41 protein-coding genes, 1 tRNA gene and 1 riboswitch are annotated in these 48,969 nt (G+C 66.8%); of the genes, 21 read left to right on the top strand and 21 right to left on the bottom strand.

The window, feature by feature from the left end:
- Nucleotides 1-1,863, top strand: a 1,863-nt coding sequence (locus tag KDB67_RS14790; RefSeq protein ID WP_291017064.1) for a CoA transferase, incomplete at its 5' end; no start/stop codon positions are given.
- Nucleotides 1,864-1,927: 64 nt separating this feature from the next.
- Here the strand turns inward: KDB67_RS14790 and KDB67_RS14795 are convergent.
- Nucleotides 1,928-3,088: an acyl-CoA dehydrogenase family protein gene (locus KDB67_RS14795; RefSeq protein ID WP_291017065.1), complete on the bottom strand. Its 1,161-nt coding sequence runs from the start codon at nucleotides 3,086-3,088 to the stop codon at nucleotides 1,928-1,930.
- 121 nt (nucleotides 3,089-3,209) lie between these two features.
- Between KDB67_RS14795 and KDB67_RS14800 the strand changes: the two genes are divergently transcribed.
- The 4 genes from KDB67_RS14800 (at nucleotide 3,210) to KDB67_RS14815 (ending at nucleotide 7,832) form a co-directional block, all read left to right on the top strand.
- Nucleotides 3,210-4,268: a GNAT family N-acetyltransferase gene (locus tag KDB67_RS14800; RefSeq protein WP_366852331.1), complete on the top strand. Its 1,059-nt coding sequence runs from the start codon at nucleotides 3,210-3,212 to the stop codon at nucleotides 4,266-4,268.
- Between the two features lie 51 nt (nucleotides 4,269-4,319).
- Complete coding sequence (locus tag KDB67_RS14805; RefSeq protein ID WP_291017066.1) at nucleotides 4,320-5,123, top strand: crotonase/enoyl-CoA hydratase family protein; 804 nt, start codon at nucleotides 4,320-4,322, stop codon at nucleotides 5,121-5,123.
- 5 nt (nucleotides 5,124-5,128) lie between these two features.
- Nucleotides 5,129-6,136: an enoyl-CoA hydratase-related protein gene (locus KDB67_RS14810; protein ID WP_291017067.1), complete on the top strand. Its 1,008-nt coding sequence runs from the start codon at nucleotides 5,129-5,131 to the stop codon at nucleotides 6,134-6,136.
- A 202-nt stretch (nucleotides 6,137-6,338) separates the two neighbouring features.
- Nucleotides 6,339-7,832, top strand: coding sequence for a fatty acid desaturase (locus KDB67_RS14815; RefSeq protein WP_291017070.1), 1,494 nt, complete (start codon nucleotides 6,339-6,341; stop codon nucleotides 7,830-7,832).
- Here the strand turns inward: KDB67_RS14815 and KDB67_RS14820 are convergent.
- Together KDB67_RS14820 and KDB67_RS14825 are read right to left on the bottom strand one after the other, a co-directional pair.
- The gene (locus KDB67_RS14820; RefSeq protein WP_291017072.1) at nucleotides 7,822-9,027 is read right to left on the bottom strand and encodes a helix-turn-helix domain-containing protein; all 1,206 of its coding nucleotides are present in this window, start codon (nucleotides 9,025-9,027) and stop codon (nucleotides 7,822-7,824) included. The two genes, KDB67_RS14815 and KDB67_RS14820, sit on opposite strands and share 11 nt — an antisense overlap.
- 24 nt (nucleotides 9,028-9,051) lie before the next feature.
- Entirely contained in the window at nucleotides 9,052-9,672 is a 621-nt protein-coding gene (locus KDB67_RS14825) for a DNA-3-methyladenine glycosylase I (protein ID WP_291017074.1), read from the bottom strand.
- Between the two features lie 267 nt (nucleotides 9,673-9,939).
- Here KDB67_RS14825 and fgd point away from each other — a divergent pair, with 267 nt between their 5' ends.
- The 3 genes from fgd to KDB67_RS14840 are packed head-to-tail and all read left to right on the top strand — an operon-like array spanning nucleotide 9,940 to nucleotide 14,325.
- Nucleotides 9,940-10,956 carry a glucose-6-phosphate dehydrogenase (coenzyme-F420) gene (gene fgd / locus KDB67_RS14830; RefSeq protein WP_291017140.1) on the top strand — a complete coding sequence of 339 codons (1,017 nt, stop codon included), beginning with the start codon at nucleotides 9,940-9,942 and terminating at the stop codon, nucleotides 10,954-10,956.
- A 52-nt stretch (nucleotides 10,957-11,008) separates the two neighbouring features.
- The gene (pta, locus tag KDB67_RS14835; RefSeq protein ID WP_291017076.1) at nucleotides 11,009-13,126 is read left to right on the top strand and encodes a phosphate acetyltransferase; all 2,118 of its coding nucleotides are present in this window, start codon (nucleotides 11,009-11,011) and stop codon (nucleotides 13,124-13,126) included.
- Complete coding sequence (locus tag KDB67_RS14840; protein WP_291017078.1) at nucleotides 13,123-14,325, top strand: acetate kinase; 1,203 nt, start codon at nucleotides 13,123-13,125, stop codon at nucleotides 14,323-14,325. The genes pta and KDB67_RS14840 overlap by 4 nt, the downstream gene beginning before the upstream one ends.
- A gap of 30 nt (nucleotides 14,326-14,355) precedes the next feature.
- Here KDB67_RS14840 and KDB67_RS14845 read toward each other — a convergent pair whose 3' ends face one another.
- Genes KDB67_RS14845 through KDB67_RS14855 form a run of 3 tightly spaced genes read right to left on the bottom strand, consistent with a single transcriptional unit; the run spans nucleotide 14,356 to nucleotide 19,427 of the window.
- Complete coding sequence (locus tag KDB67_RS14845) at nucleotides 14,356-16,998, bottom strand: serine/threonine-protein kinase (protein ID WP_291017080.1); 2,643 nt, start codon at nucleotides 16,996-16,998, stop codon at nucleotides 14,356-14,358.
- A 9-nt stretch (nucleotides 16,999-17,007) separates the two neighbouring features.
- A complete protein-coding gene (locus KDB67_RS14850) occupies nucleotides 17,008-17,991 on the bottom strand; it encodes a glutamate ABC transporter substrate-binding protein (protein WP_291017082.1) in 984 nt (327 codons plus the stop codon).
- Nucleotides 17,988-19,427: a hypothetical protein gene (locus KDB67_RS14855; protein WP_291017084.1), complete on the bottom strand. Its 1,440-nt coding sequence runs from the start codon at nucleotides 19,425-19,427 to the stop codon at nucleotides 17,988-17,990. The genes KDB67_RS14850 and KDB67_RS14855 overlap by 4 nt, the downstream gene beginning before the upstream one ends.
- Before the next feature lie 179 nt (nucleotides 19,428-19,606).
- Here KDB67_RS14855 and KDB67_RS14860 point away from each other — a divergent pair, with 179 nt between their 5' ends.
- Nucleotides 19,607-20,092: an NUDIX hydrolase gene (locus KDB67_RS14860; RefSeq protein ID WP_291017086.1), complete on the top strand. Its 486-nt coding sequence runs from the start codon at nucleotides 19,607-19,609 to the stop codon at nucleotides 20,090-20,092.
- Between the two features lie 204 nt (nucleotides 20,093-20,296).
- On the opposite strand, the gene KDB67_RS14865 is transcribed toward KDB67_RS14860, so the two are convergent.
- The 3 genes from KDB67_RS14865 to KDB67_RS14875 form a co-directional block, all read right to left on the bottom strand.
- Nucleotides 20,297-20,662, bottom strand: a complete 366-nt coding sequence (locus KDB67_RS14865) for a hypothetical protein (protein WP_291017142.1) — start codon at nucleotides 20,660-20,662, stop codon at nucleotides 20,297-20,299.
- Between the two features lie 274 nt (nucleotides 20,663-20,936).
- Nucleotides 20,937-21,656: a thiamine phosphate synthase gene (gene thiE, locus KDB67_RS14870; RefSeq protein ID WP_291017144.1), complete on the bottom strand. Its 720-nt coding sequence runs from the start codon at nucleotides 21,654-21,656 to the stop codon at nucleotides 20,937-20,939.
- 8 nt (nucleotides 21,657-21,664) lie between these two features.
- Complete coding sequence (locus KDB67_RS14875) at nucleotides 21,665-22,633, bottom strand: aldo/keto reductase (protein WP_291017089.1); 969 nt, start codon at nucleotides 22,631-22,633, stop codon at nucleotides 21,665-21,667.
- 126 nt (nucleotides 22,634-22,759) lie between these two features.
- A riboswitch (TPP riboswitch) is annotated at nucleotides 22,760-22,873 on the top strand.
- Here KDB67_RS14875 and KDB67_RS14880 point away from each other — a divergent pair.
- The 3 genes from KDB67_RS14880 to KDB67_RS14890 all read left to right on the top strand — a co-directional run bounded on the left by KDB67_RS14880 (nucleotide 22,863) and on the right by KDB67_RS14890 (nucleotide 24,899).
- Nucleotides 22,863-23,927, top strand: coding sequence for an FAD-dependent oxidoreductase (locus KDB67_RS14880; RefSeq protein ID WP_291017092.1), 1,065 nt, complete (start codon nucleotides 22,863-22,865; stop codon nucleotides 23,925-23,927). (Overlaps the previous riboswitch by 11 nt.)
- Nucleotides 23,927-24,124 (top strand): sulfur carrier protein ThiS, encoded by a 198-nt coding sequence (gene thiS, locus KDB67_RS14885; RefSeq protein ID WP_291017095.1) that lies wholly within the window; start codon nucleotides 23,927-23,929, stop codon nucleotides 24,122-24,124. Before KDB67_RS14880 ends, thiS begins: the two co-directional genes overlap by 1 nt.
- Complete coding sequence (locus KDB67_RS14890; RefSeq protein WP_291017096.1) at nucleotides 24,117-24,899, top strand: thiazole synthase; 783 nt, start codon at nucleotides 24,117-24,119, stop codon at nucleotides 24,897-24,899. Before thiS ends, KDB67_RS14890 begins: the two co-directional genes overlap by 8 nt.
- A gap of 6 nt (nucleotides 24,900-24,905) precedes the next feature.
- Here KDB67_RS14890 and KDB67_RS14895 read toward each other — a convergent pair whose 3' ends face one another.
- Together KDB67_RS14895 and KDB67_RS14900 are read right to left on the bottom strand one after the other, a co-directional pair.
- Nucleotides 24,906-25,778, bottom strand: a complete 873-nt coding sequence (locus KDB67_RS14895) for a hypothetical protein (protein WP_291017098.1) — start codon at nucleotides 25,776-25,778, stop codon at nucleotides 24,906-24,908.
- A 5-nt stretch (nucleotides 25,779-25,783) separates the two neighbouring features.
- Nucleotides 25,784-26,806, bottom strand: a complete 1,023-nt coding sequence (locus tag KDB67_RS14900) for an EamA/RhaT family transporter (RefSeq protein ID WP_291017101.1) — start codon at nucleotides 26,804-26,806, stop codon at nucleotides 25,784-25,786.
- 108 nt (nucleotides 26,807-26,914) lie between these two features.
- Between KDB67_RS14900 and KDB67_RS14905 the strand changes: the two genes are divergently transcribed.
- The gene (locus KDB67_RS14905) at nucleotides 26,915-28,087 is read left to right on the top strand and encodes a carboxylate--amine ligase (protein WP_291017104.1); all 1,173 of its coding nucleotides are present in this window, start codon (nucleotides 26,915-26,917) and stop codon (nucleotides 28,085-28,087) included.
- Between the two features lie 325 nt (nucleotides 28,088-28,412).
- On the opposite strand, the gene KDB67_RS14910 is transcribed toward KDB67_RS14905, so the two are convergent.
- Nucleotides 28,413-29,795, bottom strand: coding sequence for an amidohydrolase family protein (locus KDB67_RS14910; protein WP_291017106.1), 1,383 nt, complete (start codon nucleotides 29,793-29,795; stop codon nucleotides 28,413-28,415).
- 272 nt (nucleotides 29,796-30,067) lie between these two features.
- Between KDB67_RS14910 and KDB67_RS14915 the strand changes: the two genes are divergently transcribed.
- Complete coding sequence (locus KDB67_RS14915; RefSeq protein WP_291017109.1) at nucleotides 30,068-31,327, top strand: PE-PPE domain-containing protein; 1,260 nt, start codon at nucleotides 30,068-30,070, stop codon at nucleotides 31,325-31,327.
- Here KDB67_RS14915 and KDB67_RS14920 read toward each other — a convergent pair.
- Nucleotides 31,275-31,946, bottom strand: a complete 672-nt coding sequence (locus KDB67_RS14920; RefSeq protein WP_291017111.1) for a TetR family transcriptional regulator — start codon at nucleotides 31,944-31,946, stop codon at nucleotides 31,275-31,277. The genes KDB67_RS14915 and KDB67_RS14920 overlap by 53 nt on opposite strands.
- Nucleotides 31,947-31,950: 4 nt before the next feature.
- Nucleotides 31,951-34,185 carry an MMPL family transporter gene (locus tag KDB67_RS14925; RefSeq protein WP_291017113.1) on the bottom strand — a complete coding sequence of 745 codons (2,235 nt, stop codon included), beginning with the start codon at nucleotides 34,183-34,185 and terminating at the stop codon, nucleotides 31,951-31,953.
- A 362-nt stretch (nucleotides 34,186-34,547) separates the two neighbouring features.
- Here KDB67_RS14925 and KDB67_RS14930 point away from each other — a divergent pair, with 362 nt between their 5' ends.
- Complete coding sequence (locus KDB67_RS14930) at nucleotides 34,548-35,549, top strand: Gfo/Idh/MocA family oxidoreductase (RefSeq protein WP_291017146.1); 1,002 nt, start codon at nucleotides 34,548-34,550, stop codon at nucleotides 35,547-35,549.
- Between the two features lie 125 nt (nucleotides 35,550-35,674).
- On the opposite strand, the gene KDB67_RS14935 is transcribed toward KDB67_RS14930, so the two are convergent.
- Nucleotides 35,675-37,726 (bottom strand): glycosyltransferase family 39 protein, encoded by a 2,052-nt coding sequence (locus KDB67_RS14935; protein WP_291017116.1) that lies wholly within the window; start codon nucleotides 37,724-37,726, stop codon nucleotides 35,675-35,677.
- Nucleotides 37,727-37,855: 129 nt separating this feature from the next.
- On the opposite strand from KDB67_RS14935, the gene KDB67_RS14940 reads away from it, so the two are divergent.
- Complete coding sequence (locus KDB67_RS14940; RefSeq protein ID WP_291017119.1) at nucleotides 37,856-38,014, top strand: hypothetical protein; 159 nt, start codon at nucleotides 37,856-37,858, stop codon at nucleotides 38,012-38,014.
- Between the two features lie 4 nt (nucleotides 38,015-38,018).
- Here KDB67_RS14940 and KDB67_RS14945 read toward each other — a convergent pair whose 3' ends face one another.
- The 3 genes from KDB67_RS14945 to KDB67_RS14955 all read right to left on the bottom strand — a co-directional run bounded on the left by KDB67_RS14945 (nucleotide 38,019) and on the right by KDB67_RS14955 (nucleotide 40,068).
- On the bottom strand, nucleotides 38,019-38,660 hold the full coding sequence (locus KDB67_RS14945) for a zinc ribbon domain-containing protein (protein ID WP_291017122.1): 642 nt from the start codon (nucleotides 38,658-38,660) through the stop codon (nucleotides 38,019-38,021).
- Nucleotides 38,661-38,884: 224 nt separating this feature from the next.
- Nucleotides 38,885-39,430 carry a M15 family metallopeptidase gene (locus tag KDB67_RS14950; protein WP_291017125.1) on the bottom strand — a complete coding sequence of 182 codons (546 nt, stop codon included), beginning with the start codon at nucleotides 39,428-39,430 and terminating at the stop codon, nucleotides 38,885-38,887.
- 35 nt (nucleotides 39,431-39,465) lie between these two features.
- Nucleotides 39,466-40,068 (bottom strand): TetR/AcrR family transcriptional regulator, encoded by a 603-nt coding sequence (locus KDB67_RS14955; RefSeq protein WP_291017127.1) that lies wholly within the window; start codon nucleotides 40,066-40,068, stop codon nucleotides 39,466-39,468.
- A gap of 101 nt (nucleotides 40,069-40,169) precedes the next feature.
- Between KDB67_RS14955 and KDB67_RS14960 the strand changes: the two genes are divergently transcribed.
- Nucleotides 40,170-40,673, top strand: coding sequence for a cupin domain-containing protein (locus KDB67_RS14960; protein WP_291017128.1), 504 nt, complete (start codon nucleotides 40,170-40,172; stop codon nucleotides 40,671-40,673).
- Between the two features lie 667 nt (nucleotides 40,674-41,340).
- On the opposite strand, the gene KDB67_RS14965 is transcribed toward KDB67_RS14960, so the two are convergent.
- Nucleotides 41,341-44,466, bottom strand: coding sequence for a BTAD domain-containing putative transcriptional regulator (locus KDB67_RS14965; RefSeq protein ID WP_291017130.1), 3,126 nt, complete (start codon nucleotides 44,464-44,466; stop codon nucleotides 41,341-41,343).
- A 116-nt stretch (nucleotides 44,467-44,582) separates the two neighbouring features.
- On the opposite strand from KDB67_RS14965, the gene KDB67_RS14970 reads away from it, so the two are divergent.
- The gene (locus tag KDB67_RS14970; protein ID WP_291017132.1) at nucleotides 44,583-44,951 is read left to right on the top strand and encodes a cupin domain-containing protein; all 369 of its coding nucleotides are present in this window, start codon (nucleotides 44,583-44,585) and stop codon (nucleotides 44,949-44,951) included.
- A gap of 24 nt (nucleotides 44,952-44,975) precedes the next feature.
- On the opposite strand, the gene KDB67_RS14975 is transcribed toward KDB67_RS14970, so the two are convergent.
- Nucleotides 44,976-45,049: transfer RNA gene (locus tag KDB67_RS14975), tRNA-Gly, on the bottom strand.
- Between the two features lie 156 nt (nucleotides 45,050-45,205).
- Here KDB67_RS14975 and KDB67_RS14980 point away from each other — a divergent pair.
- Nucleotides 45,206-46,873 (top strand): SLC13 family permease, encoded by a 1,668-nt coding sequence (locus KDB67_RS14980; protein WP_291017134.1) that lies wholly within the window; start codon nucleotides 45,206-45,208, stop codon nucleotides 46,871-46,873.
- A 77-nt stretch (nucleotides 46,874-46,950) separates the two neighbouring features.
- On the top strand, nucleotides 46,951-47,514 hold the full coding sequence (dcd, locus tag KDB67_RS14985) for a dCTP deaminase (RefSeq protein ID WP_291017148.1): 564 nt from the start codon (nucleotides 46,951-46,953) through the stop codon (nucleotides 47,512-47,514).
- On the opposite strand, the gene KDB67_RS14990 is transcribed toward dcd, so the two are convergent.
- On the bottom strand, nucleotides 47,496-48,089 hold the full coding sequence (locus KDB67_RS14990) for a TetR/AcrR family transcriptional regulator (RefSeq protein WP_291017136.1): 594 nt from the start codon (nucleotides 48,087-48,089) through the stop codon (nucleotides 47,496-47,498). The genes dcd and KDB67_RS14990 overlap by 19 nt on opposite strands.
- Nucleotides 48,090-48,281: 192 nt before the next feature.
- On the opposite strand from KDB67_RS14990, the gene KDB67_RS14995 reads away from it, so the two are divergent.
- Nucleotides 48,282-48,969, top strand: a 688-nt coding sequence (locus KDB67_RS14995; RefSeq protein ID WP_291017150.1) for an MFS transporter, incomplete at its 3' end; no start/stop codon positions are given.

Raw genomic sequence — 48,969 nt, forward strand, 5'->3', positions numbered from 1 at the left:
CACACGGGCACAGGGCAACTCGTCGAGATATCCGCGCTCGAGGTCATCGTGCACGGCTTCGATCCCGGCTTCGGTGTCCAGGGCTCGGCCGCTGCCGGCCGTAAGGTCGACTACCCGCGTGGGCGCCCGGATGCGGCCGACTTCTATCCCGTATTCGACTGCGCCGACGGCCGCGTCCGTATCTGCCTGCTCGCGAAACGTCAATGGCGGTCGATGTTCTCGTGGCTCGGCGAGCCGGCCGAATTCGCCGATCCCGTGTACGACACGATCCCCGGGCGGTTCGCCGCCGCCGGCCGCATCCATCCGCTCATCGCGAAGCTGTTCTCCGCGTACACCCGTGACGAACTCGTCGCCGAAGGTGCGGCGCGGGGGATTCCGATCGGCGGCGTGCTGTCGGTCGGGGAGGTGCTGACCGCCGAACACTACGCGATCTCGGGAGCGTTCGCCGACGACCAGATCGCCGACGGCGTGGCCGCGCGCGTGCCATCGGGATACGCGACGCTCGACGGCCTGCGCGCCGGTTGGCGTCACCGGGCCCCCGGCGTGGGTGAGCACGACGAGCAGATTGCGGTTGCTCCGATTCCGGAATCGATTGTCGCGAAACAACTTGTGACGGCATCTGATACGAGTCCCACGTCGGGTGCTCCCGCGCCGGTCGGGGTGGTGCGCCCGTTCGCCGGCCTGCGGGTCCTCGACCTGGGTGTGATCGTGTTCGGCGCCGAACTCGGCCGCCAGTTCGCCGACAACGGCGCCGATGTCATCAAGGTGGAGAACGCCGCCTTCCCCGACGGCCTGCGCCAGTCCAAACGCGGTGCGGCACTGTCACCCTCGGTGGCCTGGGGACACCGCAACCGCCGGTCGATCGGATTGAACCTGCGCGAACCGGAAGGCAAACAGATCTTCCGCGACCTCGCCGCCTCGGCCGATGTGGTGCTCGCCAATTTCAAGCCGGGCACGCTGACATCGATGGGCATTGCGTACGAGGATCTTTCGGCGATCAATGACAAGATCGTCGTCGCCGAGTCCAGTGCCTTCGGCAGCGTCGGCCCGTGGAGCACGCGCCTGGGCTACGGACCGCTGGTCCGGGCCGCGTGCGGGGTGTCGGATCTGTGGCGCTACGACGCCGACTACCGGGGACTGTGCGACGGGTCCACCGTCTACCCCGACCACATCGCAGCGCAGGTGAGTGCGGCCACCATTCTCGCGGCGCTCATCGCCCGCGAAAAGTACGGTTGCGGTGGACATATCGAGGTGGCGCAGGCCGACACCGCGATCATGCAGCTCGGCGAGCATCTCGTCCGCGAATCCCTGGCACCCGGTTCGGTGGCGGTCACCGGAAACACCGACCCGATCGCTGCTCCGTCGGGCGTCTACGCATGCGCCGGTGACGACGAATGGTGCGTGGTCAGTGTTCGTGACGACGCCGACTGGGAGCGGCTGTGCGCTGTGATCGACTTGGCCGACCCACGATTGGCGACGGCCGCGGCCCGACTGGCCGACCGGGCCGCAGCAGAAGAGCCACTGGCCCAATGGTTGTCAGAGCGCACTCCCATCGAAGCGATGACGGCGTTGCAGGAGGGGGGAGTTCCGGCCGGCGCGATGAACCGCTTGCCCGAACTGCTCGTCGACCCCCACCTGGTGGCGCGCTCGGCCTACACCGACCTCGAACACCCCCTGCTGCCCACGCCACTGCCCACCGCGGTCCGGGTCGCGCACTTCCAGGCCATCCCCGACGCCCCGCTGAATCCGGCCCCACTGCCCGGGGAACAGACTCGCGCCATCGCGCGCGACCTCCTCGGCCTCGACGACACAGAGATCGACCGTCTCGTCGCCGCCGGAATTCTGCAACCCCCACCGGAATAAGCCTTCCCCCAGCCGGTTCCGACCGGAAAGCCGAGCCCCCGCCTCAACCGGCGAAGGGGGCGGTTCAGCGCATCAGGTCGCGGTGGATGATCTCTTTCATGATCTCGTTGGTGCCGCCGTAGATCCGCTGCACGCGGGCGTCGATGAATGCTTTGGCGACGGGGTATTCCATCATGTATCCGTAGCCGCCGTGGAATTGTACACCGGCATCGATCACCTTGTCCTGCAACTCCGTTGCCCAGAGTTTGGCCTTGGCGGCGTCGATCGCGGTGAGTGTTCCGTTGTTGTATTCGCGGACGCAGCGGTCGATGTAGGCGCGGCACACCTCGATGCCGGTGGCCAGTTCGGCGAGGGTGAACCCCAGCCCCTGGAAGCGGCCGATCGGCCCGCCGAACGCCTCACGCTCCTTGACATAGGCCAGGGTCCAGTCGAAGACGGCCTCCGCCGATACCTGTCCGGCGATGGCGATGCCGAGACGCTCCAGCGGCAGGCTCTGCATCAGGTAGCGCAGTCCGCCGCCCACCTCGCCGAGGAGTTGGTTCTCGCCGACCCGGACGTTGTCGAAGAACAGTTCGGCGGTGTCCTGAGCGTGCAGGCCCACCTTGTCGAGTTTGCGGCCGCGGGCGAAACCGGCGGTGCCGTCCTCGACGACGAACAGACTGAAATCGTTCGAACTGCGCCCGGTCGTGTTCTCGGCCGACGTCTTGGCGAAGACGATGACCAGGTCGGCGAGGATGCCGCTGGTGATGAAGGTCTTCGAGCCGTTGATCACCCACCCGTCGCCGTCGCGGACGGCGGTGGTGCCGATGCCGCGCAGGTCGCTGCCTGCCCCGGGCTCGCTCATCGCGATGGCGCCGATGGTCTCGCCGGTGACGAAGCCGGGCAGCCAGCGTGCGCGCTGCTCGTCGGTGGCGTGGCGCAGCAGGTAGTTGAGCGCGATGTCGTCGTTGGTGGAGAACCCCGATTGCAGGGCCGACGCTCCGACACGGGCGATCTCCTCCTGGATGACGACGCGGAACCGGTAGTCGGTCTCGCCGGGCCCGCCGTACTCCTCGGGCACAGACAGGCCCAGCAGTCCCTGCGCGCCCGCGGCCCGCCAGGTGTCGCGGTCGATGAGACGGTCGGAGTCCCAGCGTTGCATGTTGGGGACGACGTGTTTGCCGACGAAGCCGCGGACGGAGGCGCGGAACTGTTCGTGGTCGTCGGAAAAGAGATCGGTGCGCATGGTATCTCCTGGTCAGCGTCCGGGGCGCCGGATCTATTTATCTATGTACATTAGATTTATACCATTCGAACGGACGGCTTTCGGCATTGTCAAGCTTATCGAAATACGTTAGATTTACTGGGTGATTGACCAGGCCCAGTCCATCATCTCCTACTCGTGGACCCCGCAACTGGACGGCGACGACCTCGATCAGATCCTCGCGCTCGTGACGGCGGCGTCCGCCTACGACGACGAGGCCGGCTTCGCCCAGATCGACCCGGCCGATGTCACCAGCACCGATGTCACCGGCGACATCCGGGTGCTGCATCTGCCGATCCGGGCGCACCCAGATCTGAACCCCGCCGACCTGAACCCCGCGGACCTGAACCCTGACGAGTACGCCCCGCCGGTGGTGGTCGCCTATCTCCGCCTGGCGATCGGTGCCGGGGGACTGGCGACCGTCTCCTACGTCGTGCACCCGGACTACCGCTCCCGCGGCTTGACCACCCTTCTCGTCGAACAGCTCGGCCTCGACGCCGCGACCGAAGGCGGCTGGGACGGGACGGGCGCGACGGCGCTGCGGTGCTGGGCGTATTCCACCCATCCGGCCGCCGAACGGCTCACCAGACGTTTCGGCGTCGACGCCGTCGCCGAGCAGTGGGGGCTGGCGCGGCCGCTGACCGGTCCGTTCGCGCTGCCGCTGGATGTGCGCGAAGTGCCCGCGGGTCTGGTCCTGGGTGCCCCACGCGCACTCGGCGCGGACGTCGCCGAGCTGGTCGAGGTGCTCGGCGCCGCGTCGGTGCCGCAGGCGCATCGCGACCGGCTCACCTCGGATCTGGGCCGCGGCACCGGCACCGTCATCGACGTGCGCGACGCGACCGGCGTCATGCTGGGATTCGTCTGGTACACCACCGCCACGACCATCCACCTCGAACTGCGCGCAGCTCCGGTGTTCGCGCTGATCCTGGCGGCATCGGCGACCGGGCAGGGGCTGGGCAGTGCGCTGCTGGTGGCCGCGATGACCGACCAGCGCGACAATCCGCCGGCGGGCGAACGCGGTGCGCAGGTGTCGCTGCTGCGGATCAACCCCGACGACCATGCCGCGGTGCGCATGTGCCGATTGCTCGGCTACGAGCAGGAGGATTCGGACACGTGCTACCAGGTGGGCCGGACCGACGAGCCGCCGCCGGTGTTCGGCTGATCTCAACAGCTTTCGGACAAATACAGTCGGATATACCTACAGGAGCAGTTTGTGACTGAACACCAACCCGAAGATTCCGGCGAGGTGCTGTACCGGGTTCGCGACCACGTCGCCGTCATCACCTTCAACAGGCCCGAGGCGATGAACTCGGTCAACTCGGCGTTGTCGGCGGCGGCCGGTGCCGCACTCGAACGTGCCGACGCCGACGAGGACGTGCGGGCGGTGGTACTCACCGGGGCGGGTAAGGCGTTCTGCGCTGGTGCCGACCTGAAGGAACTGGGCGCCGGACGGCGGATCGATGATCCCGAGCACCGCGAGTGGGACTTCGCGGGCATTGTGCGGCACTGGATTTCGACGCCGGTCATCGCGGCGGTGAACGGTTTCGCGCTCGGCGGGGGCACCGAGATCGTGCTCGCCGCCGACCTCGCGGTGATCGATGAGACCGCGTCCATGGGATTGCCGGAGGTACGTCGGGGGATCATCGCCGCCGCCGGCGGGCTGCTGCGGATCCACCGGCAGGTGCCGCAGAAGGTCGCGGCCGAGATCGCCCTGACCGGCGAACCGATCTCCGCTGCAAGGGCTTACGAGCTCGGGCTGGTCAACCGGATCGCCCCGGCGGGAACCGCGCTCGACGTCGCGCTCGAACTGGCGGCGACGATCGCGCGTAACGCTCCGCTCGCCGTCGCCGAGACCAAGCGCGTCATGCACGAGACCGCACTGTCCGAGCGCGGCTGGGACGAGGAGGCGTGGCGGATCAACAGGACCGCGATCCGCACGGTGTTCGCGAGTTCCGATGCCAGGGAAGGGCCGCGGGCGTTCGCCGAGAAGCGCGCGCCGCAGTGGACGGGACGGTAGCCGCGATGGCCGGGGCGCAGGACCGATCTCGCGAATCACGCCCTGCGAAAGCCGAATTCGGCTTTCGTGAATCACGCCCTGCGAAAGCCGAATTCGGCTTTCGTGAATCACGCTCCGCGAAAGCCGAATTCGGCAACACCATCCCCGATACGGCCAGCGATTCGCTGACCCGGGAGAGCGCACCGGTGGTCAGCGTCGAGGCCGACGGCGAGATCGCGATCATCCGGCTCGACAGGCCCGCCAAACTCAACGCGTTCACCCACCAGATGTCCGAGGAGATCATCGCCGCGCTCGACAGAACCGACGCCGACGATGCGGTGCGCGCGGTGGTGCTCACCGGCACCGGCAGGGCATTCTGTGCGGGCGCCGACCTCGCCGCCGGTGGCGACACCTTCGTCACCGAGACCGAGGGGCAGACCCCGCCCGATGTCGGCGGGGTGACCGCGCTGCGCATCTTCCGGTCCGCGAAACCGGTGATCGCCGCCATCAACGGTCCGGCCGCGGGTGTCGGGGTCACCATGACGCTGCCGGCCGACATCCGGATCGCTTCGGACACAGCCAAATTCGGTTTCGTCTTCACCGCGCGCGGACTGGTCCCGGAGGCCTGCTCGAGCTGGTTCCTGCCGCGGCTGGTCGGCATCGGCACCGCCCTGGAGTGGGTGCTGGGCGCGAGGATGGTGCCGGCCGCCGAGGCGCTCGAGCGTGGGCTGGTGCGTGAGGTCGTCGCACCGGAACAGGTTCTGCCCCGGGCGATCGAGGTGGCCCGCGAGCTGGTGGCCGGGACCGCACCGGTGTCGGTGGCGCTGACCCGGGCCATGCTCTGGCGCATGCTGGGTGCGGCCGATCCGATAGACGCGCACCGTGCTGAATCTGTCGGCATCCATGTGCGCGGTCAGGCCGCAGATGTGCGTGAGGGCGTCGACGCCTTCCTCGGCAAACGCTCGCCGGTCTTCCCCGATCACATCTCCGAAGGCCTGCCCGATCTGTTCGGGGACACTGATTCGGCCGGTTGACCCTTTCGGTCGGAAAGCTGACGATCCCGGCATCCCGATCTGTGTGCACGACCATACCTCAGAGTTCGATCACATGAGCGATTACTGTGAAAAAGCACAACAGAGAATCTAATTCTTGTGCGAATTGGCCGATGTTTGTGACTCAGATCCCTGTAACGTTGACAACATCGAACGTTGTCAAGGTTTAAGGGAGTACACAGCCATGAGTCTGGAACCCACTGGTGTCGTCGCAGACGGCACCACCGAGCAGTGGCGTGATCGCAAACGCTACCTCTGGCTGATGGGACTGGTCGTCCCGTCGCTGGCGTTCATAGCACTCGGTATGTACTTGCTGACGGGCTGGGGCGTGTTCATGTGGACCGGACCCATCGTCATCTTCCTGATCGTGCCGCTCGCCGACATCATCATCGGGACCGACTCATCCAACCCGCCGGACGAGATGATCGAGGAACTCGAGAACGACAAGTACTACCGGTACGTCACCTACGCCTTCCTCCCGCTGCAGTACGCCGGCTTCATCGTCGCGATGTACCTGGTCGGCACCACCGACTGGCCCGTCATCGACAAGATCGGCCTGGCCATCTCGATCGGCTGCGTCGGCGGCATCGCCATCAACACCGCCCACGAACTCGGCCACAAGCGGGAGAAGGAAGAGCGCTGGCTCGGCAAGATCGCGCTCGCCCAGAGCGCCTACGGCCACTTCTTCATCGAGCACAACCGCGGCCACCACACCCGCGTCTCCACCCCCGAGGATCCGGCATCGTCGCGCATCGGTGAGAGCTTCTACCGCTTCTGGCCGCGCACCGTCTCCGGATCGCTGCGCAGCGCCTGGAGCAGCGAGAAGAAGCGTTACGAGCGCAAGGAAACCCACCCGTTCCACTGGGGCAACGATGTCCTCAATGCCTGGGCGATGACGGTCGTGCTGTTCGGTGTCATCATCGCGGTGACCGGCGTCGAGGTGATCCCGTACCTGATCCTGCAGGCCATCGTAGGATTCTCGCTGCTCGAAGTGGTCAACTACATGGAGCACTACGGCATGCTGCGGCAGAAGACGCGCACCGGCCGCTACGAGCGGGTGCTGCCCTCGCACTCGTGGAACTCCAACAACATCGGCACCAACATCCTGCTGTACCACTTGCAGCGGCACAGCGACCACCACGCCAACCCCACCCGTCGCTACCAGACGCTGCGCGACTACAAGGAATCGCCCACCCTGCCCACCGGCTACGCGGGCATGATCGTCCTCGCGGTGATCCCGCCGCTGTGGCGCAAGGTGATGGACCCGCGCGTCGTCGCGCACTTCGACGGTGACGTCCGCCTGGCCAACGTGCAGCCCGGCAAGCTCGACAAGCTGATGGCCAAGTTCCCGCCGCCCGGAACCGAACTTGAGACCGAGAAGGAAGACATCACCCGCCAGGTGTACGCCACCGAGGTGCTGGTCGCCCGCTGCCCCGGCTGCGAGTACACCTACGAAGTGGCCTCCGGTGACGAGGCCGAAGGCTTCGCCGCAGGTACAGCCTGGAAGGACATCCCCGACGACTGGTGCTGCCCCGACTGCGGTGTCCGCGAGAAGGTCGACTTCATCCCGGTGCAGACGGCATCCGGCGTGGCGGCCCAGAAGGCATCGACCCAGAAGGCATCGACCCCGAAGACATCGAGCCCGAAGACATCGACACGCGAGGAAGCTAGTCGATAGGGAACGCGTCGAGATAGTCGATAGCAAGTAGCAGATCGCCCGCTCCGGTTTGGAGCGGGCGATCGAGCATTCGCTCGGCCTGCTGAACGCGGTACCTGACGGTGTTCTTGTGCACCCCGAGCCGGGCGGCGACCACATCGGCGGACTCGGGCGACGTGAGCACGATACGAACGGTGTCGCGCAGGTGCCGTTGGTCGGAATCCGCGAGCGGGCCCAAGGTGTCGCGGGCGAAGCGGGCTGCCGACTCGTGGTCGAGCGCCAGCAGTGTCAGCGCCGCGACCTGGGAATATTCCGTGACAGCGACCTCGCGAACCGGCGACAACGCCACCCGCTGCGCCATCAGCGCATCCCGGTGGGCGGCGATGAAACCGGCCAGTCCGGCGGCCGGCCCACCTACGGTCAGCCGGACCTGCGACGCGTCGATGTCGGTTGCCGCGGCGTCGAGATCGGCCACCCCCACCGCGGGTGCCGCGATCCAGCCCCACAGTTCACGCCCGCCGGGCCGCACCACGGTCATCCCGGCACCCCGCAAGGCGGCCGACAACGCGGTGACCGTGGGCTCGAGCTGTTCGATGACATCGGCGGTGAGGGCGTGTGCGATCACCGCGACATGCCGCACTCCGCTCACCCGGTAGCCGCCGAGTTCGGCGGACAGTTCCGCGGCGCTGATCTCATTGCCTGCCAGGACGCCGGCCACCAGTTCGTGTCGCCGGGTGTCGCCGCGTTGCCGGATCCGGTTGAACTCCTCCTGATACACCGCCACCGACAGCTCGATCGACGCGGTGAACCAGCGAGATGCCTTGGTCCAGAACCAGATCAGTAGTCGGGTGCGGTCCAGGTCGGCGGGTGCGCCCTTCACCACGGCCACCGCGAAGTCCCACGACGCGGTCTGCGCCGCCTGATAGATCCTCAGCAGCATCGACAGATCGAGATGGTGAGTGGCCAGCAGCACCGCGAGACGGTGTGCGGCGGGTACCAATTCGGTGACGCCCTGGTCGGTCGTGGTCACTTCGCTCAGGAACGCCCGCCAGTGCTCTTCGATAGCGGGAGCGATCGTCGCCTGCACATCGTCGGGCAACGGCCCGGTGCGCTTCCTGATCCCATCGGCCGTTCGCCGTACGAACGTGGCCACCGTGCCCGGATCAGCTTGTGCGACGGTGAATTCGATGAGCCACTCGGTCGATCGGGAAGTCATGGTGCGCTCAACGGTAACACCGGCTCAGCGCTGTCGCGGCAGCTCCGGACGCGTGAACTGCTCACGGGCGAGAACGACGGGCTCATAGGTGAGGCAACCCGCCGAGTGATCGTTGACCACCCCCATCGACTGCATGAACGCGTACATGGTGGTCGGTCCGACGAACTTCCAGCCACGCTTCTTGAGCGCCTTGGACAATGCCACAGACTCCGGTGAGGTCGAAACAGGTTCTGCCGCAGTCCTGTCGGCGTTCTCCGGTTCGAACTGCCAGACGAAGGTGGCGAGAGATCCGGCCTCGTCGATGAGTTCGAGGGCGCGGGCGGCATTGTTGATGGCGGCGTTGATCTTGCCGCGATGCCGGACGATACCGGCATCGCCGAGCAGCCGCTCGACGTCGCGCTCGCCGAAACCTGCGACGGTCGGGATATCGAATCCGGCGAATGCCGTGCGGAAGTTGTCCCGTTTGAGCAGGATGGTGCGCCAGGACAGGCCGGACTGGAACCCTTCGAGGCAGATCTTCTCGAACAGTCGGGTGTCGTCGGCCACCGGGAACCCCCACTCGGTGTCGTGATAGGCGGTCTCCGGTTCGCGAGCGGCCCACGAGCAGCGCAGGGCTCCATCGTCGGCGAGGGACAGGGCGTTCATGGGCGACTCCTTCATCTGAACCGGGATACCGGTGAACCGGGGATGCCAGTGGACCCGGGATGCCGTCCCGGGTTGTCGAATACCCGTTCGACGGTAGTGGGTTTCGCCCGGAGCCCGCAACGGCGCTATCCACAGGCCCGCCGGTGTGATCCGGGTGACAGCCCGCGACGATCGCCGGGTACGTTGGTGAGCGAGTGCTCGCTCGGGCGTTTGGCCGGTGTGCGGGCAGACCTGTGCAGCGGCGGGACCGGAGTGAAGGACAAGCAGATGGCGCAACAACTCAAGCTCGGCTTCAAGGCATCGGCCGAACAGTTCGACCCACGTGAACTCGTCGAGATCGCGGTTGCGGCCGAGCAGGCCGGCATGGATTCCGTGGCGGTCAGCGACCACTTCCAGCCGTGGCGGCACAATGGCGGTCACGCCCCGTTCTCCCTGGCCTGGATGGCCGCGGTCGGCGAGCGCACGCAGCGCGTGCAGATCGGCACGTCGGTGATGACCCCTACCTTCCGCTACAACCCGGCTGTCATCGCTCAGGCCTTCGCGACGATGGCCTGCCTGTATCCCGGACGCATCATGCTCGGTGTCGGCACCGGCGAGGCGCTCAACGAGTACGCCACCGGTTTCCAGGGTGAATGGCCCGAGTTCAAGGAGCGTTTCGCCCGGCTGCGCGAGTCCATCGCGCTGATGCGTCAGCTGTGGACCGGCGACGAGGTGAACTTCGACGGCGAGTACTACAAGACGCAGGGCGCCTACATGTACGACATCCCCGAGCAGCCCGTCCCCGTGTACGTGGCCGCGGGCGGGCCGGTCGTCGCGCGCTATGCGGGCCGGGCCGGTGACGGTTTCATCTGCACGTCCGGCAAGGGGGCCGAACTGTACACCGAGAAGCTCATCCCCGCCGTCAAGGAGGGTGCCGAGAAGGTGGGTCGCAATTCCGACGACATCGACCGGATGATCGAGATCAAAATCTCCTACGATCCCGACCCGCAACTAGCACTGGAGAATACGCGATTCTGGGCGCCACTCTCGCTCACTCCGGAACAGAAGCACAGCGTCAACAGCTCCACCGAAATGGAACGCCTGGCCGACGAACTGCCCATCGAGCAGGTCGCCAAACGCTGGATCGTCGCCTCCGATCCCGACGAGGCCGTCGAGAAGGTCAAGTTCTACACCGACGCGGGCCTGAACCACCTCGTGTTCCACGCCCCCGGTCACGACCAGCGCCGCTTCCTCGACAACTTCGCCCGCGACCTCGAACCCCGCCTGCGCAACCTCACCGTGTAGCCCCGGGAGACTCGGATCACGCGATGTGGTCCGGAGGGTTAGGGTTTAGCGCATGGGACAGTCGGCGACGCCTGAATCGGCGCCTTCGTGCAGAAACATCTATGTGGCATCGGCCGAAGGCGATACCGGCAAATCGGCGATCGCGCTCGGCCTGCTGGCCCTGCTGATCGCGACCAGCGGCCGGGTCGGAGTGTTCCGGCCCATCTCGCGTGCCGCGGCAAACGGCGAGCGTGACCGCATCCTCGAACTGATGATGGAGCACCTCTCCGCCGACCTCGACTACGACGACTGTCTCGGCGTCACCTACGACGACGTGCACGCCGACCCCGATGCCGCGATCGCCGAGATCGTCGCCCGGTTCCACGCCGTCGAGGAGCGTTGTGACGCCGTGGTTATCGTCGGCTCGGACTACACCGGTATCGGCAATCCGTCGGAGCTGTCGTTCAATGCCCGTGTCGCGGCCAATCTCTCGGCGCCGGTGGTCCTGGCACTGCGGGCGGTCGACCAGACTCCGGCCGAACTGCGCGCACACGCCGAAGTGCTCGTCGGCGAGATCGCCGCCGCACACGCATCCACCGCGGTGCTCATCGCCAACAGGTGCGATCCGGCGCGGTTGAAGGAGATCACCGCCGAGCTGGCCACCACCGGTGTGCAGTCGTGGGCACTGCCCGAGGACCCAATCCTGGTGGCGCCCACCATGGGTGAGCTGCAGGCCGCGCTCGGGGCCGAACTGTACAGCGGCGACCCCGAACTCCTCGACAGGGAGGCGCTACGGGTGATGGTCGGCGGCATGACCGTCGAGCATATTCTCGAACGCATCACCGACTCCACCGTCGTCATCACCCCGGCCGACAGATCCGACGTCCTCCTCGCTCTGGTCAATGCCAATGTGGCGCATGGCTTTCCGAGGCTGACCGGAATCATTCTCAACGGTGGTCTGCGACCGCACCCGATGATCGACAGCCTCGTCAAAGGCATGCGGGCCACACTGCCCATCATCGCGTGTGAGCAGGGCACCTACGAGACCGCCCGCACCTCCGCGCACACCCGCGGCCAGGTGAGCAGGTTCTCGGCCCGCAAGATCGAGGCCGCGATCGCGATGATGGAAAAGCACATCGACGCGGCCGAATTGATGAAACCACTGGACGTGCCGCTCACCGAGGTGGTGACCCCGCAGATGTTCGAGTACGAACTGCTCGCGCGGGCCAGAGCGGACAGGCGCCACATCGTCCTACCCGAGGGCAACGACGACAGGATCCTGCGGGCGGCGGGAATCCTGGTGCGCCGTAACGTTGCTCGATTGACGGTGCTCGGCGACCCGGTGCTGGTTCGGGCCCGCGCCGACGAACTCGGTATCGACTTCGACGGCATCGACATCATCAATCCGCTCGATTCCGAACTGGTCGACGAGTTCGCCGACGCCTATCACCAACTCCGCAAGCACAAGGGCATCGACGAGGAGGCGGCCCGCGACATCGTCCGGGACGTCTCGTATTTCGGCACGATGATGGTGCACCTCGGCAAGGCCGACGGCATGGTGTCGGGGGCCGCGCACACCACGGCGCACACCATCCGGCCGTCGTTCGAGATCATCAAGACCAAACCGGGCGTGTCGACGGTCTCGAGCGTGTTCTTCATGTGCCTGGCCGACCAGGTTCTCGCGTTCGGTGACTGCGCGGTGGTGCCCGATCCCACCGACCGACAACTCGCCGACATCGCCATCTCGTCGTCGGAGACTGCGGCGGCGTTCGGCATCACGCCGCGGGTGGCAATGCTGTCGTATTCGACCGGTCAGTCCGGGTCGGGTGCCGACGTCGACAAAGTGCGGGTGGCCACCGGGCTCGTACGCGAACGACGCCCGGATCTGTTGGTGGAGGGCCCTATTCAGTACGACGCCGCGGTCGAACCGTCTGTGGCGGCCACCAAGATGCCCGACTCGCCGGTTGCCGGGCAGGCGACGGTGCTGATCTTCCCCGACCTCAATACCGGCAACAACACCTACAAGGCGGTGCAGCGCAGCGCCGGCGCGGTGGCGATCGGCCCGGTGTTGCAGGGCCTCAACAAGCCCATCAACGACCTGTCGCGCGGTGCGCTCGTGTCCGACATCGTCAACACCGTCGCGATCACCGCCATCCAGGCCCAGGCGTGCGAAAAAGGTGATGCCACATGAGTATTGCGGGTTCGGTGCTGGTCCTCAACGCGGGCTCGTCGTCGCTGAAGTACCAACTGATACACCCCGACACGGAGGTGGTCAGCGCCGAAGGACTGTGCGAGCGGATCGGTGATCTGGGATCGTCGATCACGCACGAACAGAACGGTGCCGAACTCACCGAAGAGATCGAACTGCCCGACCACAGGACGGCGTTCGAGCGGGTCGCCGAACTGTTCGCCGAGGGCGGGATCGACCTGGACACAGCGGGTTTGCGTGCCGTCGGGCACCGGGTGGTGCACGGCGGGCGTACTTTCTTCCTGCCCACGCTGATCGACGAACACGTTATGAGCGAGATCGAACGTATCGCCGGCCTTGCGCCACTGCATAATCCGGCCAACCTGATCGGCATACGGGCCGCCGGCCAGTTGCTGCCCGATGTCCCGGCGGTCGCCGTGTTCGACACCGCGTTCTTTCACGGCCTGCCCGATGCGGCGGCCACCTATGCCCTCGACCGCGGTGTGGCCAGCCTGCATGCCATCCGCCGCTACGGTTTTCACGGCACCAGTCACGAGTACGTGTCGGGCAAGGCTGCCGAGTTTCTCGGCAAACCCCTTTCCGAGCTCAATCAGATCGTGCTGCACCTGGGTAACGGGGCGTCGGCATCGGCGATCCGCGGCGGGCAGCCGATCGACACGTCGATGGGGATGACCCCGCTGCAGGGGCTGGTCATGGGAACCCGCAGCGGCGACATCGATCCCGGCGTCGTGATGCACCTGCACAGGGTGGCCAAACTGTCCGCCGATCAGATCGACACCCTGCTCAACAAACAGTCCGGCCTCAAAGGGCTGTGCGGCGAAAGCGATTTCCGATCCGTCACCGCGCTCATCGAGCAGGGTGATCATTCGGCGAAGCTGGCCTACGACGTGTACGTACACCGGTTGCGGCACTACCTCGGTGCCTACCTGCTCGACCTCGGCCGACTCGATGCGATCTGCTTCACCGCCGGTGTCGGCGAGAACGCCGCCGGCCTGCGCGCCGACACCCTCACCGATCTGGAAAACTTCGGCATCATCCTCGATCCGGAGCGAAATTCCGTGCGCTCCAAGGAAACCCGCCGGATCTCCACCGACGGCAGTGCTGTTGACGTGCTGGTGGTCCCCACCAATGAAGAACTCGCCATCGCCCGCCAGGCCGCCCAGGTCGTCGCCGACTCCTGACGTCGTCACACCTCGAAACCGGCGGGGCGATCAGAAGAGAGTGGCCGGGCGCACGTAGTTGGCGAGGTCGACCAGTATGAATCGGTGGTCGCGGTTGGAGCGGGTCTGCCGGGCCAGGGCGCGAAGGGAGCTCTCGGTACCGCGTCGCACACCGAGTTCGGTGAACGGGTAGCCGAGGAACTTCACCTTCGGGTCGGTGGGTGGATCATCCTGTGCCGCAATCCATCCCAGGGCTGTCCCGAGAACGATGAGGGCCAGCCGGGCTTTGCGGGGTTCGGTCTCGGGGATCTGTTCGAGCCGGGCGGCGGCTTCGGTGATCTCCTCGCGGGTGATGTCCTCGGTCTTGCGGCCGTGCACCAGGATCAGTACGGCCGTGGCCCGCGCGGTGTTGTAATGCCTGCTGGTGGAAGGGACTTCGTCGAGAGGTTCGAGAGCCTCGGCGATCCGGCCGGAGGCCGTGTTCAGCCGCGCCAGGCCGAACGCGGCGGTGATGATCGTGTGGTTGGTCCACCACAGGTCGTGATAATGGTGGGCGGCGATCGTGGTCCACTCGGTGATGCGTCGTTGGCTCGCCAGGCGTTCGTCCGCGAGCCACCGGCCGATCAACTCCGCTGTGCCCGCGACGGCGATCTTCGGTGCGATCTCACCCGGCATCGCTTGCAGCACATCATCGAAACGCTCATAGGCGATCTCCGGTTCGCCATTGCGCAACGCGCACAGACCCATGTACCAGCGCACCCGCCACGAGTCGCCGTGGTGAACGGTGATGTTGCGCAGCAACTCCATGGCGGTGTCGACGTTGTCGAGTTCGAGATGGGCGCGCGCCTCCACCAGATCGATCTCCAGCGACGGGTGCGGATCGGCCGAAGGGGTTCCGAAGACCGCTGAAAATCCGTCGGCACGAGCCACTTTGATCGAATCGAGGGTTTGCCGTGGCGAGGACAGGGCCGCGGAGGTGAGCATGCCGGCGGCCGGATCGGCAGGGCTGACCAGTGGGACCGGGAGCGCGTGCGCGATGTCGAGCGGATCGTAGAACGCCGCCTTGTCGGGGTCGAAGAATCCGTCGACCGGACCGAGCAGCAGTTCGGTGCCGAAAGTGGTGCGCGGCGGGCTGAACACCGTCGACAACGACGGCCGCGGCACCCCCGTGTGCACGGCCACCACCTCGCGCAGCACGTTGAGCACCTGTGTGCTCATCTCCTCCGCGGAGACGAACCTCTCGTCGGGGTCGGATGACGTAGCACGTTGCAGCAGAAGCTGATACGACGGATTGTCGGCCAGGACCGGGGCGTCCTCGGGGCTCGGCAGGCCGTCGAGGTATCGGCCGTTCTTGCGGCGCATCGGCAATGTGAGTGCGGCGAGGGTGCGGCCGATGCTGTAGATGTCGGTGGCCACCTGCGGACCGGTCCGCACGATCTCCGGCGCCTGGAATCCCGGTGTGCCGTACAGATGTCCGTAACCGTTGATCGCCGACACCGCACCGAGGTCGATCAGCTTGACGTCGTCGCTGGTGACCATGATGTTCTCGGGTTTGACGTCGTTGTACACCAGGCCCACCGAGTGCAGATAGCCCACGGCCGGCAGCACCTCGAGCATGTACGCCATCGCCTGCTCGATGGTCAGTAGGCGATTGTCGCTGTCGAGGTCCGACTTCTGCGCCGCCATAAGCTGTTTGAGCGTCTGGCCACCGACGTACTCCATGACGATGTAGCCGATGTGCTGGCCGAACTGGTCGGGATGCTCGACGAAGTTGTAGATCTTGACGATGCCCGGATGATTCACCGAAGCCAGGAACTGCCGTTCGGCGAGCGCCACCTGCTGCGCCTCCGAATCGGAGGAATTGAGCAGTCCTTTGAGGACAACGGGCCGGTCGGACACATTGTGGTCGGTGGCCAGATACAGCCAGCCCATGCCGCCGTGAGCGATCGCGCCCGCGATCTCGTACTGGTCGGCGACCAGTGTGCCGGGGTCAAGGCCCGGAACGAACGAATAGTGCGCACCGCACTTCGGGCAGTCACCGGTCATCGGGCCGGAATGTTCGCCGTCGTTGCGGCCGACGGGCCTGCCGCAACGCCAGCACCGGCGTTTGCCCTCCGGGATGACGGCCCCGGTGAGGACTGCGTCGGCGGGGTCGATGTCGTGGATCGTGGGCAGGTCCACCAGTCCGCTACCCAGGCGCCGGTCGTGCACTCCCAGATGATTCTGCGGGATCAGGCGCAGTTTCGAGCCGGTGCCGATGGGTTCGGTCGACACGGGCCCGGTGCTGCCGGTGGTGTAGTCGGTGACCGGTCCGGGCCCGGGCGGTGGTCTGCGGGGAACCTCGTCGGTGTCGTCGGCGAACGGGTCGAACGCGGCTGCCTGGGTGCCGTTCGTCTCGTCCGCCTCGTCGGCGAACGGGTCGAATGCGGTGGCCTGGGTGCCGTCGGTCTGGTCGGCCTCGTCGTCGGCGAACGGGTTGAATGTCACGGCCTGGGTGCCGTCGGTTTCGTCCGCCTCGTCGTCGGCGAACGGGTCGAACGCGACGGCCTCGGTGTGGTCGCTCTCGTCGAAATCCGTCTCGTCGAGATCACCGGAATGCACCTGGTCGGCGGTCATGTGGCCGGGTTCGGTGGTGCGGTCCCCGTCGAGTGGGGAATCGCCTGTGGAGTGCGCCGGTGTGGGTGAGCCGGTCATTGTTCGCGCTCAGTCCTGGTATCGGGGTATGGGTGGAGAGCCGGGGCCCAGGATCGACAACCAGCGGTTGTACATCTGCTGCCATTGTCCTGAGGTGCGCACGTCGTCGAGGACGCCGTTGACGAACCGGACCAGGTCATCGTGACCTTTCGCGATACCCACCGCATAGTTCTCCTCGCCGAGACTCGGCCCGATGACCCGGACCCACGGATCCTGTTCGGCCAGCCCGGCGAGGATCGCGTCGTCGGTGCTCACCGCGTCGACCTGTCCCTGCTGGAGCATCACCAGGCAGTCGGCCCAGGTACTGGTGGTGGTGATGTGGGCGGTGGGCACGATCGACTGGAGCCTGCCGATGGACGTCACTCCGCGTGCCGCGCACACCCGTTTGCCGGCCAGGTCGCCGGCGTCGGCGATCCCGCTATTGCGTTGGGCCAAAATACGTTGGGCGGCAACGTAATAGGGCGCAGAGAACGACACCGCCTGGCGGCGGTCGCAAGTGATCGACATGGTCTTGACCACCACGTCCACGTCGCCCTTCTGGAGGTACTTTATCCGGTCGCCGGAGGTGAGTACCCGGAACTCGATCTGGTTGGGATCGCCGAAGACGGCGCGGGCGATCGCCCGGGCGATGTCGACGTCGAATCCTTTGATGTCGCCGGTGATGGTGTCGCGGAAACTGAACAGATTGCTGCCGATGTCGAGGCCGACGATGAGTCGGCCGCGCGAGAAGATGGCGGCCATCGTGCTGCGGGCGGGCATGCGCCGGGGTGTGGGCAACTGGCCGGGTCGCAGACTCGTCAGGGCGTCGCAGTCACCGGCGTCGGGGACGGGCTCGACCGTGGTCTGCGGGATGGCACCGGGAGGAGTGGGTATGTCGGCGGTGGCACTCGGCGGCGGCGAGTCGGGGGCGGGGAACTCGGTGCACCCGGTCATGGTGAGAGCGGCCAGCACCATTGCCGCCAGAATCGTCGCGGCCGGCCTGCGCGCCGTCATCGGTACTCCCGGATCCGGGGAACCAACCCGCCGATGACGGCCAGTGTGGCGAAGCAGGCGATGACGAGCATTCCCGTTCCCGTGTAACCGATGACGCGCTGCGCGGTGTTGATGTCGGTGCGGAACGATTCGCGGGTGGCGGTGATGCCTTTGACGAGGTCGGCGTCGAGTGCTGCGTACCGCTTGGCCGACGTGCCGGTGCCGATGATCTTCTGCGCTTTCGAGAAGTCGCCGCTTTCGATCGCCGTGCGTGCGTCGTTGTCGGCGGCGATCCACTGGGCCAGCAGGTCGAGGGTGGCACCGAGTTGACTGGGTGTGACCGCGGCGACGTCGTGGTGGTCGTTTTGCAGCGTGGTGAGGGTGTGTCGGATCTGCAGCGTGGCCAGATTGAACGTCTCTCTGAGACCTTCCGTGTCGCCGCGCTGTACGAATGACAGCGTCTCGGCCGACCGGGCCTGCTGGGTCGCGATGCGTGCCGACGTCAGATCGCGTAGCGGGTCGGCGCCGTTCTCGCGGGCGCTGTGGGTGATGGCCACCGATGTCAGCCCCGAGGCGAGCAACCACATCGACCCGACGACGATGGCCGTCAGTGCGGCGAGGATGCCCACATTGAATCGGCGACGGGTCCGCCGGGCCAGATACCGGGAGGTGGCCACCAGAGCCACGATGGTCACGGCGAGCGCCGCGTACACCCCCCACGGCGGTGTCGACAGGGTCTGCTGCGGGTCGGAGATGGCGGCGGATCGGCGGTCGTAGACGCGCTGGGCGGCCGGGAGGATCGTCTTCTGCATGAGAGTCGACGCCACACCCAGGTACGCGGACCCGACAGGATTGCCGAGCCGGTTGTTGGTGCGCGCAGTCTCCACCAGCCCGGTGTAGACGGGGATGTTCTTGGCCAGGGACTCCACGTCCTGGCGGGTTTCGGTGAACTCCTTGGCCGAGTCCGCCTCGGCCTCGTCCATCAGGCTGCCCGCCGCGGTGATCAGCGAGGTCGTGGCCGTGGCGATGGCGTCGGCGTAGCGGGTGCGCAGCGTGGGCGACTCCAGGCCGCCGGACAGGAACGCCCCGTTGGCCGACGCGTCGGCGATCGACAGGGAGCTGTAGAGCACCTGGGCGGATTCGGCGAGCGGTTCGGTGCGGTCGACCATCGCCCGTAAGGTGCTGGTGCGGTCGTCGAGAACGCTCGCCGAATACCAGCCGGTGAGCAGCAGCGCCAGCGACAGCACGATCATAATCGCGACCAGTCTGCCCGGCGAGGTGCGCGCGTAGTGACGCAAAGCGGCGATCGGCGGCTGGGTGCGGGGGCGGGTTTCGGACAGCTCGCGGCGGTCGGCGAGGGCTTGCCGCAGCGGGGGCAACGCGAGCCCGCTCGCCGAGCGCCCGGCCCGACCTGCGCGGGTGACGGCGCTGCGCACGGGAGATGCGTGGCCGGTCACCGTAGGCCTCCTACCCGAGCGTGGGACTGTGCATTCTCCACCCTAGTCTCGCTCAACCCGGTTTGGAGGCTGGCTCACCAGACCTATCTCACATACGGTTGAAAAGACGACAGCCCGGAAGGTGAGTCGGTGGGGACAGGTTGGCGGGGGACGGTCAGCGGGGACGATTAGGAGGCGATGTGCGCGGCGACGGTGACGGATGGGTTCTCGATCCCGACGGCTCACGGTACTGGGGTGTGCACGGCGCGGCCGGGTTGCTGCTGCTGGCACCGCTACCGGACGGCGTGACCGGCGTACTGTTGCAGCACCGGGCCGCATGGTCGCATCAGGGCGGCACGTGGGCGCTGCCGGGCGGGGCCCGTGACTCGCACGAGAGTGCCATCGACACCGCGATCCGCGAGGCCGACGAGGAGGCCGGGATCGGCGGCCACGAACTGCGGGTGCTGTCGGCGTTCGTCACCCACAACGCCCCCAGCGGCTGGACCTACACGACGGTGATCGCGGAGGTCGACGAGCCGGTCCGGACCGTCGCCAACGGCGAGTCCACCGAACTGCGGTGGGTCGATATCACCGATGTCGAGCACATGCCCCTGCACCCCGCCTTCGGACGCAGCTGGCCCCGGCTGAAAGACCACCTGACGACGGCCGCCCGGCAACAGTCGTGACTGCCGCTCGGAGGTGGTGACGTCAGGCGCCGATTCTCACCGGACCCTTCGCGACCCTCGCTCCTTCGTCGCAACGGCCTCAGGGATCAAGACGTGTCCCCGACACACCTTCGACACAAGCACCTTCTTGATCCCTGAGGCCAAAGCGACGAAGGAGGGAGGGACGCGTTGGGTCCGGTGAGAATCGGCTCTCAATTGACGACATCAACCATGCAATCGGTTGGCGCCTGCGACCAGGGCGTTGACGTTGGCGTCGTCGCCGGTGGTGCCGGTGCCGTACGCCCAGCGCTGGGTGCCGTTGTGTTCACACAGCAGGTAGGTGGCGAACGCGTTGTCGGTGCGGCGCTGGCGTAGCGCGACGATGGCGACGGGGGCGCCGATGTCGTGCAGGATCGACGTCATCGCGCCGACGGGGCCGGTGGCGGTGGCGTGCAGTGACAGCAGGTCGTCGGCGACCGCGAGGGTGGCCTGGCAGTCGATCATGTCGTGGCCGGCGGGCTTGGTGTGAAACGCGGCCAGCCGGATGCGGCCGTCGCCGGAGTACCTGTCGGTGAAGTCTTCCCAGGTCATGGTGGATGCCTCCTCACGGATCCCGGAGGGCAGGGTGTGCCGACCGGGGTTACGTGCCGAGCATGTCTGGGCGGGATGAACGGTAAACATCGAATCTGCTCATTTCGGTCGAACTGAAGTTGACCGACTAAGGCACGCAAGCCGACCCGCAGCGGGGGGTCGGTCGAGATCAGACCCCGCTGCGGCGGGCTACGAGAAGAAGCGGACCTGCTTTGAGCACGGGGTCGAGGGTACACCCTCACGCCGCGAAAGTGTGAACCGTTTCACACTCAGGTCAGTGACCTGGGGTGATGTCGGTTCCGGTGATGCCCACTGCGGTGATGCCTACGGTGAGGGCACGGGCGGCGGCCCCGGGATCGTCGGCCGCGGTGATGGCGCGCACGACGACGATGCGCCCGGCCCCGGCCGCGGCCACCTCGGGCAGCCGCCGGGCGTCGATACCGCCGATCGCGAACCACGGCTTGCCGGGCACACTGGCGGCGACCTCGCGAACGAGGCCCAGGCCGGGCGCGGTACGGCCGGGTTTGGTGGGTGTGGGCCAGCACGGTCCGACGCAGAAGTAGTCGACGTCCCGGTCGGCTGCCGCGGCGGCCGCCTGGGTGGCGTCGTGGGTGGACTGCCCGATGATCATCTCCTCGCCGACGATCTCGCGGGCCTGCGCCGGGGTCAGATCGCCCTGCCCGACGTGCAGGACGTCGGCACCCGACAATCGGGCGAGGTCGGCACGGTCGTTGACCGACAGCAACGCCCCGCCGGCGTGGGTGATCTCGCGTAGCCGGGCGAGGATCGCGAGTTCCTCGGCCGCTTCGAGGGCACCGAATTGTTTCTCACCGGCCGATCCCTTGTCCCGCAGCTGCACGATGTCGACACCGCCGGCGACTGCTTTGGCGACGAACTCGTCGAGGTCGCCGAGTTCGCGGCGGGCGTCGGTACACAGGTACAGGCGGGCGCAGGCGAGCCGGTCATGGATGTGACGGGCCGGCCTGTTGTGCATATGGGTGGTCACGAGGCGTAGGTGGTGTAGCCCTTGCCCGTTCCGGGCGTGACGATGTCGTCGAGTTCGGCCAGTTCTTCGGCGCTCGGATCCCACTGTGCCGCATGCACATTGGCGTTGATCTGCTCGGGGCGGGTGGCCCCGGAGATCACCGATCCGACGGCAGGCTGGGCCAGTAGGCCGCCGATCGCGACGTCGAGCAGGGGGATGCCGCGGTCGTCGGCGAACTTCTGCAGACCGTCGACGATGTCGAAGTCGGCGCCGTCGTAGCGGAAGGTCTCGGTGGCCAGCCGGGTACCCTCGGCCGGTGCCTGATCGCGCTTGTACTTGCCGGTGAGCAGGCCGTAGGCGAGCGGGAAGTACGGCAGCAGGCTGATGCCGAACGTTTCGAGAGCGGGCACGAGTTCGGCCTCGGCACTGCGGTTGTACAGCGAGTATTCGTTCTGCGCGGTGATGAAGTGCGGTGCGCCGAGCGATTCGGCGAGCCAGTCGGCGTTCACCACCTCCCACGCGGTCATGTTCGACGACCCGATGTACCGGACCTTGCCGGCGGTGACCAGATCGGCGAGTGCGTCGAGGGTTTCTTCCAGCGGCGTCACCCGGTCGGGGGTGTGCAGCTGATAGAGGTCGATGTAGTCGGTGCCGAGCCTGCGCAGGCTGCCCTCGACGGCCTTGGCGATGTAGCCGCGGCTGCCGCGCACCCCGAAGTCCTCCCCGTACAGGCCGCCGGTGTCCATCCCGAACTTGGTGGCGATCACGACCTGATCGCGCCGGGTGCCGAGCGCCTTGCCGAGCATCTGTTCGCTGACGCCGGAGCCGTAGCTGTCGGCTGTGTCGAAGAAGTTGATCCCGGCGTCGACGGCGGCGTCGATGACCGCTGTGGTGGCCGTCTGGTCGATGCGTTTGCCGAAGGCGTTGCAGCCCACGCCGACCGATGACACGACCAGGCCGCTGGTACCGAGAGGTTGGTAGCGCATGGCCCCGACGGTACTCCCGCGCCCGGTGCTCCCGAACCTGGTACTCCCGAACCGGTACTCCCGAAACCGGGGCGGCCGGTTCCGGTGGCCCGTGTATGTGTGCCGATCGTGTTCTCTACCCTGGACGGAAGGAAACACGGGAGTCCGCGGGATCGCCGGGCTGAGAGTGCGGGTCGCCCCCGCAGACCGTCACACCTGATCCGGGTCATGCCGGCGAAGGGAGGTTGCTGTGACGCACGTGGGTGCGGATCGTCCTCGGACACTGACGGTTGTCGGTGCGGGGGTGATCGGGCTGTGCTGCGGGCTGGCCGCCGCCGATGCCGGGTGGCGGGTCACTGTGCTGACCGACCCTGGCACCCCACGAGCCGCCGACGTGGCCGGTGGGATGCTCGGTTCGCTGGGTGAGGGTCATCCGGGCGAGGATGCGCTGCTGGAGATCACCGCCGATTCGGTGCGCCGCTGGCCGACGCTGCTGGCCCGGCTCGATGATCCGGCGATCGTTTCCGCCGACGATTCGCTGTTCGTCGGGGTGACGGCCGCGGATGTGGCGTTCCTGACGCAACTCGCCCGGTTCGTGTGGTCGAAAGCGGTCGACGAGTCGGTGACGACACAATCAGGGTTGCGGCAGGTGACCGGGCGCGAGATCCGGGAACTGGAACCGTCTTTGGGGCCGCGTGCCATCGGTGGATTCCTGGCGTCGGGGGAAGGCGCAGTGGACAACCGGGCATTGTTGGCGGCGCTGGAAACCCGGCTGGTGGCGGCCGGTGGAATGGTGCGGGCGCACCGCGTCGATTCGCTCACCGATCTGCCCGGCGACCGGATCTTGGTGACCGCGGGTCTGGGATCGTCGAAACTTGTTGGCGGAATTGATCTGTACCCCGCGAAGGGGGAGATCCTGCGGCTGTCGGCCAACGCGTGGTCGGTGCCCGGACCCCGGCATGTGGTGCGTGCCCGGGTCGGCGACAGGATGGTGTACTTGGTGCCGCGCCGGGCCGGAATCGTGGTCGGTGCAACGCAATACGAACCGATCGATGCTTCGGACATGGCGCCGCGGGTGTCGGGGGTGGCCGATCTGCTGGCCGATGCACTTGAGGTGATGCCGGGTCTGGGCACCTACGATCTCGCCGAGGCGGGAGTCGGCTTTCGGCCGTGCACCGCCGACGGTCTGCCGGTGGTGCGGGCCGTCGACGATCGGGTGATCCTCGCCTGCGGCCACGGGCGCAACGGTATCGTGTTGGCGCCGTGGACCTCTCATCGTGTTGTCGAGATTCTTGACGAAACCGGAGCGAACTGATGGTCATCACAGTGAACGGCGACAGGGCGGTGCTGCCCGACAGATGCTGTGTCACCGATATGTTGGGGGCGTTGGGTTTTCCCGAACGTGGGATTGCGGTGGCCGTCGACGGCGAGGTGGTCTCGCGCCGCGATTGGAGCAGCCCGCTCATCGACGGCGCCGAGGTGGAGGTCCTGACGGCGGTGCAGGGTGGCTGAGGTGACCGGTGCCGGTGCCGATGTACTGCGGATCGCCGGCCGAGAATTCGGGTCACGGCTCATCATGGGGACCGGGGGTGCGGCCAATCATGCTGTGCTGGAACAGGCTTTGCTCGCCTCCGGAACTGAGCTCACCACCGTCGCACTGCGCCGCGTCAGTCCGGGGTCGGGTACCGGGATGGTCGACTTGCTCGACCGCCTCGGCATCGCGCTCCTGCCCAACACCGCAGGCTGCCACAGTAGGGCCGAGGCCGTGCTCACCGCCCGGCTCGCACGGGAGGCGCTCGGTACCGACTGGGTCAAACTGGAAGTGATCGCCGACGACAAGACCCTCCTGCCCGATCCGGTTGAATTGCTGGACGCCGCACAGGTTCTCGTCGCCGACGGGTTCGTGGTCCTCGCCTACACCAACGATGACCCGATCCTCGCCCGCAGGCTACAGGACGTCGGGGTGGCCGCGGTGATGCCGCTCGGCTCACCCATCGGCACCGGCCTGGGCATAATCAACCCGCACAATATCGAGATGATCGTCTCCACCGCGAACGTCCCGGTGGTGCTCGACGCCGGTGTCGGCACCGCCTCCGACGCTGCCCTCGCCATGGAATTGGGTTGCGACGCCGTCCTTCTGGCCTCCGCGGTGACCCGTGCCGACGATCCGGTCACAATGGCGACGGCGATGCGTCACGCCGTGATCGCCGGCCGCCACGCCCACCGCGCCGGCCGCATCCCGAAACGCTTCTGGGCCAACGCATCCTCCCCGGACAGAGACGGCTGAACCTGACTATTTCTTACGCGTGCCCGGCAGCACTCCGGCGTCGAGAATGGTTTTGACGTACGGTCGCATGCGGGTGACCGCATCGGTCAATTCTGTTGATGACCAAACGGTTTCGCCGAGGGCATCGGTTTCGGCCTCGATGTCGTCGTAGGTGGCGGCGCCGGCGGCGGTGAGCCGGTGTGCGATTCCGAGCTTGTTCGGGGCGTCGGTGCGTTCGGCCAGACCGGCTGCCACGAGCCGGTCGACGGAGGACTCCCAGTCGTCGTCGGACCAGCCGCGGGTGAACTTGATGGCCTCGCGACCCATGATGCGGCGGCTGACGGTCGGGTCGGGCAGGTCGGCCTCGTGGAAGGTCACCACGTCCAGGCCGTCGAGGCCGTGCGTGATCAGCGTGGCGATGTGGTTGTCGCCGCGCCATTCCCGAAGCACCGCCACATGTCGCCAGAGCCGCAGATGCGGGGCGTCGGGCACCTCGCTCGACGCCCACGCCGCCGCCAGCGCCCGCCCGCCCAGCGGCAGCCCGGTGACGGCGCCTTCGAAGGCGTCGGCGAGTTCGGCGAGCGCCGGGTCATCGAGCGTGTCGCCGAGGATGGTGCGCAACTGGTCGTCGAGCATGGCGTACCGGGCGGCCGACACCCTGTCCAGACCCACGCCCACCGCGTCGCGCCACGCGGGTTCGATGAGGGCCGGATTGAAGTTGTAGAACGTCGAGGTCACGACCGAGGGCGCACAGGCACCCAGCGGTGCGCCGCGGCCACCGGTGTAGAACGCGATGGCCGACAGTCCGGTGGCGTCCAGTGCGGTTTTCAGTCCCGGATTGAAGTAGGCCAGGACGTGGAACGGTTCGAGGGTTTCGTACGCGGTACGCGCGGAGCTCATACCGGTCAGTCTTGTCCGTCGGCGGCCCGCGTGTCCACCCTCGGCACACGATCGGCATCTTCGGCATCCTCACGGAGGTCCTCGGGGCCGGGAAGGTCCTCGCGGCCGCGCCGCCAGCCGCCCTTCATCGGCGGTGCCTCCCCGAAGTGGTCTGGGTCACCCGAGCCGTACCAGGCCACCAGCACCGCCCCGACGAAGGCGCCAACGAAACCGGCGATGGCCAGCCCACCGAGACCGGCCTTGGCGGTGTCGCCGAGGAACAGCACGCCCACCAGACTCGGCCCGGCGGTCTCGCCGACCACCAACACGGCGGTCACCCCGTTGACGGCGCCGAGTTGCAGAGCGACGGTCTGCACGAAGAAGCCAGTGGCCCCGGCGATGGCGATTGTCCACGCGGCCGGGTCCTCGAGGAGTTTGATCGGATCGAACGGATCAACACCATGCAGCACGCGGACCGCGATCGCGATCATGCCGAACAGCAGACCCGCGCACGCACCGCCCACGATCGCGCCATGCCTGCCCACCTTGTACACACCGACGAGCGCGACGACGCACAGCACCGCGGTCGAGATGAACAGCACCCAGTGGAACCGCTCGCTGTCGGAGGTGTCCGCATACGGCGACGACGAGAAGCCGAGCATGCACAGCGACATCACCACCAGCCAGATGGCGATCCAGTCGCGGGTGTGCAGCGCGATGTTGAGCATGATGGTGCTCAGCAGGGCCGTGACCACCAGATTGGCCGACACTATGGTCTGGGACAGGAACAGCGGCAGGTAGCGGGCGGCGACTGCGCCACCGGCGAAGCCGATGACCACCATCATCGTGCCCAGGATGAACGACGGGTCGACGAACGTCGACATCGTCGACTGGATCGAGGGCCCGCCCGAGGCGTTGGTCTGACCGGCCTCGTTGCCCTCTTCACGCGCTTCCTGCGCCACGCGACGGGCGCCGAGTGCCCGCAGGACCGTCGACATGCCGTAGGCGACCGCGGCCAGGCAGGCTGCGATCACACCGATCACGAACATCTCGGACCTCCGCTCCGGTTCCGCATCAAGTGTGTGTAACCGATCTCATCGCGCCGGTTATTCCCTGGGCAGGCAGGGCAGGTCTGCGCTCGGTTTAGACTCGGTGCCGTGACTGAGTCGAATGGTAAGCACGTACTGATCACCTTCGGCCGATCGTTTCTCACGTTGAACCTTGCCCGACTGATGGCGGCGGCGGGACATCGGGTCACGATAGTGGACAGTCTTCCGATTGGAATAACGCGTTTTTCGCACGCCACGTCGAAGTTCATCCGGGTGCCCTCGCCCAAGTTCGAGCCGGTCGCCTACTGCCGCCGGCTCGTGCAGATCGCGATCGACGAGAAGGTCGACATGATCATCCCGATCCACGAGGAGACGGACATCCTGTCGATGATGGCGGGACTGTTCCCGCCCACGTGCGAACTGTTCCTGTCGCCGTTCACCACCGAGAACCAATTGCATCAGAAGGCCGAGTTCTCCCGATTGCTCGCCGACAAGGGGATGCCGGGGCTCAAGTACGCCACCCTCTCTTCACCCGACGACGTCGCCGCGTTGGACTTCACCACCCCGTTCGCACTCAAGCGGGTGTATTCGCGTGGGTCGCAGAAGGTGTACAAGATGCGGCCCGGTGATGACCTGTCGTGGCTGGACTTCGAGGACGGCAATCCGTGGCTCGCACAGCAGTGGGCGTCGGGCGACCGCTACTGCACCTACTCGATCTGCCGGGACGGCAAGGTATTCGCGCACGCCACCTATCCGGTCGGTTATGCCATTGACGGAAACTCTTGTCTGCGTTTCGAATCGGTTGATCATCCGGGGATTCTGGACTGGATCACCGAGTTCGTCGCCGACATCGGGTTCACCGGGCACATCGGTTTCGACTTCTACGACGACCCCGACATCGGTCTGCTGACCATCGAATGCAATCCACGTGCCACCAGTGGGATCATGCTGTTCGCCCCGGCCGACGGCGTCGACAGGGCGTTCTTCGGGGAGAACACCGAATTGATCACGCCGCAGCGGGATGCCGACAAGATGATCGGGCTGGGCATGCTGATGTACGGCTGGAAACGAAAGTCATTGAACGGACGTAGCTTCCGTCAGTTCGTACGCGACTTCCGGCATTCGCGCGACGTGGTCTGGTTGTCGGGTGACCGAAAGCCCGCACTGATGCTCCCGGTGGCCTACCTGTTCATCCTGCGGCACTGCCTCAAGTACCACGTCGGCCTGGCCGAGGGCTTCATGCACGACCACGAGTGGGACGGCAAACAGGTCTCTCCGTAGGTCGAGGTGGTCACGTCATGCGTCTCATCTCACCGGACCCTTCGCGACCCTCGCTCCTTCGTCGCATCGGCCTCAGGGATCAAGATGTCTGGCCGAACCCGTGCGGACCTTTGGTGGTGGCCTCACGTCTTGATTTGTGTGGTTTGTCTTGTGGTGGCCTCACATCTTGATTTGTGTGGTTTGTCTTGTGGTGGTGGCCTCACATCTTGTTCTGTGTGATTTGTCTTGTGGTGGTGGCCACACATCTTGATCCCTGAGGGCTGTCGCGCGAGCTTGCGAGCCGACAGCGTCTCGAAGGGTCCGGTGACGCAAGGCTCCCAACGGTTTACGATGGTGCTACGACCCGTGCGCCGCGCACATACACTCCGGTGATGGCCGGCTCCCGCATCCCCAGCAGTAGCGCGAACAGCAGCTGATCCCGGGCCATCTCGTCATCCTCGGCACGAATCCCATTGGACAACAACAGTTCCAGTGGTTCCCAGCGGGCGGGGTCCACCACCACGAAGTCGGCCTCCTTGCCGGCGTCGAAGTTCCCGAACCGGGATTCTGCATCGAGAGCCCTTGCCCCGGCGAGGGTTCCGGTGAACAGCAGTTCCGCCGGATGCAGGGCGACGGCGTCGTCGCCGGGTTCGGACAGGTGCACCTTGAATGCGCAACCGAGCACCTGCGGGATCAGCCATTCGTCCCCGGCGCCCACATCGGTACCGGCGGCCACGTTCACCCCGGCGGCGACGGTCCGCCGCCACGGCATCGTCCCCGATCCCAGAAACTGTTGTGACACAGGACAATGCGCGATCGAGGTACCGGTCTCTGCCATCCGGGCCAGTTCGGTGTCGGTGCAGTGCACAGCGTGCGCCATGATGGTGCGACGTCCCAGCAGACTCGATCCGCCGACCGCCGACCCGGGCAGGAACCTCCCGTCGTAGGTGTCGAGGTACGAGTTCACCGAGAACAGTGATTTGACGGCGTCGATCTCGCCGGTGCCCGGCCGATTGTTCTCGTTGAGGTGCGAGTGCATGAACACCCCGCGCCCGCGGACGTCGTCGTACAGCTCGCCGAGAGCGGCCAGTGTGCGAGTGGACATCGACAGCGTGAACCGGGGCACGACCGCCACCTGCAGCAACGACGAGTCGTCGCCGTGCCAGCGGTCGATCTCGGCCGCGCACAGTTCGATGGCGCGTTCCTCGGAGGTCATCAGCGGCGCCGCCGACGGCGGTCCGACGGTCTGCACGCCGCGTCCGCTCACCAGTCGCAACCCGGCGCGCTCGGTCTCGGTGAACAGGGCGTCCTGGGCGTCGGGAAATGCCGACCCGAACACCATCGCCGCTGTGGTGCCCGATCGGATGCGGGCGGCGACGAAGTCGCGGGCGATCCGCCCGGCGAACACGGGGTCTGCCAGGCGTGCCTCGGCGGGAAAGATGCAGGTATCGAGCCATTCGAGGAGTTGCCCACCGCCGTATGCATCGAGCGAATACGTCTGCGGAAAGTGCATATGGGTGTCGACGAATCCGGGCAGCAGGAACGATCCACGATGGTCGACGACGGTGCCCGTGGCGGGCGCGTCCTGTCGGGGACCACAGTAGGTGATCACCCCGGAGTCGTCGACGATCAGCGCCCCGTCGGGGAACGTCGCCAGGGCCTCGCGTGCGCCGGTGACGTCGGGCGCGCCGGCGATGTGGACGATGTGGCCGAGATATGTGACGATCATCGGTCAACGAAAACACAGACCGGCCCCGCTCGCCCGTCGAGCGGACCGCATCTTTCCGTCGGGTATTCACTCGAACGGACGACGCCGTGTCGCCTCGGGATGTGATTCGACTCACTACAGTTGGTGTGCGGTCTACTGAATAGGTGGGCCCGACGTCTCGACCGGACCCGTGGACGAGGAGAACCGTGCCGATGCATGATCGTCAGACCCTTATCGGCCGGCCACCCACCGCTGGGCTACGGCGGCGGCGTGCATCGCGTCGGACACACGCCGTGGCTCTGGCGTCGACCGCGGTTGTGGCACTTACCTGTTCCGTGGCTCCGGCGTCGGCGGCCGACGGCGCGCGGGTGGTCCGGGAACTGACGACGGCGGGCGTCGTCACCGATGCCACCAACCCCGGCAACAGGCTCGGGCCCCGCGCCGACGGCATCGTCATGGTGGTTACCCCCGGCACCGACGACGGCACGCTCGATGACCGCATCAAACGTACTGTGGGACAACGCACCACGCTGATCGTGGCGTATCCGGAGTCGTTGTGGCCGTTCGTCGGTGGCAAATCGTCGCCGGTGCCGCCTCTTGCCGACACCTACGACGCGTCCAAACACGTGGCCGTCGACAGAAACCTCACGGTGATGCGCCGACTCGGCAAGACGGGCACACACGTGGTCTACACCGGATACTCCCAGGGTGCCGACGCCCTCGGCAATGCGACGGAGAAGGCACTGGCCCAAGGCATCGACCTCGACGACGCGAAGATCGTCCTCGTCGCCGACACCCGCAGCCCGTGGGGGATCAAGGTGGTCGCGAATACTATCGCGGGTGTGCCCGAGGTGGTCAGGGCGTTCGGCATCACTCCGGACGGCGCCCGCGATCCGGCACGGTCATCGGGCGCCGATGTCACCTCGGCGATCATCGTCGGTGATCCGGCGTCGGACTTCCAATGGCAGCCGCGGCGCCCGCTGGAATCGATCCTGGTCAACGGGGCGGGCTTTCTGGCGATCCACACCGGCTGGGGTGCACAGACTTACGGCAATCTCGACGCACTGGGCACGCCGACGGAACTGCGCAGCGTCGACGGCACGACCCGCTACCGGGTGTACGACGCCCGGCACCCGCTCGCGTTGCTGCGCCAGATGGTCCATGACCGGACCGGACTGCCTTACACGCGAGCCGATCTCAAGCGCTGGGATGCCGAGGGGGAGCGATTCTTTGCCACCGAGGCTCCGTCGGTGGACAATTCCGCCGTCCCGGTGGCCGAGGTAAGAATGAACGAGACGAGCGTGAGCGGTCCGGCTCCGAAACAGGTTGCGGCGGAGCAGAAGACCGGGAAGGGGCAGAAGACCGGGAGGGTCGCCGCAGCGCCCCCGGTGGGCGCCGATTCGGGAAGTACCTCCGGCGCAACGAAACAGCCGCGGACCGCGACGGTGCGCGGTCCGCGGCTGCCCACCGATCCCGGTCAGATGTTCAGATCCGTGACCGTCACAGCGGAAAACCTTCTTCCAAGAGGTCTATTGCCTCGAGCAGGGAGGTGAGGGCGGCGTCGTCGGGGATGAAGGTCAGTTCGTTGGCGATGTGGAACATCACCCCGCCCACGGCGGCGGCGAACACCCGCAGCCGCGGATTGTCGCGGTCGACCCCGAGGTAGTCGGCCATCACGTCGATGCCGTCGTAGATGGCGCGGTCGGATTCGAGTTGGTGGGACACCCGCAGCGCCGGTTCGGTGTGGATCAGCCGCAGGCGTTCGGGATTCGACGCCCACGGGTCGCCGCTGGCCGCGGTGAACAGCCCGCGGACCAGCTCCCGGACGAAACCGAAATGGTTCAGTCCCGGGGGCACGCCGGCGATCACCTGTGCGCGCACGTCGTCGAGGTCGTCGCTGAGGACCACCTGCTCCTTGGAGGAGAAATACCGGAAGAACGTGGTGTGCGACACCTCGGCCTCACGGGCGATCTGCTCCACGGTGGTGCCCGCGTACCCCTGCTTCTCGAACAGCCGCATCGCCGCGTCGCGAATCGCGTTGCGGGTGCGGATCTTGTGTTTTTCGCGTAACCCGACGGGCCGCCCGATCCTGCATTCGGGGCCGTCGGTGACCGCCGTACCGTTTCCGGAGCGGCGGTCACCGTCAGGTTCGCGTCGTGGTGACGCTGCCATCGGACTACGCGGGAGCTCCGGCCTTCTCCAGTGACGCGCCGCCACCGGGGAGGTCCTCCAGGCCGTTGTTGCGCACTGCGCCGCCCTCGATGTCGAAGTCGAGGACCAGCTTGTCCAGCCACTTGGGCAGACCCCAGGCGCGATCGCCCAGCAGTGCGATCACCGCGGGCACCACCGTCATGCGGATGATGATGGCGTCGAAGAAGACCGCGATGGCCATCGCGAAGCCGAGCATCTTGGAGGTGGTGTCGGGGGCCAGCATGAACGAGGCGAACACGCAGATCATGATGATCGCGGCCGAGGACACCACGCGTGCGCCGTGCCGGTAGCCGGCGAGGATCGCCTCCTTGGCGGTCATGCCGTGGATGTATTCCTCGCGGACCCGCGTCAGCATGAACACCTGATAGTCCATGGCCAGGCCGAACACCACGCCTATCAGGAAGATCGGCAGGAACGACAGCAGCGGCATCGTGTTGTCGATCAGGCCGAACATGCCCTCCTGGAAGATCGCCACGGTGGCGCCGAACGCGGCGAGCACCGAGAAGATGAATCCGATGGTGCCGATCAGCGGAACCCACAGCGAGCGGAACACGGCGACCATGATCAGGAACGCCAGGCCCACGACGACGATCAGGTACGGGATGAGTGCGTTGTCGAGCTTGTCGGACATGTCCGACATGATCGCGGTCATGCCGCCGACGTGCATGGTCCCGCCGGCCGCCGAGACCTCGTTCTTGTAGTCGCGGATCTGCTCCATCAGGTCATGTGTTTCCTGATCGGACGGTCCGCTGTTGGGGATGATCGAAATCAGCGCGGTGTCGGCGCCGACGTTCGGGTTCTTCGGGTCGCTGCCGTTGCCCATCCAGGTGAGGGTCTTGGCGTTGGCCACGTCGTCGAGCGTCTTGATGTGCGCGACGGCCTTGTCCGCGGCGGCGGTGACGTCACCGCCGGCATTGCGGACGGTCACCAGCAGCGGGCCGTTGATGCCCTTGCCGAAGCCTTCGGCCAGCAACTCCAGCGCCTTGTTCTCGTCCTCGCTGTTCATCGTCATGCCCAGTTCCATCTTGGTCATGGGGATGGCGGCCACGACCAGCACGGCCAGCCCGGCGATGATGAACGGAATGGGTTTGGCCACGACGGCCCGGCCGAACCGCATACCGTTGGTGTCGGCGTCCTCGGACTCCTCGGCATGTTTGATCCACGGGATCTTCGGGGTGAACGCGAAGCGTCCGAACGCACCGAGCAGCGCGGGGATGAAGGTGATGGCGGCCATGACCGCCAGGCCCACGGCGATACCGGCGCCGAGGCCCATCTGGGTGACGAACGGCAGCCCGATCACCATCAGGGCGACCACGGCGATGATCACGGTGAGGCCGGCGAACACCACCGCGGATCCGGCGGTGCCCACCGCGCGTCCCACGGCATCCTCCCTGGATCCGCCTCTGGCGACCTCACTTCGGTACCGGGACACGATGAACAGCGCGTAGTCGATGGAGACGGCGATGCCGAGCATGGTGACGATGCCGGTGGCCGACTCGTTGACGTCGAGGAACTCGGTGCTCAGCGTCAGCAACATGATGGTGATCAGGACTGCGAAGATGCCGGTGATCAGCGGGATGAACGCGGCGACGAGGGCGCCGAAGAACACGATCATCACGATGAACGCGACGCCGAAGCCGAGCATCTCGGCGGTGCCGCCTTCGTCCTGAATCGACATCAGCGAGCCGGTGGCCTCCACGTTCAGGCCGCCGACGCGATGATCTTTGAGGATGTCGACGAACTCGTGCTTGTCGTCGATCTCCAGGTCCATGATGTTGGTGGTCTGTCTGACCTGGATGAGGCCGACCTTGCCGTCCTCGCTGAGTACCTGCGCGCGCGACTCGGCGGGCACCGACAGCGGGCTGACGATGGTTGCCGCATCCTTGAGTTCGGGGAGCTCTTTGAGGCTCGCGACGAGCTTGTCGATCTCGGCGGCGTGCTTGGCGATCCCGTCCGGAGCCTGGACCAGGACGCTGGTCGAGGCCTGCTCCTGATCTTCGGTGGCCACCGGGAAGTACTTCTGCATTGTGGTCATCGCGTTGCCGGAGTCGGTGCCGGGCAGTTCGAAATCCTTGGAGAACTTCGGCTGCAGTACGCTCACGAGGCTGACGACGAGGACCATCGCGGCCACCCAGGCGGCGATCACCCACCACTTGTGTCGAAATGAGAACCGGCCTAGCCGGAAGAGTATGGACGCCATGGTCTCCATCCCTCGAACTGGATTGGCAAGATGTGGCAGTCAATCAAAAGTGGAACTGACTACCAGTTTGGTCTACCCCTCGGCGCCGGTCATCGCAACCCTGGCGGCCGCGAGTGTGACGCAACTCGCCGCAGCGTGTCGGTGTGATGAACGCTAGGGCATAAGGTCCCTTCGGTGGTGCCTAATTTCCGGGGACTGTTCGAGTATGCGGGTCGACGGGCATTCGGCGCATCCCTCAACACCCTGAAATCACCCCCGGTTGTGTCCCTGAGTCAGGGATGGGTGGGGGCTTCCGGTCGTGTTCGTGATTCGGGCGCGGTCCATAATGTCGTGACAATCGCGGCGTGATGGAAGGGCATCGTATGGGAGTGCGGATCGGTGTTGTGGGCCTCGGCCGGATCGGCGCATTCCACGTCGACACGTTGGCCTCGTCCGACGCGGTCGACCGGGTGTTGGTCACCGATGTGGTGCCGGAGGCGATCGAGTCGGTCACCGGCCGGTACTGCCAGGCGCAAGGCTGCGCGGACGTCGACGCCGTGCTCGCCGCGGGTGTCGACGGGCTGGTGATCGCCTCGGCGACCGCCACTCGCGCGGGATTCATCGAGAAGTCCGTGGCCGCCGGTGTGCCGGTCTTCTGCGAGAAACCGATCGCGATGTCGTCGACGGAGACGGCCGGCGTCGTTGCCCGGTGCGCGGGCTCCGGCGTGCCGGTCGTGATCGGCTGTAGCCGACGATCGGATCCGGCTGTCTCCGCGGTGTGCGACGCGGTCGCCTCGGGTGCACTCGGGTTCATCACCACCGCTCGGTCGGTGACGCTCGATCCGGTGCCGCCGCCGATGTCGTACATCGCCCGGTCCGGTGGGATCTTCCGCGACCTCGCCGTGCACGATTTCGATACCCTGCGCTGGGTGGTCGGGCAGGACGTGGTGGAGGTGTACGCCACCGGCGCCAACCTGGGCGACCCCGAGTTCACCGCGTATGACGACATCGACTCGGCCACAGCGATTCTCACGTTCGACTCCGGTGCGATGGGGGTGGTGTCCGTGGGCCGCTACAACGGCCGCGGCCATGACCGCCGCCTCGAAGTCCACGGCAGCGCCGATTCCATTGTGGCGGGCTGGGATCCGGAGCGCACATCGCCCGATGGCACCCCGCACGGATCGGTCCCGGACCGGCTCGCCGAAGCCCGCCGCCGAGAGCTCCACGCATTCTGCGCGATGGTGGCCGGCGCGTCGTCGACGTCGCTGTGCACCCTGGACGAGGCGCTCGAGACGGCCCTCATCGCCGACGCCGCGACAACATCCATGCACGAAAAGCGACCGGTCCGCATCGACGAAATAGCCGAAATACCCTCCTCAGATTGACCTTTCGCTGGTTGAGGTGTGAGGAGCGTAAGCGGCGAGCCTCGAAACCCGGTGAGAGAACCTTGTCGTCTCACCTGGTTTCGAGGCTCGCAGGCTCACACCTCAACCAGCGGGGGTGCTGCCCGTCAGGTCAGCTTGTAGACCGTGGTCCCGCCGACCGTCGTCGCGGTGAAGTTCTCCGCGACCCATGCGGAGATCTCCGAGTTGCCGCCGGGGCCGCCACCGCTGCCGCCGACGTAGTAACCGATCTTGCCGGCCGCCACATAGGCCTTGAACTGATCGAGGGTCGGGGCGGGGTCGCCGCTCCAGCCGCCGATCGCCATCACCGAGGTGCCGGTGGCCAATTCGATACCGGCCGCGGACTGCGAGCCGTTGGTGGCCGCCGACCAGGTGGTGCCGGCCGACTTCAGCAGCGCCACCAGTTCGGTGTTCGACGAGATGTCCTCGCCGCCGGGGCCGCCGCCCTGGCCACCCTGACGAGCGTTCGACGATCCGGCCTGTCCGTCGGTGCCGTTCCGGCCATTGGTGCTCTGACCTGCCGAGTTCTGACCGTTCGCAGTCTGACCGCCGGCGTTCTGGCCCGTCGTATTCTGGCCGCCGTTCCCGCCGGGACCTCCGCCACCGGGACCGCCCATGCCGCCGCCGCTGATCGACGTGCTGACCGCGCTCGGGATCGAACCGCCGTGCGTCTCGGACGCGGTGGCGATGGAGAAGGCCGCGGTGCCACCGAATCCGGCGAGCGAACCGGCGATGAGTGCCGAGGCGACCAGCTTCTTCATACCCAGGGTGCTGCCGATCAGCAGTCCCGCGACCGAGGCCAGTGCGACCAATCCGATTGCCCAGCGGCACCATTCGGGACCCCAGCTGTTGCGGTCGAGCAGGACGATCGACCACCAGGCGGCCAGCCCGATCATCGCGGCCATCATCAGGCGTCCGTCCCAGTGCTCACGACGCCGCCAGGCCAGCACGGCGCCGATGCCCACCAGGGCGCCGATCGCCGGTGCCGGGGCCACCGTGTAGTACGGGTGGATGGTGCCGCTCATGAACGAGAACACCAGTGCGGTCACCAGAAGCCAACCACCCCAAGCAAATACCGCACCACCCTCGACGCGGTTCATACGTCCGGTGAACGTGCTCAGCTGGTTGATGCTGCGCACACCGACATAGGCGGCGAACACCAGTACCAGCAGCGCCACCGGCAGCAGCCAGGAGATCTCGTTACCCATCTCGGAGCTGAACAACCGGCTCAGTCCGGTGGAGCCGCCGAACGACCCGCCGGCCTGGCCACCGCCACCACCCGGACCGCCCCCATTGCCGCCGCTGATACGGCCGATGCCGTTATAGCCGAGCACCAGGTCCATGAAGGTGTTGTCGGTGGAACCGCCGATATAGGGCCGCGAGGATGCGGGGGTCAGGATGGTGGCCACCACGAACCACCCCGCGCTGACGATCAGCGCGACGGTCGCGCCGATCAGGTGCAGTATCCGTTTGGTCCAGCTGTTGTTCGCGAACACGAGATACGCCAGGCCGAAGGCGGGCAGTACCAGCAGCCCCTGCATCATCTTGGTGAGGAACGCGAACCCGAGTGCCACACCCACCAGTGCCAGCCAGCGGCCGGAATTGGTGGCGATCGCCCGTACCAGGGCGTACCCGGCGGCGGTCATCAGCAACACCAGCAGCGCATCGGGATTGTTGAACCGGAACATCAGCGCGGCGGCCGGGGTGAACGCGAGCACGGCGCCCGCGATCAGCCCGGCGACAGTGCCCTGTTTCGGGTCACTGAATGTGCGCCGCATCGTCGCATACAGCAGGCCGACGGCGGCCACTCCCATCAGAGCCTGCGGAGCCAGTGCGGCCCAACTGTTCACGCCGAAGATCCGCATCGACAATCCCGTAACCCACAGCGCGGCAGGAGGTTTGTCGACGGTGATGAAGTTGGCGGCGTCGAGCGAGCCGAAGAACCAGGCCCGCCAGCTCTGCGAACCCGCTTGTGCCGCAGCCGCATAGAAGGTGTTGGCGTAGCCGCTGGCGCTCAGATTCCACAGATAGAGCACCGCGGTCGTCGCCAGGAGTCCGCTCAGCGCCCATTTGCTCCACCACAGCGGGCGCCGACGCGACACCGCGGGTGGTGGCGCCGGCGTCACCTCCGGTGCGGCCCGGTCGAGTACTGCTGTCATGTCTGCATCTCCTTTTCTGGTCGATAACCAGAATGCGACCCGTCCCTCCGGCAGGACTGGATGGACGCTGGGAGAAGCCTGTGAGCGCTCGGGCGTTGGTGATCGGCGTACACACTATGCTCGGAGGGTATGAGCTTTCATGCGTTCGACAAGAGTGAGCAGCTGCGTGTGCTCACCACCGGTGAGACCGGTCAGCTCCTCGGTTACCTTCCGTCCGGCAAGCTGAGTATCCAGCTCACCTCCGGCGGCATCGTCATCGTCGACGAGGAGAACGTCGAGAAGGTGTAGATGCTCAGGTGAGCGATTGCCCGCACTGCTGACAATAGATCGCGCCGATCGGGTTGCCGTGCGAGCAGCCCCGGCAGGTCGCCTGCTGGGCGAGCGACGAGCCGCACGACGTACAGAACCTGCCGCCCGATGCGTGGGTGCCGCACGACGGGCAACGGGTCGAGGATTGCTGCCCGAGGTCGACGCCGCCGATGAGGTTGACGTTGCGCAGTCCTTCACGCATCTGATCGCGCCGGGCGTCCGCCTGTAGCTGCGCCAACTCGTGCGCCTGATTGGGGGAGCAACGCACGCACTGGCCGACGGGATCGTTCCAGCAGCCCTCGTCGCACACCCAGTCGCCGCAGCCACGGCACTGGTGGAAATGCGGTGATACCTCGGCGACGGCCTTCGCGAGCGCCTTGTCCTTGGCCTCGGAATTGGTGCTGCGGTCGAGAAATCTGTCGGCGGCCGAGGTCACCCGGTACATCGCCCCGTAGCCGACCAGTCGACCCAGACCCTGGACGAACTTTTGCCCGGTGGCAGCCATATCCCGCTGGAAACCGGACCGGAAGCCGTTACCGCAGCGCTCGCAACGGAACTCGAACTGGTAGCCGTCGTTGTTCGACAGATCGCTGTAATTGCCGGTGAACGGGATTCTGATGGACACGGTTGACCTCACGGGACGGTGGGACGGGCCGCACAGGCGGATGCTGCTTGAGCGTACCGCCCGGATCGCCGATCCGGCGTCGACGCCGGTGACTGTCGGTCGATCGGGAGACACCGCGGCCAAGGGTCGGCTCGGACGGAACCGACGGTCACAGTGGTCAGGTAGAGGGTTCGGGCACTCTGGGCGTCGAGCCACGTCTTCACTCGCGGATCGGGGGGTCCTGCTCATCGCATGCGGGGATCGTGGGTCGGGTCCGGGTAGCTGGGTGGGCATCCGCGCATGGTGGCCTGCGCACGAAACTCGAAGTGCCATGGTTCATTCTGGTAGATCTGGCACAGGCCGTAGGTGGCGCCGAATCTGTCCAGCCAGTCGGCGGCGCCGGTGCCGCCGAGGTCGATAGCCTTGCCGGACACGTGCGGCGAGGTGGCCGGGGTGGCGACCCAGCGGCGTGCTTCGGGGAGTGACCCGTAGGTGATGACGGCCTGGTCGAGCAGGTATTGCTGATATGCGCGCGAACGCCAGCCGCTGTTCACCACGAACGTCACGCCGCCTGTGCGGGCGACGACGGCCGCGGACCGTAATGCCGTCAGGAGTGTGCCGTCGAGCCTGCTGACCGCCGGATAGCTGTCGTCGAAGACGCTCACACCGGCGGGAACCACGCCGTCCTCGACGCCGATCGCGGCCGTCGGGGCGGCCGTGGCGATCGCGGGCGCGACGGCCGACGCGGTGACGACGGCGAGTGCTGCGATGAACGGTCGTGTACGGCGCATAGTGACATCCTCCCAGCCCGGCCGACCGCAGACCACTACGGAGACAACTGCCCCGGTGCCTGGTAGGCGGCGAGGAATGTGGTTATCGCGGCCTCGACGCGGGCGGTGATCTCGGTGGGGTCGGCGGGGGGTTGTCCCAGTGCTTGGCGCAGTTGCTGGTGGCCGACGATGCCGCCGAGGAACTGTTCGGCGGCGATCTGGCTGTCGGGGACGCGCAGTTCGCCTGCGGCGACCCGATTGTCGATGAAGGCACGCATCCGGGCATACGACACCGCAGGGCCTCGCTCGAACATCGTCGAGGCCAGTTCGGGGAAGCGGCCGCATTCGCCGACCGCCAGCCGGAACAGCACGGTTGCCCGGTCGCTGAGCGCCGCGCGGGCGGTGGCGTGCCCGAGGGCGCGCAGAGCGTCGGCGATCGGTAGCGCACCGAGCTGATCCTCGGTATTCGCCGCGACGGTCGCGTTGGCGAGGTCGGCGATGATCGCCTCGAAAAGGGCCTCTTTCGACGGGAAATACCGGTAGAGCGTGGCTTTCGACCCGCCGGATGCGGTGACCAGCTGGTCCATGCTGACGCCGTGGAAGCCGTGCAGGGCGAACTGCTCCAGCGCTACGTGCAGGTAGTGAGCTCGTCTGTCCACGACAAAACTGTACCGTTTCGTTTGACGGGTAGCTAATGAAACTGTACTGTTTCGTTTAGTCGGTACAGGTCCGGCGGCTTGCGACACACAAGGGAGCTGATATGTCCACACCGATCGTCACGCGCGGCGACGACGCCCTGACCTTCACCACGTCACCGACCGACGTGATGCGCTTCCTGGCCGGCGGCGACGAGAACTCGCCGGATGTCTACGTCGAGGAACTCGCTCCGGGCGACGGGCCACCACTGCACCGTCATCCGTGGGTGACGTGGGAAGTCGTTGTCGCCGGACGCATCCGGGTGCTCGTGGGCGAGGACACCTACGAGGCCGGAGCGGGTGACCTGATCTTCACCCCGCCGAACGTCCCGCACACGTTCATGGCGATCGGCGACGGCCCGGCCAAGCTGGTCGGCATCAACTGGCCCGGTGGATTCCATCACCTGTACGCGAAGATGGCGCCGCTGTTCCAGGTCGCCGGTCCGCCCGACTTCGGCGCGCTCGCCGCAGCCGCGGCCGAGCACGGTGCCGAGATCCTCGGTCCGCCGCTGGCACACCTCGAATCCGCGGGCGGGGTGCAGCCGCCGATCCCGCCGGCGGACCGGTGACATGGGAGCCGCCCCGAACTCGAGACCGCGATCCTGCGCCACCATCCGGAATCGACCATCCTGGATCGGGTCGTCCCGGCACAGCCGGACGGACGAGATGTACTCCGCCGCTGTCGTAGTGATCAGTCGCGCGCGATGAGCGCATCGTAGACGGCCTCGAACCGCGCGGCCCGGTCCGCGTAATAGTCCGCGCGTGCCGGATGCGGTTCGCAGACATAGCCGGGCTCCGGATGCCAACGCTCGACCGACGCTGCCAGGGTGTCCAGTGCCAGGTGGGCGGGTACCCAGCAAGGTGGTGCGTTTGGCGTCGATGATCTCGATGGGCAGGCCGAGGACGTCGCTGATGGCCTGGAACAATTCCGGCCGGGCTGCCACGGTGCGACCGCATACGGCGATCTTGACCGCGCCCTGTGCCGCGGGACGCAATTGACCGGCGACGCGCGCATAGCTCAACGCGATGCCTTCGACGACGCCGCGGTAGATGTCGAGAGCACTGTTGGCGGCGGCTCTGGCTGCAATGGCAGCACGCCATCAACCCCGACAACACCACCGAGAACGGGCGCCACTGCTGGTGGAGTGAGGTCCACAAACCGCCCGGGAGCGGCGAGCCGATGCGAATATGCATTCGTGCCCCGCTCCCGGGTGGTTATTGTTCTCCGGCGAACGATCATTGTCCTGCCAGTGTGAGCAACCGGTCGCGGCCCTGGGCCACCCCGCCCTCGGCCATGAATTCGACGGCAAGCCGGGCGAGCGATCGGGTGCCGGTATCCCCGAGTGCGGCGGCGACCTCGGCGGCGGCCCAGCGAGCCTCGTAGTGCCCGAGGGGCGGCCCCTCCGACAACGCCCGATCAGCCGATTCCTTCGCCTCCCCGGGCTTGCCATATTCCACCAGCACCAGCGCGATCCGGGCAGCCGCCCAACTGGCGAACAGTCCCAGATTGTCGGCCAGTGCCAATGAATTGCCGAAGGCCCGTAGAGCTTCATCGAGGTCGCCGCGGCGTCGCGCGGCCAGTCCGGAGGCTCGCCACGCCGTTGCCGTCCACCCGCGATGTCCGATGCGGGTGGCGATGGACAGTGCCTCGGCGCTGTCGGCGGCGGCCTCATCGACCCGGCCGAGTTCCGTGAGAGCTTCGGCGCGATGCCACAGCGCGTACGCCTGACCTTCTGCGTGGCCGAGCGTCCGGGCCAGGTCCAGCGCCGCATCGATGAGGCGCAGGCCCTCGGCCGCGTGGCCGGCGAAGACGAGGGCGTGACCGGCGGTCGACCGGGGCGTGATGGTCCGCACCAGATCGCCGGAGTCCGCGAAGAGGTCCGCTGCCCGGTTCAGTGCCGAACTACCTTGTCGCACATCACCTCCGAGGAACTCGGCCATGGCGCGTGCATCGACCACCCGCGCCATTCCGCCGGAGTCGCCGAGTCGCTCGTACAGCGACAGGGCCTCGGCGGCCCGCTCACCAGATCTGTGCGTGCGCCCCAGGTTCATGTCGAGTACCGAGGCCACCTCCAGCGCCCGGGCCCGGGTGGGGGCGTGCTCACCGGCCTCGGCGACCGCGAACTCGGCGAGGTGGGAGGCGCGCACGATGTCGTCGGAGCCGGACGCGAGCATCGCGAGCCGTGCCAGAATCCGGGCACGGTCGGTGCTGTTCGTCGCAGCCGACAATGCGGCCTGAAGGTCGTGCCGGGCGCCGGCGAGGTCGCCACGGCGCTGACGGGCCTCTCCGCGCACCTCATGCAGGAGCGCACCGACCTGCGCTGCCGGTGCCAACGCGAGTCCGCGGTCGGCCAGCCCGGCCGCCTCGTCGTCGGCGAAGGTGTCCAGTGCGCGCCGGGAGGCGTCACAATAGGCCGCCGACGCTGCCGCACGATCGCCGGCGTGCAGCCGATGGTGCGCCAGTCTCGTCCGATCACCTTCCGTCCCAAGTGCATTGGCGAGGTCTGCGTGATGCCGGATGCGGTCGGCGTCATCGAGCCGACCCGCCACCACGTCGGTCACCATGTCATGGGACGTCGCCCAGCCGTTGTCGCCGCCCCGGACCAGCCCACGGCGCAGGAGACGGGACAACGACTCGGCCACGGCCTGCTCGTCACGTCCGGTGGCCTCGGCCAGGAATCGGGCCGGGACCTCCAGGGCGGCCAGCGCCATGAGCGCCAGGAGACGCCGGTCCGGTGCGCTCTGGGCGTCGACCCGGGCACCGATCGAGGTCCGGTGTCCGGCCAGGGCCAGTTCGCCGGCCCGACGCGCCGCACCGGGCCCGGTATGCCACGGGCCGTTCGCCGACGGCGTCACCAGTCCTTCGGCGCTGAGCCCGCGCAACACCTCGGTCACCGCCATCGGGGTTCGGTCGGTTTGCGAGCAGATGGCCGCCACGACCCCACGATCATCGACGACGGCGCGCAGCGACTCTCCCGACAGGCCGCCCAGATCCACCCGCAGCGCCACATCGGACCGCCGCAGGAAATCGGCCACCTCGGTGTGGTCGGCCACCTCTTCGGACCGGAAGGCCACCACCGTTCCCGTCGTGGCGTCGCGCCGGACGACCGCCTCAAGCACCGCGAGACTGCTCGGGTCGCACCATTGCAGGTCATCGACGGCGATCGGCAGCGCTGCCGCCCGCAGGATCGCGGTCGCGACCTCCGGGATGAGGATCCGCCGGTTCTCCGCGTCCGGCCGCACCGCGCTGAGCCGGCCGTCGTCGAGTTCCGGCAGCAGCCATGTCAGCGTCGCGGCCATCGGTGTGGGCAGCCCGGCGCGGTGTCCCATGTCCTGGGAGAGCACCTCGCGGAGCAGTGTGCGCAGCAACGCCCACGGTTCGGCGACCTCGGCGGCATATGCACGGGCCCGGACGATCGGCACCGAGCGCGCCACGGTGTCGATCAGCCGTGATTTTCCCGCACCCGACACTCCGCCGATCAGAATCACCGTGCCGGACCGGCGTGCACCCGACAACGACGACCGGATGAGTGTCAGCTCCCGTTCCCGGCCCACGAACGCGAGTTCGTCGAACGAACGCCTACCCCGCCCGGAGGCCGGAGCAGCGCCGGCGGGAGGTCGTCGTATCAGCCGGCGATGCAGTTCAGCGGCCTCGGGAGACGGATCGACACCGAGTTCGTCGGCCAGCTCGCGCCGGTAGTCCTCGAACGCGCGCAGCGCGCCCGCCCCGTCGCCGGTGACGGCCAGTGCCCGGACCAGGAGCAGGACCGCGGGCTCACACAGCGGATCGGCATCGACGGCCGACCGGGACATCTCGACGGCACGCCCGGCATCGCCGGAGGACAGGGCGAGGGTGGCGGCCTCTTCAAGGAGGTGCCGGCGGCCACGGAACACGCGGGCGCGGAACTCGGCGGCCCAGTCGTCGTACGCATCCTCCGGCAACGGGTCTCCCTGCCACAAGTCAAGCGCCGCACGCAGTTCCGTCGCACGCAGCGCCGTCGGCGAGCCGGCCCCGGCGGTGGCCGCACGGAGCAACCGCTGGGCGTCGACGGCGCAGGCCGGTTCCGGCGCGAGCGTGTAGCCGTGCTGCCCGGTGATGATCAGGGCGGGGTCGCCGAGCGCGTGCCGGGCTCGATTGACGAGGACCTGGAGGTTCGCGACGGGGTCGGCCGGCGACCGGTCGGGCCACAGTGCCGCGGCGAGCACATCAGTGCTGACGAGCTGCCCCTGGCGGCTCGACAGTACCTTGATCAGGGTGCGGGCCTTGCGGCCGCCGAATGCCCGCGCCGGTACCTCCATGCCGTCGCGTAGCAGCGCGAACCCGCCCAGCAGCCGGATCTCCACCCGTTGCGCTCCGGTCACATGTCTCATCCTTGCCGCTCGCCGCGAAACCGCAAGTAACTCGCAAGGCGTCCCTTCTAGCGTCGTAGGCGTCGTTGATCACGAACGGCAGACAGCACAACCGAAGGGAGAAGGTCATGACGACCATGCAAACGATCGAACACCGGGATTTCAGTGCGCCCGACGAGGTACGCACCTTCGAGAACGGGCGCGCCGAGATCCTGCGAGTGGGTGGCATGGAGATCGGACGACTCGTCTTCGAGCCCGGTTGGCGCTGGTCCACCCACGTGCGGCCGATCGCCGGCACCGACCTCTGCGAGGCCCCGCACTTTCAGTACCACGTGGCGGGCACCCTACGGATTCAGACGGCCGACGGCCAGGAGTTCGATGCCACGCCCGGCCAGGTGACCTCGTTGCCCGCCGGTCACGACGCCTGGGTGGTGGGCAACGACGAGGTGATCGTCGTCGACTGGTTCGGTGCCAGTCACTACGCCGAAGGACACTGACGCACCTGAATGCGCGCGATCTGCTGGAGCCGATGACGGGAATCGAACCCGCGTATTCAGCTTGGGAAGCTGATGTTCTGCCATTGAACTACATCGGCGTGCGCCTCGCGACGCAGGTCATAGCGTAGCAAGTGGGCCGGCGGGCGGTGGGGCGGGGCCCGACGGGCGTCCGATATGGGACCAATGACCCCAGTGCGGCGTGTCTGATTCGTCCGGACGTCATGGGATGTCCGGATGGCGCACAATGGTCACCCATGGCGATTGTGGCGGCGGTACTCGTAGTAGCGACCCTGGTGGCGATGACCAGCGGCCGGATGCCGGCGGTTCTGGCGCTGATGGTCGCGTTGCTGGCCGCCGGTGTCCTCGGGATCGCGACACCGGCGGAACTGTTCTCGGGGCTGAGCAACGGCGGCGTCATCACCATCGCCGCGATGCTGGTGATCGCCAAGGGCGTGCTGTCGACGGGCGTGGTCTCGCGCGTCATGTTCAAGCTGCTCTCGCAGGTCGACACGCCGACTCGGATGCTGGTCCGGCTGATCCCGCCCGTCGGCGCCATCTCCTCGCTCATCAACACCACCCCGATCGTCGCAATGCTGATCCCCGCCACCAAAGAGGTGCAGCAGCGCGCGGGGATACCGGCGCGCAGTGTGCTGCTGCCGGTGGCGCACGCGACCACCCTCGCCGGGTCGACGACGCTGGTCGGCACCAGCTCCAACCTGATCATCGCCGGATTCGCGACGTCGGCGGGTGTCCATCTGAGCATGTTCTCATTCGTTCCGATCGCCCTGCCGGTGGCGCTCGTAGGCTGGGTGGCGCTGGTCCTGCTGTCACGGCACCTGCTGCGCGGGCGGTCACGGCACAAGGACCGCGCCCTCGATTGGCGTGCGGAGATTCCCGTGTCGGGCAAGGCGGTGGGCATCGGGCGCACCGCGACCTCGATGGGCATGCACAAGACCGCCGAATTCGAACTCGTCGAGATCCGGCGCTGGGGACAGCCCGTCGACATCGACAGCCCGATCGAGGGTGGCGACCTGTTGGTGTACCGGACCACCGAACTCGGGGTGCAGATGCTGTGGGAATCGCCGCGGTTCGGGCTGGCGCCACTGCACCTGTTCGCCGTGACCATCGGCACCGAGAATCCCGGCACCGTGCGTGACCTGCAGGACGAGGAAGACCTGCTGGTGGTCGCCGCCCAGACCCACCACCGGTTCCGGGACACGCCCGCCGAACCCGGCAGCGTGTGCTATGTGTCCGTCGCGTCGAGCCAGGTGCTGGAAAAGCATGAATTCGTCAGCCTGTGGCAGAACGTGGCAGGCAAGGCTCCGCAACCGGGAAAGACGTGGGTCGCGATATCGATCCTGGTGGGGGTGATCCTCGCCGCCAGCTTCAGTCTCATGGACGTGTCTCTCGCCGCCGGATGCGGTGCGACGCTGATGGTGGTCAGCGGGGTCCTCTCGCCGAGATCGGCGGTCCGTGCCCTCGACTGGAACATTCTGGCCATCATCGCCGGGTCGATCGGGCTGGGTCAGATCGTGGTGAAGAGCGGCTTGGCCGGCTATATCTCCGACGGGATTCTGGAGTTGGGTTCGGGCAATATCCCGTTGATGGTCGCAGTGCTGGCGATCGGTACCACGCTGCTGACCAACTTCGTCACCAACGCCGCCGCCGCGGCCATCCTCACACCGGTCGCCCTGACGATCGCGTCGAGCGCTGATCTGAGTCCGGTGCTGCTGTTGACACTGATCGGCACCTGCATCTCGTTCACGTTCATCAACCCGTACAGCCACCAGTCGAACCTGATGGTGATGGAACCGGGCAACTACACCACACGCACGTTTGTCCGATTCGGTATCCCGATCACCCTGATCTCATTGGTGACGGTGTTCCTGGTGGCCTGGCCACTGCTGGAGTACACGCGGTAGGCGCTACTTGGCCAGATGTCTCGCCATATCGAGCAGCGACTCGCCGGGCGATGACCCGGTCCGATACCCTCACCTACGTGCTGCTTTCCGACCGCGACATCCGGGCCGAACTCGCGCAGGGTCGCCTGGCGGTCGAACCGTTCGATGACACGCTGGTGCAGCCGTCGAGTATCGATGTGCGGCTGGACGGCCTGTTCCGGGTGTTCAACAACACCCGCTACACCCACATCGACCCGGCGCAACGGCAGGACGAGCTGACGAGCCTCGTCGAGCCCGCCGACGGTGAGCCGTTCGTGTTGCATCCGGGGGAGTTCGTCCTGGGTTCGACGCTGGAGATATGTACGCTGCCCGACTATCTGGCCGGCCGGCTCGAAGGCAAGTCGTCGCTGGGTCGGCTTGGCCTGCTCACCCACTCAACTGCGGGGTTCATCGATCCGGGCTTCTCAGGGCATATCACCCTGGAACTGTCCAATGTGGCAAATCTGCCGATCACCCTGTGGCCGGGGATGAAGATCGGTCAGCTTTGTCTGCTGCGGCTCACCAGCCCCGCCGAACATCCGTACGGCAGCACCGCCGTCGGCTCGAAGTATCAGGGTCAGCGGGGGCCGACACCCTCCAAGGCCTACCTCAACTTCGAGTAGGACGGCTGAACCCCCCGCGCCACCAGATCCAGCACGTGTTCGTACAGCTCACCGGCGTCGATGAACGGCGGATACGCGTCGGTCAGTTCGAGTGCGACAGCTCCGTGTACACACGCCCAGACCTGCGCTGCGAGGTCGAGGGCGTCGCCGGGGCGGATCGAACCGACGCCCTGGCCGTAGCGCACGATGTCTGCGAGGACTCCGAACGAGCGTGCCGCCACTTCGTCGTCGGCCTCGCAGTCGGTGGAGAACATCAGGGTGTACAGGTTGGGGTTGGCCAGCGCGAATGTCCGGTAGTTGCGGCCGCAGTTGCGTAACCGCTCGGCGGGATCGGTATCGATGGCGGTGACGACACCGGCGAACTCGGCGAAGCCATCGCTGACCAGCGCATTGAGCAATCCTTCCTTGCCGTCGAAGTGGTTGTAGACGCCCATCGGGGCGACACCCGCCTCCTTGGCGACGGCCCGGACGGTGAGCGCGGTCTCGCCGTCGCGTTCGAGAATCCGTCTGCCCGCCGCGAGGAGGTTGATGCGGATCTCCGTGGCGGGGGTACGGGCGGACTTCGGCGTCGACATGTTGACAAGTCTACTAGAACAGTGTTCTTCTTGAATAGAACTACGTACTACAACAGTATGGCGATGTTCTATAACTCGTGCCGGACCCCGGCACTGCACGCCACATCGCCAATCGAAGGAGGAATCACCGTGGGCTCATCAACCTCGCGCTGGCTCGCGCTGGCCGCCCTGTGTTTTGCCGAACTGCTCGTGATGGTCGACAACTCGATCGTCAACGTCGCGCTGCCGACGCTGGCGCGGGACCTGAATGCGGGAATCTCGGGTCTGCAGTGGATCGTCGACGCGTACACGCTCGTCTTCGCGGGCCTGTTGCTCACCGGCGGCTACCTCGGGGATCGGTTCGGTCACCGGCGGATGCTGCTTGCCGGTATCGGTGGATTCGCAGCAGTCTCGGTGCTGGCCGCCGCTTCGGGGAGTCTCGGCCAATTGGTCGCGGCCCGCGGTGGATTGGGGGTTTTCGCCGCGCTCGTGTTCCCGGCGACGCTGGCCATCATCACCGCGATCTTCACCAAACCCTCCGAACGTGCCGCGGCAGTGGGGATCTGGGCGGCAACCTCCGGGATCTCGGTGGCCGTCGGACCGGTTTTCGGTGGCTGGCTGCTCGAACACTTCTCCTGGTCGTCGGTGTTCTGGGTGAATGTGCCGATGGCCGTCGTGGCCGCCGCCGGTGTGCTGCTGGCAGTTCCGGCCACCCAGCGTATGTCCGTATCACGTTTTGACGCAACGGGTCTGGCACTGTCGATCGCCGGTCTCGGGTTGCTCACCTATTCCGTGATCGAAGGTCCGCACTTTGGCTGGACCGACATCCGGACCATCGCCGGACTGGTCGTCGCCGCCGCGGTGCTCGCCCTGTTCGCCCGTCGCGAGCTGTCCATCGCAG

It is taken from the genome of Gordonia sp. (in: high G+C Gram-positive bacteria), from assembly GCF_020438995.1.
Taxonomy (GTDB): Bacteria; Actinomycetota; Actinomycetes; order Mycobacteriales; family Mycobacteriaceae; genus Gordonia.

Coding starts and splice junctions, on each gene's coding strand:
- KDB67_RS14795 (WP_291017065.1), bottom strand. CDS start 3,088: ATGCGCACCGATCTCTTTTCCGACGACCACGAACAGTTCCGCGCCTCC.
- KDB67_RS14810 (WP_291017067.1), top strand. CDS start 5,129: ATGGCCGGGGCGCAGGACCGATCTCGCGAATCACGCCCTGCGAAAGCC.
- KDB67_RS14815 (WP_291017070.1), top strand. CDS start 6,339: ATGAGTCTGGAACCCACTGGTGTCGTCGCAGACGGCACCACCGAGCAG.
- KDB67_RS14820 (WP_291017072.1), bottom strand. CDS start 9,027: ATGACTTCCCGATCGACCGAGTGGCTCATCGAATTCACCGTCGCACAA.
- KDB67_RS14825 (WP_291017074.1), bottom strand. CDS start 9,672: ATGAACGCCCTGTCCCTCGCCGACGATGGAGCCCTGCGCTGCTCGTGG.
- fgd (WP_291017140.1), top strand. CDS start 9,940: ATGGCGCAACAACTCAAGCTCGGCTTCAAGGCATCGGCCGAACAGTTC.
- pta (WP_291017076.1), top strand. CDS start 11,009: ATGGGACAGTCGGCGACGCCTGAATCGGCGCCTTCGTGCAGAAACATC.
- KDB67_RS14840 (WP_291017078.1), top strand. CDS start 13,123: ATGAGTATTGCGGGTTCGGTGCTGGTCCTCAACGCGGGCTCGTCGTCG.
- KDB67_RS14845 (WP_291017080.1), bottom strand. CDS start 16,998: ATGACCGGCTCACCCACACCGGCGCACTCCACAGGCGATTCCCCACTC.
- KDB67_RS14850 (WP_291017082.1), bottom strand. CDS start 17,991: ATGACGGCGCGCAGGCCGGCCGCGACGATTCTGGCGGCAATGGTGCTG.
- KDB67_RS14865 (WP_291017142.1), bottom strand. CDS start 20,662: ATGACCTGGGAAGACTTCACCGACAGGTACTCCGGCGACGGCCGCATC.
- thiE (WP_291017144.1), bottom strand. CDS start 21,656: ATGCACAACAGGCCGGCCCGTCACATCCATGACCGGCTCGCCTGCGCC.
- KDB67_RS14875 (WP_291017089.1), bottom strand. CDS start 22,633: ATGCGCTACCAACCTCTCGGTACCAGCGGCCTGGTCGTGTCATCGGTC.
- thiS (WP_291017095.1), top strand. CDS start 23,927: ATGGTCATCACAGTGAACGGCGACAGGGCGGTGCTGCCCGACAGATGC.
- KDB67_RS14895 (WP_291017098.1), bottom strand. CDS start 25,778: ATGAGCTCCGCGCGTACCGCGTACGAAACCCTCGAACCGTTCCACGTC.
- KDB67_RS14900 (WP_291017101.1), bottom strand. CDS start 26,806: ATGTTCGTGATCGGTGTGATCGCAGCCTGCCTGGCCGCGGTCGCCTAC.
- KDB67_RS14910 (WP_291017106.1), bottom strand. CDS start 29,795: ATGATCGTCACATATCTCGGCCACATCGTCCACATCGCCGGCGCGCCC.
- KDB67_RS14920 (WP_291017111.1), bottom strand. CDS start 31,946: ATGGCAGCGTCACCACGACGCGAACCTGACGGTGACCGCCGCTCCGGA.
- KDB67_RS14925 (WP_291017113.1), bottom strand. CDS start 34,185: ATGGCGTCCATACTCTTCCGGCTAGGCCGGTTCTCATTTCGACACAAG.
- KDB67_RS14930 (WP_291017146.1), top strand. CDS start 34,548: ATGGGAGTGCGGATCGGTGTTGTGGGCCTCGGCCGGATCGGCGCATTC.
- KDB67_RS14935 (WP_291017116.1), bottom strand. CDS start 37,726: ATGACAGCAGTACTCGACCGGGCCGCACCGGAGGTGACGCCGGCGCCA.
- KDB67_RS14940 (WP_291017119.1), top strand. CDS start 37,856: ATGAGCTTTCATGCGTTCGACAAGAGTGAGCAGCTGCGTGTGCTCACC.
- KDB67_RS14950 (WP_291017125.1), bottom strand. CDS start 39,430: ATGCGCCGTACACGACCGTTCATCGCAGCACTCGCCGTCGTCACCGCG.
- KDB67_RS14960 (WP_291017128.1), top strand. CDS start 40,170: ATGTCCACACCGATCGTCACGCGCGGCGACGACGCCCTGACCTTCACC.
- KDB67_RS14970 (WP_291017132.1), top strand. CDS start 44,583: ATGACGACCATGCAAACGATCGAACACCGGGATTTCAGTGCGCCCGAC.
- KDB67_RS14980 (WP_291017134.1), top strand. CDS start 45,206: ATGGCGATTGTGGCGGCGGTACTCGTAGTAGCGACCCTGGTGGCGATG.
- KDB67_RS14990 (WP_291017136.1), bottom strand. CDS start 48,089: ATGTCGACGCCGAAGTCCGCCCGTACCCCCGCCACGGAGATCCGCATC.